This window comes from Lutibaculum baratangense AMV1 (assembly GCF_000496075.1).
Classification (GTDB): Bacteria; Pseudomonadota; Alphaproteobacteria; order Rhizobiales; family Tepidamorphaceae; genus Lutibaculum; species Lutibaculum baratangense.
In genome coordinates this window covers 164561-221328 of record NZ_AWXZ01000035.1, presented here as the reverse complement: position 1 = coordinate 221328, position 56768 = coordinate 164561, and the positions used below count along the sequence as shown (strand labels likewise).

Annotated in this window: 50 protein-coding genes, 1 tRNA gene and 1 riboswitch (1 of these 52 cut by a window edge); of the genes, 13 read left to right on the top strand and 38 right to left on the bottom strand. The window is 69.2% G+C overall.

Annotation, left to right across the window (positions count from 1 at the left end):
- Nucleotides 1-651, top strand: the 3' portion of a protein-coding gene (locus N177_RS13015; protein ID WP_023432821.1) for an OmpA/MotB family protein. It extends 201 nt beyond the left edge of the window; 651 of the gene's 852 nt are visible here — the last part of the coding sequence; the start codon falls outside the window, past its left edge; it ends in the stop codon at nt 649-651.
- A 50-nt stretch (nt 652-701) separates the two neighbouring features.
- Here the strand turns inward: N177_RS13015 and N177_RS13010 are convergent, their stop codons facing one another.
- The 4 genes from N177_RS13010 to N177_RS12995 all read right to left on the bottom strand — a co-directional run bounded on the left by N177_RS13010 (nt 702) and on the right by N177_RS12995 (nt 5872).
- Nucleotides 702-1271: an ABC-type transport auxiliary lipoprotein family protein gene (locus tag N177_RS13010; protein WP_040485719.1), complete on the bottom strand. Its 570-nt coding sequence runs from the start codon at nt 1269-1271 to the stop codon at nt 702-704.
- 119 nt (nt 1272-1390) lie between these two features.
- A complete protein-coding gene (locus N177_RS13005; RefSeq protein ID WP_023432819.1) occupies nt 1391-3895 on the bottom strand; it encodes an MlaD family protein in 2505 nt (834 codons plus the stop codon).
- 7 nt (nt 3896-3902) lie between these two features.
- A complete protein-coding gene (locus N177_RS13000; protein ID WP_023432818.1) occupies nt 3903-4706 on the bottom strand; it encodes an ABC transporter ATP-binding protein in 804 nt (267 codons plus the stop codon).
- Nucleotides 4707-4717: 11 nt separating this feature from the next.
- Complete coding sequence (locus N177_RS12995; protein WP_023432817.1) at nt 4718-5872, bottom strand: ABC transporter permease; 1155 nt, start codon at nt 5870-5872, stop codon at nt 4718-4720.
- 120 nt (nt 5873-5992) lie between these two features.
- Here N177_RS12995 and dgcN point away from each other — a divergent pair, with 120 nt between their 5' ends.
- Together dgcN and dgcA are read left to right on the top strand one after the other, a co-directional pair.
- Complete coding sequence (gene dgcN / locus N177_RS12990; protein ID WP_023432816.1) at nt 5993-7003, top strand: N-acetyltransferase DgcN; 1011 nt, start codon at nt 5993-5995, stop codon at nt 7001-7003.
- The gene (gene dgcA / locus N177_RS12985; protein ID WP_023432815.1) at nt 7003-7986 is read left to right on the top strand and encodes an N-acetyl-D-Glu racemase DgcA; all 984 of its coding nucleotides are present in this window, start codon (nt 7003-7005) and stop codon (nt 7984-7986) included. The genes dgcN and dgcA overlap by 1 nt, the downstream gene beginning before the upstream one ends.
- 28 nt (nt 7987-8014) lie before the next feature.
- Here dgcA and N177_RS12980 read toward each other — a convergent pair whose 3' ends face one another.
- The 4 genes from N177_RS12980 to N177_RS12965 all read right to left on the bottom strand — a co-directional run bounded on the left by N177_RS12980 (nt 8015) and on the right by N177_RS12965 (nt 12365).
- A complete protein-coding gene (locus tag N177_RS12980; protein WP_023432814.1) occupies nt 8015-8995 on the bottom strand; it encodes a threonine ammonia-lyase in 981 nt (326 codons plus the stop codon).
- 16 nt (nt 8996-9011) lie between these two features.
- Nucleotides 9012-10034, bottom strand: coding sequence for a glycosyltransferase family 4 protein (locus tag N177_RS12975; protein ID WP_023432813.1), 1023 nt, complete (start codon nt 10032-10034; stop codon nt 9012-9014).
- A complete protein-coding gene (locus tag N177_RS12970) occupies nt 10031-10825 on the bottom strand; it encodes a UDP-2,3-diacylglucosamine diphosphatase (protein WP_200863402.1) in 795 nt (264 codons plus the stop codon). The genes N177_RS12975 and N177_RS12970 overlap by 4 nt, the downstream gene beginning before the upstream one ends.
- Nucleotides 10826-11033: 208 nt before the next feature.
- Nucleotides 11034-12365 (bottom strand): OmpP1/FadL family transporter, encoded by a 1332-nt coding sequence (locus N177_RS12965; protein ID WP_040485717.1) that lies wholly within the window; start codon nt 12363-12365, stop codon nt 11034-11036.
- Nucleotides 12366-12766: 401 nt separating this feature from the next.
- Here N177_RS12965 and N177_RS12960 point away from each other — a divergent pair, with 401 nt between their 5' ends.
- Together N177_RS12960 and N177_RS12955 are read left to right on the top strand one after the other, a co-directional pair.
- Nucleotides 12767-13609: a fumarylacetoacetate hydrolase family protein gene (locus N177_RS12960; protein WP_040485780.1), complete on the top strand. Its 843-nt coding sequence runs from the start codon at nt 12767-12769 to the stop codon at nt 13607-13609.
- Nucleotides 13610-13632: 23 nt separating this feature from the next.
- Nucleotides 13633-14415 carry a sulfotransferase family 2 domain-containing protein gene (locus tag N177_RS12955; protein ID WP_040485716.1) on the top strand — a complete coding sequence of 261 codons (783 nt, stop codon included), beginning with the start codon at nt 13633-13635 and terminating at the stop codon, nt 14413-14415.
- A gap of 67 nt (nt 14416-14482) precedes the next feature.
- Here N177_RS12955 and N177_RS12950 read toward each other — a convergent pair whose 3' ends face one another.
- From N177_RS12950 to thiM, 4 genes are all read right to left on the bottom strand, one after another.
- Nucleotides 14483-15697 (bottom strand): PQQ-dependent sugar dehydrogenase, encoded by a 1215-nt coding sequence (locus N177_RS12950; protein ID WP_040485779.1) that lies wholly within the window; start codon nt 15695-15697, stop codon nt 14483-14485.
- A gap of 131 nt (nt 15698-15828) precedes the next feature.
- A complete protein-coding gene (locus tag N177_RS12945; RefSeq protein ID WP_023432807.1) occupies nt 15829-16914 on the bottom strand; it encodes a TRAP transporter substrate-binding protein in 1086 nt (361 codons plus the stop codon).
- Nucleotides 16911-17732, bottom strand: a complete 822-nt coding sequence (gene thiD, locus N177_RS12940) for a bifunctional hydroxymethylpyrimidine kinase/phosphomethylpyrimidine kinase (protein ID WP_023432806.1) — start codon at nt 17730-17732, stop codon at nt 16911-16913. The genes N177_RS12945 and thiD overlap by 4 nt, the downstream gene beginning before the upstream one ends.
- A gap of 37 nt (nt 17733-17769) precedes the next feature.
- Nucleotides 17770-18534 carry a hydroxyethylthiazole kinase gene (gene thiM / locus N177_RS12935; RefSeq protein WP_023432805.1) on the bottom strand — a complete coding sequence of 255 codons (765 nt, stop codon included), beginning with the start codon at nt 18532-18534 and terminating at the stop codon, nt 17770-17772.
- A 44-nt stretch (nt 18535-18578) separates the two neighbouring features.
- Nucleotides 18579-18679, bottom strand: a riboswitch (TPP riboswitch).
- Between the two features lie 128 nt (nt 18680-18807).
- Between thiM and N177_RS12930 the strand changes: the two genes are divergently transcribed.
- Nucleotides 18808-19044, top strand: a complete 237-nt coding sequence (locus N177_RS12930; protein WP_023432804.1) for an Lrp/AsnC ligand binding domain-containing protein — start codon at nt 18808-18810, stop codon at nt 19042-19044.
- A gap of 18 nt (nt 19045-19062) precedes the next feature.
- Here N177_RS12930 and N177_RS12925 read toward each other — a convergent pair whose 3' ends face one another.
- From N177_RS12925 to N177_RS12835, 19 genes are all read right to left on the bottom strand, one after another.
- Nucleotides 19063-20007 (bottom strand): DMT family transporter, encoded by a 945-nt coding sequence (locus tag N177_RS12925; protein ID WP_023432803.1) that lies wholly within the window; start codon nt 20005-20007, stop codon nt 19063-19065.
- Nucleotides 20008-20144: 137 nt separating this feature from the next.
- Complete coding sequence (locus N177_RS21400; protein ID WP_023432802.1) at nt 20145-20546, bottom strand: hypothetical protein; 402 nt, start codon at nt 20544-20546, stop codon at nt 20145-20147.
- Between the two features lie 11 nt (nt 20547-20557).
- Nucleotides 20558-21139: a chemotaxis protein CheD gene (locus N177_RS12915; protein WP_023432801.1), complete on the bottom strand. Its 582-nt coding sequence runs from the start codon at nt 21137-21139 to the stop codon at nt 20558-20560.
- Nucleotides 21139-21528 carry a response regulator gene (locus N177_RS12910; protein ID WP_023432800.1) on the bottom strand — a complete coding sequence of 130 codons (390 nt, stop codon included), beginning with the start codon at nt 21526-21528 and terminating at the stop codon, nt 21139-21141. Before N177_RS12910 ends, N177_RS12915 begins: the two co-directional genes overlap by 1 nt.
- Nucleotides 21501-22565 carry a protein-glutamate methylesterase/protein-glutamine glutaminase gene (locus N177_RS12905; RefSeq protein ID WP_023432799.1) on the bottom strand — a complete coding sequence of 355 codons (1065 nt, stop codon included), beginning with the start codon at nt 22563-22565 and terminating at the stop codon, nt 21501-21503. The genes N177_RS12910 and N177_RS12905 overlap by 28 nt, the downstream gene beginning before the upstream one ends.
- Nucleotides 22562-23455, bottom strand: coding sequence for a CheR family methyltransferase (locus tag N177_RS12900; RefSeq protein WP_040485715.1), 894 nt, complete (start codon nt 23453-23455; stop codon nt 22562-22564). Before N177_RS12900 ends, N177_RS12905 begins: the two co-directional genes overlap by 4 nt.
- Entirely contained in the window at nt 23452-23913 is a 462-nt protein-coding gene (locus N177_RS12895; RefSeq protein WP_023432797.1) for a chemotaxis protein CheW, read from the bottom strand. The genes N177_RS12900 and N177_RS12895 overlap by 4 nt, the downstream gene beginning before the upstream one ends.
- Before the next feature lie 4 nt (nt 23914-23917).
- Complete coding sequence (locus N177_RS12890; protein WP_023432796.1) at nt 23918-26260, bottom strand: chemotaxis protein CheA; 2343 nt, start codon at nt 26258-26260, stop codon at nt 23918-23920.
- 32 nt (nt 26261-26292) lie between these two features.
- Nucleotides 26293-26652 carry a response regulator gene (locus N177_RS12885; RefSeq protein ID WP_425280798.1) on the bottom strand — a complete coding sequence of 120 codons (360 nt, stop codon included), beginning with the start codon at nt 26650-26652 and terminating at the stop codon, nt 26293-26295.
- 9 nt (nt 26653-26661) lie between these two features.
- A complete protein-coding gene (locus N177_RS12880; protein ID WP_200863401.1) occupies nt 26662-26958 on the bottom strand; it encodes an STAS domain-containing protein in 297 nt (98 codons plus the stop codon).
- Nucleotides 26959-26970: 12 nt separating this feature from the next.
- On the bottom strand, nt 26971-28653 hold the full coding sequence (locus N177_RS12875) for a methyl-accepting chemotaxis protein (protein ID WP_081718529.1): 1683 nt from the start codon (nt 28651-28653) through the stop codon (nt 26971-26973).
- 14 nt (nt 28654-28667) lie between these two features.
- Nucleotides 28668-28973, bottom strand: a complete 306-nt coding sequence (locus tag N177_RS12870; protein WP_023432792.1) for a hypothetical protein — start codon at nt 28971-28973, stop codon at nt 28668-28670.
- A gap of 2 nt (nt 28974-28975) precedes the next feature.
- On the bottom strand, nt 28976-30478 hold the full coding sequence (locus N177_RS22395) for a globin-coupled sensor protein (protein ID WP_425280797.1): 1503 nt from the start codon (nt 30476-30478) through the stop codon (nt 28976-28978).
- Nucleotides 30479-30811: 333 nt separating this feature from the next.
- Nucleotides 30812-32710, bottom strand: coding sequence for a methyl-accepting chemotaxis protein (locus tag N177_RS12860; RefSeq protein ID WP_023432789.1), 1899 nt, complete (start codon nt 32708-32710; stop codon nt 30812-30814).
- A gap of 27 nt (nt 32711-32737) precedes the next feature.
- Entirely contained in the window at nt 32738-33328 is a 591-nt protein-coding gene (locus N177_RS12855; RefSeq protein ID WP_023432788.1) for a hypothetical protein, read from the bottom strand.
- A 364-nt stretch (nt 33329-33692) separates the two neighbouring features.
- Nucleotides 33693-34685 carry a PAS domain-containing protein gene (locus tag N177_RS12850; RefSeq protein ID WP_023432787.1) on the bottom strand — a complete coding sequence of 331 codons (993 nt, stop codon included), beginning with the start codon at nt 34683-34685 and terminating at the stop codon, nt 33693-33695.
- 248 nt (nt 34686-34933) lie between these two features.
- Nucleotides 34934-36043, bottom strand: a complete 1110-nt coding sequence (locus N177_RS12845; protein ID WP_023432786.1) for an NAD(P)/FAD-dependent oxidoreductase — start codon at nt 36041-36043, stop codon at nt 34934-34936.
- Nucleotides 36044-36175: 132 nt separating this feature from the next.
- Entirely contained in the window at nt 36176-36364 is a 189-nt protein-coding gene (locus tag N177_RS12840; protein WP_023432785.1) for a hypothetical protein, read from the bottom strand.
- A 233-nt stretch (nt 36365-36597) separates the two neighbouring features.
- Nucleotides 36598-36673 (bottom strand) — tRNA-Lys (locus tag N177_RS12835).
- A 193-nt stretch (nt 36674-36866) separates the two neighbouring features.
- Between N177_RS12835 and betB the strand changes: the two genes are divergently transcribed.
- The 5 genes from betB (at nt 36867) to N177_RS12810 (ending at nt 44224) form a co-directional block, all read left to right on the top strand.
- Entirely contained in the window at nt 36867-38333 is a 1467-nt protein-coding gene (gene betB / locus N177_RS12830) for a betaine-aldehyde dehydrogenase (protein WP_023432784.1), read from the top strand.
- Between the two features lie 119 nt (nt 38334-38452).
- Nucleotides 38453-39427, top strand: a complete 975-nt coding sequence (locus tag N177_RS12825) for a KpsF/GutQ family sugar-phosphate isomerase (protein WP_051402367.1) — start codon at nt 38453-38455, stop codon at nt 39425-39427.
- A gap of 23 nt (nt 39428-39450) precedes the next feature.
- A complete protein-coding gene (locus N177_RS12820; protein ID WP_023432782.1) occupies nt 39451-40674 on the top strand; it encodes a glycosyltransferase in 1224 nt (407 codons plus the stop codon).
- Between the two features lie 139 nt (nt 40675-40813).
- The gene (locus tag N177_RS12815) at nt 40814-41806 is read left to right on the top strand and encodes a TAXI family TRAP transporter solute-binding subunit (protein ID WP_023432780.1); all 993 of its coding nucleotides are present in this window, start codon (nt 40814-40816) and stop codon (nt 41804-41806) included.
- Between the two features lie 141 nt (nt 41807-41947).
- Nucleotides 41948-44224, top strand: a complete 2277-nt coding sequence (locus tag N177_RS12810) for a TRAP transporter permease (RefSeq protein WP_244444279.1) — start codon at nt 41948-41950, stop codon at nt 44222-44224.
- Nucleotides 44225-44359: 135 nt separating this feature from the next.
- Here the strand turns inward: N177_RS12810 and N177_RS12805 are convergent, their stop codons facing one another.
- Complete coding sequence (locus N177_RS12805) at nt 44360-45106, bottom strand: sulfite exporter TauE/SafE family protein (protein WP_023432778.1); 747 nt, start codon at nt 45104-45106, stop codon at nt 44360-44362.
- Nucleotides 45107-45203: 97 nt separating this feature from the next.
- The gene (locus tag N177_RS12800; RefSeq protein WP_023432777.1) at nt 45204-46775 is read right to left on the bottom strand and encodes a 2-isopropylmalate synthase; all 1572 of its coding nucleotides are present in this window, start codon (nt 46773-46775) and stop codon (nt 45204-45206) included.
- Nucleotides 46776-47190: 415 nt separating this feature from the next.
- Here N177_RS12800 and N177_RS20655 point away from each other — a divergent pair, with 415 nt between their 5' ends.
- Nucleotides 47191-48915: an ABC transporter substrate-binding protein gene (locus N177_RS20655; RefSeq protein ID WP_023432775.1), complete on the top strand. Its 1725-nt coding sequence runs from the start codon at nt 47191-47193 to the stop codon at nt 48913-48915.
- A 160-nt stretch (nt 48916-49075) separates the two neighbouring features.
- A complete protein-coding gene (locus N177_RS12790; protein WP_023432774.1) occupies nt 49076-50182 on the top strand; it encodes a diguanylate cyclase in 1107 nt (368 codons plus the stop codon).
- A 9-nt stretch (nt 50183-50191) separates the two neighbouring features.
- Here the strand turns inward: N177_RS12790 and N177_RS12785 are convergent, their stop codons facing one another.
- The 5 genes from N177_RS12785 to N177_RS12765 all read right to left on the bottom strand — a co-directional run bounded on the left by N177_RS12785 (nt 50192) and on the right by N177_RS12765 (nt 56750).
- The gene (locus tag N177_RS12785; protein ID WP_023432773.1) at nt 50192-51085 is read right to left on the bottom strand and encodes a PhzF family phenazine biosynthesis protein; all 894 of its coding nucleotides are present in this window, start codon (nt 51083-51085) and stop codon (nt 50192-50194) included.
- Between the two features lie 171 nt (nt 51086-51256).
- Nucleotides 51257-52060 (bottom strand): 3-deoxy-manno-octulosonate cytidylyltransferase, encoded by an 804-nt coding sequence (locus N177_RS12780; RefSeq protein ID WP_023432772.1) that lies wholly within the window; start codon nt 52058-52060, stop codon nt 51257-51259.
- A gap of 153 nt (nt 52061-52213) precedes the next feature.
- Complete coding sequence (locus tag N177_RS12775) at nt 52214-53473, bottom strand: MFS transporter (RefSeq protein ID WP_023432771.1); 1260 nt, start codon at nt 53471-53473, stop codon at nt 52214-52216.
- Nucleotides 53473-55581, bottom strand: coding sequence for a TonB-dependent siderophore receptor (locus N177_RS12770; RefSeq protein ID WP_051402366.1), 2109 nt, complete (start codon nt 55579-55581; stop codon nt 53473-53475). The genes N177_RS12775 and N177_RS12770 overlap by 1 nt, the downstream gene beginning before the upstream one ends.
- A gap of 143 nt (nt 55582-55724) precedes the next feature.
- Entirely contained in the window at nt 55725-56750 is a 1026-nt protein-coding gene (locus N177_RS12765) for a Tim44 domain-containing protein (protein WP_023432769.1), read from the bottom strand.
- Nucleotides 56751-56768 lie beyond the last annotated feature (18 nt).

Genomic DNA, 56768 nt, shown 5'->3' with positions numbered 1-56768 from the left:
GAACTCGACGGGCTCCCGCAGCGCGAGTTCCTGAAGCGCCAGTCGCCGGTACCGATGGACAGGGACAGCTCCTTCGCGACCGAGCAGCGCGACACCTACACGCAGCAGGGCCCGGAGGCGAACACCACCAGCAACGACCCCGCCGACATCGAGAGTTCGCGACAGTTCGCGACCGCCTCGGCCTCGCTCCGCCAGGCCTGGCGGGAGATGCCCGACATTCTGGAGCTGTCCGACCAGATCATCTACCAGGAGACGGAGGACGGGCTCGACATCCAGATCGTCGACGAGGAAGGCCGCTCGATGTTCCCGCCGGGATCGCGCTACCCTTACGAGCGCGCGCGCCTGATCCTGTCGGAGATGGCGCCGATCATCGCCAGGATGCCGAACCGGATCGTCATCACCGGGCACACGAGCGCGGAGTCGGAGAACGAGGTCGGCCACTCCGCCTGGGACCTCTCCGCGGAGCGGGCGAACGCGGTGCGCGGGATCCTGTCCGAGCACGGCGTGCCGCAGGACCAGTTCGCCGCCGTGACCGGCAAGGCGGACGCGGAGCCCCTCTTCCCGGAGAACCCGTTCATGGCCGCAAACCGGCGGATCTCGATCCTTCTCAAGAAGGAGGATCCGCCGCTGCCCCCCGACCTCAGGCCCTGAGACCGGGGCGCCGCTCCGGGGGAGGGCCGCCCGCGTGCGTCCGTCGGATTTCAGATGGCGCCGAGCGTCCAGGCGACGACGTCGCGCGACAGGCCCTCGAACGCCGCATTGAGCCCGGCCGTCACCGTCGCGGCCTCCGTGTCGGGAATGGGCACGACGGTCCGGAACCGCCGCGAGGCGACCACGCGGCCGTTCGAGTCGGCGATGATGCGCGCGTTGAGCTCCGCCACGGCCTGCCGGTCATAGGCGTTCACCTCGAAGGCCCGAAGGTCCGTGACGAGACCGTAGTCGGACACCTGGGCGCCGCCCGGAGGCGACACGGCGCGCACGCCGTCGCTGTTCTGGAACGCTTCGATCAGCCGCGCCTGCACGAGGGCGGGAAGGCGGTCGTTCCACCTCGTCGCCGCGAGATAGGTGACGACGGTCGGGGACGGCCGCACGACGATGCGCTCCGAGTTCAGGGCACCGATCGCCGTCGGTTCGGTCACCGCCAGCTGCGCGCGCGTCGACCCTACCGGCCCGAAGGCCGTCGGCGCCGTGAGATCGAAGGTCGCGGGCGGCGGCCCCCCTCCCGTCAGCAGGCTGGCAGCGGCGCAACCGCTCAACATCGTCGCAAGCATGAGGCTCGCGGCAATTCGGCCGAATCGTGGCACCTGGTTGGGCCCCCTTGAGAACACGTTACCCAAGGCTCTCGTAGCACATCGCCCGAGACCGTCCTATTGCGGGCAGGGCTTCCCGGTCAGAACCTCCGGCCGGGGTTGTAATCTTGCACCTCCGAGCCCCCACCGGTCAGGAAGCCCGCCGGATTCTGCTCGATCCGACGGATCAGCCGGTCGACTTCCTGGAGCGTCTGCTGGCCGCGGCCCATCAGCTGCTGGAAGTCGCGCAGGCCGCCCGTGCCGTAGCGGCGGATGTCGCCGGTGATGTCGTCGAGGCGGGAGTTGAGGTTGTTGGCGGTGTCCCTGATCGCGGTCGCCGCTTCGGTCGCCTGGGTGATGAAGCCCTCTCCGCCGCCCTCGAGCATGTCGTTCGCCTGCGTCAGCAGGCCGTCGAGCTTCTGCGACGTCTCGCGCAGCTGGGCGGCCACGGCGCTCGCGTCGTCGATGAAGCTCTCGACCTGCTCGGTCTTGGATGCGAGGCCGACGGTGAAGCTCTCGACATTCGTGATCGAGCGCTGGATCGCCGTGGGGTCGAGGGCCGTGGCGATCTCGTTCGCCCTGCCCGCGAAGCTCGAGATCTCGCCGGCTGCGCTGTTGGCGTTGTTCAAGAGGCTCTCGATGACGAGGCGGTTCGACGACAACATGCCCGTGAAGTCCCGCACGTCGCCCATCACCGCCCGCACCTGCTCGGGATCGACCGCGCCGACGACCTGCTGGGCCTGGTCGGTGATCGCCGTCACCTTCTCGCTCGCGGCGGCGATGCGGTCGGCCGCCTCCCGGGCGCTCGCGACGAAGGCGTCGATCTCCTGCGTGTTGCCGGCGAGCGTCGCCGAGAAGCTCTCGATGTTCGTCAGCGTGCGGGAGACGCTGTCGGGCTCCACGGCGGCCACGATCGCCCCGACATCGCCGCCGATCGTCTCGATCTGCGCGGCCACACGGTCGATGCGGTCGGCGGCGGAGACGGCCGCGTCCGCGAGCTGGGTCACCTTCTCCGAATTCGCGGCGAGCACGTCGGTGAACTGGCGGACATTCGCCATCACAGACTGAACCTCGGCCGGATCGACGGCGCCGACGATTTCGTTGATCGTGCCCGTCGCGGCGTTCACGCCCTGGGCCGCGGCGCGCGCGTCGGCCATCAGCCCGTCGAGCTCGGGCCCCTGCCGTGCGAGGGCTGCCGTGAAGGCCTCCGCGTTCGCCACCGTGTTGGCGAGCCGCGCGGGGTCGATCGCGGCGACGAGCGTGTTCACGCTCTCGCCGGCGGTGCCGATCTGCGAGGCGGCGCTCTGCGCGTCTGCGAGCACCCCGTCGAGCCGCTGCCCGGCCGAGGCGAGCTGGCCGGAGAACGTGTCGACATTGGCGAGCGTGTTCGACAGGCGCTCGGGATCGACGGCGGCGACGACGGCGCCGACCTGGTCGGAGAGCTGCGCCACCCGGCTGCCGGCGGCCCCGAAATCCTGCACCGTCGAACGCGCGTCGACGATCAGCCCGTCGAGCTCGGCGGCGTTGCGGGCGAGAGCCGCGGAGAAGGTCTCGGCGTTGGCGATCGTCGCGTTGATCTTCTCCTGGTCGACCGCGGCGATCAGCGTCTCGACGCTGCCGCCGACCGTGTCGACCCGCTGCGCGGCGCCCCGCACGTCCGTCAGGAGCGCATCGAGCTGCTGCCCCGCGCCGGCCAGCTGGCCCGAGAACGTGTCGATGTTCGCAAGCGTGCTCGACACGCGCTCGGGATCGACGGCCGCGAGGACGGCCGAGACCTGCTGCCCCGCCCCCTCGAGCTCGGTGGCGAGGTTGCTGAAGCGCTGGGTGGCGTCGCCGACGTTCCGGGCGATCTCGTCGATGCGGCCGGAATTGTCGGCGAGCGAGGCGGAGAAGCGCCTGGCGTTCGCGACGATCTCCTCGACGTCCTGCGGGTTGATCGCCTCCACGATGCCGTTGAGGCTGTCGCTCAGCGTGCCGATCCGCCCGCCGAGCTCGGCGAAGGCGCGCGCGGCCGACGACGCGTCGTCCATGAAGCTCACGACCCTGTCCGTGTTGTCGGCGAGCGCCCGGGTGAACATCTCGACGTTCGAGAGGGTGGCGGTGACCGCGTTCTCGTTCTGGGCGAGGATCGAGTTCAGCTTCGTCGCGATCGCGTCGACCTTCGACAGGAGCGACTGGCCGCTCTCGAGAATGTCCTGGTAGTTCGAGCGCTGGCCGGTGATGGTCGCGCCCGGCGGCAGCGGCTCGCCCGGCGTGTCCGTCGGCTGAAGCTGCACGTAGGCGAGCCCCGTCACGCCCTGCACCTGGAGCTGGGCGCGGATGTTGCTCGTCACCGGATAGGTGTCCCTGATCCGGATCGCCGCGATGACCTTGGAGGGATCGTCCGGGTCGAGCGCGAGCGTCGCCACGTCGCCGACGCGGATGCCGTTGTAGTAGACGGAGCTGCCCTCCGTGAGGCCCGTCACCTCGCCGGGGAACACCACCTGGTAGGTCACGCGGTCGCGGGTCGCGCCGTAGCTTCCCATCCACACGATGAAGCCGAAGGCGGCGATGATCACGACGAGCGTGAACAGCCCAACGATCAGCGGGTTGGCACGTGTCTCCATCAGGCCTTCATCCGTGGGCTAGCTGCGCCGAGCGGCCACGCTGGCCGCCGAAATAGGCCTTGATCCAGGGATCGTCGTAGGCCACGACCGTCTCGAGGTCTCCGGCCACCAGGATCTTCTTGTTTCCAATCGCGGCGACCCTGCTGCAGATCGAGAATAGGCTGTCGAGATCGTGGGTTACCATGAAAACGGTCAGGCCCAAAGTCTCCTGCAGCTTGGCGATCAGGTTGTCGAAATCCGCCGCCCCGATCGGGTCGAGACCCGAGGTCGGCTCGTCGAGGAAGAGAAGGTCGGGGTCGAGCGCGATCGCCCGGGCGAGCGCCACCCTCTTGATCATGCCGCCGGAGAGCTCCGAGGGCATCTTGTTCGCCGCGTCCGGCTGCAGGCCGACCATCGAGAGCTTCAGCCGCGCGAGCTCGCCCCGCAGCTCCGGCTCGAGGTCGAGATGCTCGCGCATCGGCGCCTCGACGTTCTGCTGGACGTTCAGCGAGGAGAACAGCGCCCCCTGCTGGAAGAGCACGCCCCACCGCGTCTGCACCGCGGCGGCCTCGGCCGGGCCCGCGGTGGCCATCTCCGTGCCGAACATCCGGATGCTGCCCGCGCGCGGCTTCACGAGGCCGATCAGCGTGCGCAGAAGCACGGACTTGCCGGTGCCCGATCCGCCGACGATGCCGAGGATCTCGCCGCGATAGACGTCGAGGTCGAGGTTCTGGTGGATCAGCGTGTCGCCGAAGCCGACCGTCAGCCCGCGGGCCTCGATCACCGTCTCCGCCGCACGCGGCTGGCGTTCGCGCTGTGATTCGACGACCACCCCTGCCCCCGTCAGATATCCATCGCGCTGAAGAACATGGCGAAGAAGCCATCCAGCACGATGACGGTGAAGATCGCCTTCACGACCGAGGCCGTGGTCCTGGCGCCGAGCGACTCCGCGCTGCCCTCGACCGCCAGGCCCTCGCGGCAGGCGATGAACCCGATCGCCACGGCCATGAAGGGCGCCTTGATCATGCCGACGAGGAACGTGTTGAGGTCGATCGCCGTCCTGAGGTGAGAGATGAAGGACTGCGGCGGGAGGTCGATATAGACCCACGCCGTCAGGCCCGCTCCCACGAGGCACGCCATGTTGGAGACGAAGGTGAGGAGCGGCAGCGAGATCATGAGGGCCGTCAGCCTCGGCATGATGAGGACGGCGGTCGGGCTCAGCGCCAGCGTCCGCATCGCGTCGATCTCCTCGCGCATCTTCATCGAGCCGATCTCGGCCGTGATGGCGCTGCCGGTGCGGCCGGCCACCATGATGGAGGTGAGGAGCACGCCGAGCTCGCGCAGGATCAGGATGCCAGCGAGGTCGACGGAGTAGATCTCGGCGCCGAAGCCGCGCAGCTGGTAGACACCCTGCTGCTCGATGATGCCGCCGATCAGGAGCGAGATCAGCACCACGATCGGCACGGCGCGAAGGCCGATCTGCTCGAGGTGGAAGATCAGCGAGGTGTACCGGGCCTGGCCCGGGTGCCGCATCAGGCCGAATCCGATGAGCGTCGTCTGGCCCAGGAGGACGACGAGCTCCCTCACGTCGCGATAGGAGCTGATGACCGTCTCGCCCGTGCCTTCGACGAGCTCGCGGCCGAAGGAGCGCTGGCGCGGCGGCTGGGGCGCGCCCGGGGCGTTCTCGCCGACCTCCTCGAGAAGGATGCGCTGGTTCTCCGAGAGGTCGCGCAGCCGCACCTCGCGCCCGGCCTCCTTGAGGCGCGCGGCAGTGCGGTGGACGAGCCACGCCCCCGCCGTGTCGAAGCGGCCGATTCCCGCGAGATCGACCTCGACCGCGCCAGCGCCGTTCAGACCCTGCAGCGCGGAGCCCAGCTCGTCGCTGCGGGCCTGGCACGTCTCGACCGTCCAGGTGCCGGCGAGCACGAGTCGGCCCGTCCCGCCCTCGCTCGAGGCGGTGACGGACGACGAGGTTTCCTGCTTTTCCGGCCTGGCCATTCTACCCCGGCAGAGTCAGCTTGCGCGCATCGGCTCGGCCCCGATAAACAGCACGCATCATCCTGGTCGCGCGGACGCGTCGGACGAAGCGCGCCTTGCCGATCCTCCGGAGTGACCCTTATGCAAATCGAGCGTCCTTATCTACTGTTTCTGGGTGACGTTCACGACGATCTCGCAGCCAAGACCGGCTACGGCATCGTCGACTGGCGACGCGACTGGTGCGTCGGCCAGATGCGGCTGCCCGGATGCAAGGCGGACGCGAAGCTGCCGGATATGGGCATCGAGGAGGCCCGGGCGGCCGGGGCGAAGACGCTCGTGATCGGCGTCGTGAACCCCGGCGGCGTGCTGCCGGACCGCTGGGTCGAGACGATCGTGACGGCGATCGAATCGGGGATGGATGTTGCAAGCGGGCTTCACATGAAGCTCGGCGCGGTGCCGGAGATCGCCGAGGCAGCCAAGGCCCACGGGCGCAAGCTCTCCGACGTTCGCCACTCCAACGAGCGATTCGCGACCGGCAAGGGCACGAGGCGCCCGGGCCGGCGCCTGCTGACCGTCGGCACCGACTGCTCCGTCGGCAAGAAATACACCTCGCTCGCCCTCGAGAAGGGGATGCAGGAGCGCGGCCTCAAGGCCGACTTTCGCGCCACCGGCCAGACCGGCGTCTTCATCTCCGGGCGTGGCGTGGCGGTGGACGCGGTCGTCGCCGATTTCATCTCCGGCGCGGCGGAATGGCTGTCCCCAGCCAACGAGCCGGATCACTGGGATGTGATCGAAGGACAGGGCTCGCTCTTCCATCCCTCCTTCGCCGGCGTGACACTGGGCCTCCTGCACGGCGCGCAGCCCGACGCCTTCGTCGTCTGCCACGAGCCGACGCGCCGGAAGATGCGCAATGTCGAGCACCCCATTCCCGACATCGCCGACGTGATCGACCTGACGGTGCGCTGCGGCCAGCTGACGAACCCCGACATCCGCTGCGTCGGCATCGCGATCAACACGGCCGCCCTCGACGAGGCGGCCGCCCGCCGGACGATCGAGGAGACCTCGACGCGCTACGGACTGCCCGCCAGCGACCCCGTCCGGTTCGGCGTCCAGCCGATCGTCAACCGCCTGATCGAGGAGTTTCCCGGCTGATGCCGCCCCGTCTCGACGTCAGGATCGAGAAGTGGCCGATCGCCGGCGGCTTCACGATCTCCCGCGGCACGAAGACCGAGGCCGTCACCGTCGTCGCCGAGCTCGTCGACGGCATCCACACGGGCCGCGGCGAGTGCACGCCCTACCCGCGCTACGGCGAGACGCCGGAGGGCGTCGCCGAGACGATCCTCGGCCTCACCCACGAGGTGCAGATGGGGCTCGACCGGCACCAGCTCGTGACGACGCTGCCGGCCGGTGCCGCCCGCAACGCGCTCGACTGCGCCTTCTGGGACCTCGAGGCGAAGCGGTCGGGCCGCCGCGCGGCGGATCTCGCGGGCCTTCCCCCTCTCGAGCCGCAAGTCACCTGCACGACGATCAGCCTCGGGACGCCCGAGGAGATGGCCGAGGCGGCGCGGAAGAAGGCCGACTGGCCGCTCCTCAAGGTGAAGCTCGGCAAGCCCGGCGACGCGGAGCGGATCGCCGCCGTGCGCGAGGCGGCGCCGAAGGCGCGGATCGTCGTCGACGCGAACGAGGGGTGGGCGGTCGACGAGCTGCCGGCGCTGATGCGCGCCTGCGAGGACGCACGCATCGAGCTCGTCGAGCAGCCCCTGCCGTCCGACGACGACGCGGCGCTGGAGCGGCTCGAGAGATCGGTCGTCATCTGCGCGGACGAGAGCGCCCATGACCGGCTGAGCCTGCCGAAGCTGAAGGGGCGCTACGACGCGCTGAACATCAAGCTCGACAAGACGGGCGGCCTGACGGAAGCCCTGCTCCTCGCCGAGGAGGCGGAGGCGACCGGCCTGAAGATCATGGTCGGCTGCATGGTCGCGACCTCGCTCGCCATGGCACCGGCCATGCTGGTCGCGCAGCGGGCGCAGTGGGTCGACCTCGACGGCCCGCTGATCCTGTCGCAGGACCGCGAGCCGGGCCTCGTCTTCGACGGGGCGACGATCAGCCCGCCCGATCCCGACCTGTGGGGCTGAACCAGCGTCCTTAGGACGGCTGGCCGCCTCAGCCGCCGATCGCCTCGGCGTAGGCGGACGGACCGGCGTTGCCGCCCGACAGGACGACGACGACAGGCTGCGGCCCCTCGTCGAGCCGCCCGGCAAGCACCGCCGCGAGCCCGACGGCGCCGCCTGGCTCGACGACGAGCTTCAGCTCCTCGAACGCGAAGCGCATCGCGGTCCGCACCTCGTCGTCGGAGACTGCGAGGCCGGAGGGCACGCGTGGCCGGTTCACGGCGAAGGTGATCTCGCCCGGCCGGTCGGCCAGGAGCGCATCGCAGATCGAGCCCGACCGCGCCGTGTTGCCCTCGCGCTCGCCCGAGCGGAACGAGCGTGCGTGATCGTCGAAGGCTTCCGGCTCGACCGTCGTCACGCGCGCCCACGGCATGAGCGCCTCGGCGGCGAGCGCGATGCCGGCGCTCAGGCCTCCGCCGCTGCACGGCACGAGGATCCGCGCCGGATCGAGGCCCAGCGCCTCGGCCTGCTCGGCGATCTCGATGCCGACGGTGCCCTGCCCCGAGATCACGCGGCGGTCGTCATAGGGCGGCACGAAGTCCGCGCCCGTTTCCGCCACGATCCGCAGCGCGATCTCCTCACGGCTCTCGTTCACGCGGTCGTAGGTCACGACGTGGGCGCCGGAGCGCTTCGTGCGGGCGACCTTCAGGGCCGGCGCGTCGGCCGGCATCACGATGGTGGCCCTGACGCCGAAGAGCCTCGCCGCCTCGGCCACGCCCTGCGCATGGTTGCCCGAGGAGCACGCCACGACGCCCTTCGCGCGCGCATCCGCGTCGAGGGATGCGATCGCGTTGTAGGCGCCGCGGAACTTGAAGGAGCCGGTGCGCTGCAGGACCTCCGCCTTCAGGAGGACGGGCCGCCCCGCCCGCTCGTCGAGGATGGCGGAGCGGACGAGCGGCGTGCGGACGGCCTCGCCGGAGAGGCGCTCGGACGCGCGGCGGACGTCGTCGAAGCTCGGAAGATCGGTCGGCACGGGTGAGGCTCGCCTGTCAGGCGGCCATCCGCAGCTCGCCATTGGCTTCGAAGAGCCCCTCGACGAAGCTGGAGGCGGATGACTGCCAGCTGAAGTCTCGGGAGCGTTCGAGGCACTTATCCCGCGGAATTTCGAGGGCGGCAAGGGCCGCCGCGCGCAGGTCCTCGTCGAGGACGCCCGCGCCGCTGTCGGCGACGACGTCGAGCGGACCGGTCACCGGATAGGCGGCGACGGGCGTTCCGCACGCCATGGCCTCCATCATCACGAGGCCGAGCGTGTCGGTGCGGCTCGGGAAGACGAAGACGTCGGCCGCCCTGTAGATCCGGACGAGCTCGTCGCCGGTCTTAACGCCGAGGAACTTCACGTCCGGAAACCTGCGCTGAAGCTCCGCCCGCTGCGGCCCGTCGCCGACGACGACCTTCGTGCCCGGCAGATCGAGCGAGAGGAAATTCGAGATGCCCTTCTCGACGGCGACGCGGCCGACATAGAGGAAGATCGGGCCGGCGAGGCCGAGCTCCGCCGGCTCGCCGGGGGTGAAGCGATCCGTGTCCACCGCACGCGTCCAGATGCGCAGCTTGTCGAACCCGCGCTCGCGCAGCTCTCCGGCCAGCCGCTCGGTCGACACCATCGTCGCGAGCCCCGCGTTGTGGAAGCGCCGGAGCCAGGCGTAGGAGACCGAGACGGGCACCGGAAGGCGCGCCGCGAGATACTCGGGAAAGCGGGTGTGGAAGCTCGTCGTGAAGCCTTTGCGATTCTTCAGGCACCACTGCCGCGCCATTGTGCCGAGCGGGCCCTCGGTCGCGATATGGATGAAGTCGGGCGCGAAGCCCTCTATGCGCCGCGCGATCGCGGACGGGCGGCTGATCACCAGCCGTATTTCGGAGTAGGTCGGCAGCGGCACGCTGCGGAAGCCGTCGGGCGACAGCATCTCGACCTCGATGCCGAACGGCGGAAGCTCGCGGCGCAGCTGCTCGAGGACGCGGACGACGCCGTTGATCTGGGGATGCCAGGCATCCGTGACGATCATCAGGCGCTTCATGCGGCTGCCCGCGCCTCGGCGGCGATCCGCCGCTGCTCGATCTGCTCGGCCGCGAGCTGCGGCCAGTGGACGATCTCGAACGTGCCGTCCATGTTCTCGACGATGGCCGTGCAGCTCTCGACCCAGTCGCCGCAGTTCATGTAGGTCAGGCCGTTCATGTCCCGGATCGCGGGGTGATGGATGTGGCCGCAGATGATGCCGCTCACCTCGTGCCGTTCGGCCTCGGCGGCCAGCGCCTGCTCGAACTCGCCGATGAAGTTGACCGCGTTCTTGACCCGCAGCTTGAGCCACGCCGAGAGCGACCAGTAGGGGAAGCCGAGCCTGCGGCGCACGAGGTTGAAGTAGGTGTTCGTCGTCAGCGCGATCGCATAGGCCCAGTCTCCGAGGAAGGCGAGCCACTTGGCGTAGCGCACCACCGCGTCGAAATCGTCGCCGTGCAGGACCAGGATCTTCTCGCCGGTCGCCGTCTCGTGGACCGCCCGGCGCTCGATCTCGATGCCGCCGAAGTTCATCGCGACGTAGTCGCGCAGGAGCTCGTCGTGGTTGCCCGGGATGTAGACCATCCGCGTGCCCTTGCGCCCCTTGCGCAGGAGCTTCTGCACGACGTCGTTGTGGAGCTGCGGCCAGTACCAGCTTCGCTTCAGCCGCCAGAAGTCGATGATGTCGCCGACGAGGTAGACCGTCTCGGCCTCGTGGTAGCGCAGGAAGTCGAGGAACAGCTCGGCCTGGCAGCCTTTCGTCCCAAGGTGGATGTCGGAGATGAACAGGCTCCGGCATTTCCGCGTCGGCATGTGATCCTGCACGCCCGCCCCCATCAAGCTCTCATCTTCGCGCATATGCTGGATTCGCTTTGCATGAATATGACGCTCGACCGCCACGCGGGCGGTATATGAACGAAACCTCCCATGGGAAGATGCCGTCTTCGGCCGCAAAAGCAAGCAGGGCCGACCTCGCGCGAGGCGGCCCTGCGTAGAGAGCATGGATCTTGGTACGGTCGCGTCAGGGCTTGTAGACCGGCGCGTAGGCCGGCTCGGCCGCCGCCGGAGCGCCGCCGAAGCTGTACTTCAGGCCGAGCGAGACGATGTGCACGTCGGCGTCGACGTCGGCCCTGTAGAGCGGCAGTCCCGGCTCGTAGTGCGGGTTGCCGGGCGCGTAGACGACCTCGGTGTCGGAGGTGGCGAGGTAGGTGTACGCGGCGTTGAGCTTCAACCGCTCATTGACGTCGTAGGACGCGCCGGCGCTCAGCCAGAGGCGGTCGTTGTCCGGCAGACGAACGGTGCGGACCTCGTCGGAGACCGGCGACTCCTCCCAGCCGATGCCGGCGCGCAGGGTCAGCTGGTCGTTGACGGCGTACTCGCCGCCGACCGAATAGAACCAGCCGTCCTCGTACTCGAAGGGCAGTTCGGGGACCACGGCGCTGCCGGGCCCGGTGATGCGGAAGGTGCTGAACTCGCTCCAGTTCGACCACTCGACCGTGCCGAGCAGCGTGAAGCGGTCGTTGAAGCGGTGCCGCACGCCGAGGCTGACGATGTCCGGCAGCGTGATGTCGGTCGCGATCGGGAAGGAGCCGAGGCCCGGCACCGCGACGCTCCCCTCGAGGCTGTGCTCGATCCGCGAACGGTAGCCGAGGCCGATCTCGGTGCCGGGCATCGGCGTGAACAGGATGCCGGCGGTCGCGCCGAAGCCCGTGTCGTCGCCGCTGAGGATGGCGGTCGGCGCGCCCGGCCCCGGCGCGACGCCCTGCGTGAGGCGCACGTCGAAATACTGGATCTGCAGGCCCACGCCGACCGAGATCATGTCGTTGATGCGGTAGCCGACGGTCGGCTGCGCGTTCAGCGAGAAGACATCGGAGGTACGCCCGTAGATCTGCGCAGCATGGTTCACGTTCGTCTTCGTGACGAGACCGTAGCCGGCGTTCACGGAGACGCCGAAGAAGAGATGGTCGTTGAAATTGAAGGCTGCGGCGTTCGACGGCACGAGGGCGTCACGGCCGACATCGCCCGGGTTGCCGACATAGCCGAGCGGGCTGCCGGGGCCGAACGTGCTGTCGGGAAACGGGAAGGTGGTGAACTCCGCGCTCGGCATGATGAGGCTCGCGGTGCCTTCCACGTCGAAGCCCCGCGCGCAGGTCACGACGGCCGGATTCCAGAACATGCCCTGGATCGAATCGCCGCACGTCGCAGCGCCCGCGAAGCTCGCGCCCTGGCTGTAGGCGCTCTGCTCGCGCAGCGCGAAGCCGCCCGCCTCCGCCTCGCCCGGCAGAAAGATCGTCACACTCCCCAGGATCGCGGCGGCCCCGACGAACCGCCAGCTCGTGAGCTCGATACCCATCTCGATTCCTTCTCGCGTCTCGCGGCGCAGACCGCGATGCTTCTGATGAATCGAGTATTCCGCAGACCGTTTACGTTCAATCACCACCGGGGATCGGCGTGACATTTGCGCTGCACCGCAACACCACGCTTCCGGAAGGTGTTCCCCCGCAAATCGGCGAAAGAAGCCATGAGTAGCCTCGCGAGAGACATGGTTTCGACAGGATCGCGGCATTGACAGTGCCGGCCGCTCCGCTGCGGAGCCCCCGCGAGCACACGACCTTTTTGCACCATGTGTGACGCGGTCACCACGCGAACCGACGCTACGGAATGTCGTCCGGCACTGGGGTCACGTACCGGCAGGTGACTCGCTTCATCGGCTGCTTCAAGATCCGCCGATATGGAATCAAGGGGGACAAGGGAATGAAACTGCTTCGCTTCGGGGAATCCGGTCAGGAGCGACCCGCCATCGTCGCCGGTGACGGCACTGTCCGCGACATCTCGGGCGGGGTCGCGGATCTCGCGGCGGGCATCCTCTCGCCTGCGGGCCTTGAGCGGCTGGCGGGAATCGACCCGTCGGGCCTTCCGGAGGTCCCGGCCGGCACGAGGATCGGCGCCGTCGTCCCGATGCCCTACAACTATATCGGGGTCGGGCTGAACTATGCCGATCACGCCGAGGAGGCCGGCATGCCGATCCCCAAGGAGCCGATCCTCTTCACGAAGGCCCCGACCTCGCTCTCCGGCCCGAACGACGACGTGGTCTTCCCGAAGGGCTCGACGAAGGGAGACTGGGAGGTTGAGCTCGCCATCGTGATCGGCTCGGAGAGCTTCGAGGTGCCGGAGGCGCGGGCGCTCGACCACGTCGCCGGCTACGCGATCTCCAACGACGTCTCCGAGCGCGCCTGGCAGCTGGAGGGCACGGGCCAGTGGCTGAAGGGCAAGAGCGCGCCCACTTGGGGGCCGCTCGGGCCGTGGCTCGTGACGACCGACGAGGTGCCGGACCCGCAGGCGCTCGAGATGCGCCTCGAGGTGAACGGCGAGACGATGCAGCAGGGCTCGACGCGGACGATGATCTTCGGCGTCGCCGAGATCGTCTCCTACACGAGCCGGTTCATGCGGCTCCTGCCGGGCGACGTGATCGTGACGGGCACGCCCCCCGGCGTGGGGATGGGCCGGAAGCCGCAGCGCTTCCTCGCGCACGGTGACGAGATGCGCGTGACGATCGAAGGCCTGGGCGAGCAGCGGCAGAAGGTCGTCTTCCGCTAGGCGGGGGCGCAGGCGGGCGGGCGATGCGACAGCTGAGACACGCGCGACGGTCCATCGTCGCGCTGGCGTCGAACGAGCGGCACGTCTTCGCCGCCAGCCATGCGCTGTGCGTCTATCCGACCGGGGCTGTGTACACCTTCATCCCGAAGAACGGATGCACGACGATGCGGGTCAGCCTGGCCATCGCGAACGGGTGCATCCGCGACCCGTCGGAGTACGCCTGGGTGCACCAGAACAACGCGACCTTCGTCGCCTCGCTTCGCGAGCTCGTCAGGGCGCCGTTCACCTTCGTGATCCTGCGGGAGCCGCTCCGGCGGCTCGCCTCCGTCTATCTCGACAAGATCGTCGAGCGCCGCGAGCCGTTCTGGCATCTGAACGGCCTCCTGCATCACCCCGACCGGCCGGACGAGATGTCCTTTCGCCGTTTCGTGTTGGCCGTCCTGCGGCCGGACATTCTGAGGGCGGACATCCACTGGCGCCCGCAGGTCGACTTCCTCGTCTACGACGAATACGACCTGTGGGTGCCGCTCGAGCGCTTCGCCACGTTCGTGCCGGAGATCGAGGCACGCGCCGGCCTGACGGTGCACGATGCGCGCGACCTCACGCGGCACGACAACACGAGGTTCGAACAGGTCGCCGACCGCTGCTATGCCGATGCCTCGCCGCACGAGATACGGGCGATGCGCCGCGAGGGCCGGACGCCCGACCACCTCGCGCTCTACGACGCCGAGCTAAGGGCGGACGTCGCGGAGACCTATGCCGAGGACGCCAGCCTCTATCGCGATCGAACCGGCCCGAACGAGTGAGCGCGGCCGGTCCGAACGGACCGGCCGCGCCGCGTTTATCGGCGTGAAGAGACGCGCGGACCGAAGGTCACCCCGCCTGGCCCGAGATCCTGACGATCGTGCTGCCGCCGCCGCCGCGGGTCTCCGTCACGGCGTAGACGGCGCCGTCCGGGCCGACCTTCACGTCCCGGATACGGGCGCCGAGCGACAGGCGCTCCTCGTATTCCACGCGGTCGTCCTCCATGTGCAGCACGACGACGCCCTGCGAGACGAGGCCGCCGACGAGGAACGCGCCCTGCCATTCGGGGATCTCGTCGCCATCGTAGAAGGCCATGCCGGAGGGGCCGATGACCGGGTCCCAGTAGTAGACCGGCTGCTCCATGCCCTCGGCCTCGGTCCTGCCCTCGCCGACGGGCTGGCCGCTATACTCGACACCGTAGGTGATGACGGGCCAGCCGTAGTTGAGGCCCGCCTCCGGGCGGTTCAGCTCGTCGCCGCCCTTCGGACCATGCTCCACGGTCCACAGCCGCCCCTCGCCGTCGAGCGCCGCCGATTGCAGGTTGCGGTGGCCGTAGGACCAGATCTCGGGCTGGGCGTCCGACTGGTCGAGGAAGGGGTTCCCGTCGGCCGGCGCGCCCTCCGGCGTGATGCGGAAGATCTTCCCCATCCCGGCCGAGAGGTCTTGGGCGCGGTCGCGGATCCGGGCGTCGGAGCGCTCGCCGACGGTGACGTAGAGCGTCTCGTCGGGCGCGAAGACGAGGCGGGAGCCGAAGTGCTTGTCACCGTCATAGGCCGGCGTCTGGCGGAAGATCACCTCGACGTCGCGCAGCTCGGGGGTGCCGGCGTCGCCCGTCTCCAGCCGGCCGCGCGCCACGCTCGTGCCGTTACCGCCCTCCTCCCGCGGCTCCGCGTAGGAGAAATAGATCGTCCCCGTCTCGGCGAAGTCGGGGCCGAGCGCCACGTCGAGCAGCCCGCCCTGTCCCCTGGCGTCGACCTCCGGAACGCCCGGAATCGGATCGCCGAGCTCTCCGTCGGGCCCGAGGAGATAGAGGTCTCCCTGCTTGGCCGAGACCAGCATGCGCCCGTCCGGCAGGAACTCGAGGCTCCAGAGGTTGGGCAGCCCGTCCCCAACGGTCTCCGTCGACACCTCCGCGTCCGCCGGCGGCTGAGGCGCGCGTGTCTGGTTCTCGAAGGCGGGCTCCTGGTCGGGCGCGGCCGGAGCGGCCGTCTGCACCGTCTGGGCGAAGGCCGAAGGGGCGACGAGGGCGGTGGAAGCGGCGAGCGCGAGAGCGAGATGTCTCATGAAGGTCTCCATGCTCGATCGGAGGGATCGCGGCGCGAGGGCCCCGAGGTTCCTTCGCAAAGCTGGGGCACCAAGCGCCCGCGCAAACCTCCATCGCCATGACAAGCGCGTGATCCAGCGCAGCTTGCCGATCACGCCTCGATGCCGCGTCCCTGCAGGAACGGCGCCATCGACACGCGCGACCAGCCGCCGAGCGTCTCCACGGCCGCCTCGTAGGACCGGGCGATCGCCCCCGCCTCGGGCGAGCCCGCGGCGAGCTCGGCGCGCACCGCCTCGCCGGCGTCGCGGGCGGCGTCGATCACGTCCTGAGGGAAACGCTGCAGGGCGACGCGCCCCTCCTCCTCGAGCTGCGCGATCGCCCGGCCGTTCATCCAGTCCGCCTCCGCCAGGCCGCGGGACGCCTCCTCCGCGCAGGCCGCCGCGACGACGGCCTGCAGCTCGCCCGGCAGCGCCTCCAGTGCCCCTCTGGACACCAGAGCCTCGGCCGTGCCGTTCGGCTTGTTGAAGCTCGGCCAGAGATAGTGGCTCGCCACCTCGTCGAAGCCGAGGGCCTGGTCGGAGAAGGGGCCCAGGAACTCGACCGCGTCCACGACGCCCGACTGCAGCGCCTGGTAGATCTCCGCCGGCGGGATCGCGGTGGCACCCATGCCGAGGCGCCGGAAGACCTCCGCACCGAGGCCGGCGCTGCGGATCGTGCGGCCCCTGAGGTCGGCGAGCGAGTTGACGGGCCTCTTGAACCAGCCGCCCATCTGGAAGCCCGAGTTGCCGGCCATGAACGGCTTGAGACCGAACGGCGCATAGAGCTCGTCCCAGAGCGCCTGGCCGCCCCCCTGCTCGATCCACGCGACGTGCTCGGGCGGCGTGAGGCCGAACGGAACGGTCGTGAAGAACACGGCGGCCGGCGCCTTGCCGGCCCAGAAGAAGGAGGCGGTGTGGGCCATCTGCGCGACGCCCTGCGACACCGCGTCGAACACCTCGAAGGCCGGCACGAGCTCGCCCGCCGCGTGGACATCGACGGTCAGGCCGCCGCCGCTGAGCTCGCCGATGCGCCGGGCGAGCCGCTCCGCAGAGACGCCGGGGCCGGGCAGGTTCTTCGGCCAGGAGGTGACCATCCGCCAGCGCTCCACGCCCTGTGCCAGGGCGGGCGCGGCGAGCGTCGCCGCCCCCGCGACCGCACCGCCCCGCAGGACGGCGCGCCGATCCATGAGCCCCTTCATGCGCGCGCCCTCTCCAGCTCCGGCCAGACGGCGTGGAAGTGGTGGACCGGCCCGTGCCCGCGGCCGATCTCGATGTCGTCCGCCGCGGCGAGAGCCTTCGTCAGGTAGTCCTTCGCGACCGCCACCGCCCTCCCGAGATCCTGCCCACGGGCGAGGCCGGCGGCGATCGCCGAGGAGAGGGTGCAGCCGGTGCCGTGCGTGTTCTTGGTGGGGAGGCGCGGCGCCGCGAGCCGGGTGACCCCGCCCATCGTGACGAGGAGGTCGACGGATTCGGCACCCGAGCCGTGGCCGCCCTTCATCAGCACCGCGCGCGGCCCGAGCTCGAGGAGGGCGGCGCCCTGCGATGCCATCTCCTCCTCGCTGCAGGCCATCGGCGCGTCGAGGAGCGCCGCCGCTTCCGGCAGGTTCGGCGTGATGACGAGCGCCATCGGCAGGAGCGTGTCGCGCAGCGTGGCCACCGCCTCGGGCCGCAGGAGCGGATCCCCGCTCGCCGCCACCATCACCGGGTCGATCACCACGTTCCTCGCCCGGTGCGCCGCGAGCCCTGCGGCCACCGTCTCGATGACCTCCGGCACGCTCAGCATGCCGATCTTCACCGCATCGACCTTCAGGTCGTCGAACACCGAATCCATCTGCCGCCGCACGAAGGCCGCCGGGATGTCGTGGACCGCCTGCACGCCCGTCGTGTTCTGGGCGACGAGCGCGGTCACGACGGAGGCGCCGTAGACCCCGAGCGCGGCGAAGGTCTTGGTGTCGGCCTGCATGCCGGCCCCGCCGGTCGGATCCGTGCCGGCAATGGTGAGGGCGATGGGTGTCATTGGTCTCCTCCCGGCCCTTGGCGGGCCCGTCTTGATGTCAGTCCTGCACCTCCAGGATGCGCGCGCCGGAGGCGACGGCATCGGGGGACAGGGCATAGAGCGCGTCGAGGAAGGCAGCCTGGAACGAGCCCGGACCTTTGGCGGCGCGGCCGGCGATCTCTCCGGCGACGCCGTAGGTGACGAGGGCGGCCACCGCCGCGTCGTGAGGATCGGGATCGACGGCCGCGAACGCGGCCATGACGGCGCCCAGCGCACAGCCGGAGGCGGTGACCCGCGACATGAGCTCGTGGCCGTTGGCGACGCGGTCGAGCCGTTCCCCGCTCGCCACCTGGTCGACCGCCTCCGTCACCGTGAGGACGGTGTTCCAGCGGGCGGCGAGCGCCGGCAGAGACGCCTCGCCCCGCCCCAGCGCGGCCAGCTCGGCCGGGTTCGCCCGCAGGATGGTCGGCCGGCGCCCGATGAGGCCCGCGGCGAAGTCGCAGCGCAGCGGCGAGCGGTCGACGAAGGTCGGATCGAGCACCCACGGCCTGTGGCCGGCCGAGTCGACGAGGCGGGTGATGGCCTCTCGCCGGCCCGCGTCGAGCGTCCCGAGATTGACGACAAGAGCATCGGCGCCGGTCGCGAAATCCGCCACCTCCTCGGGGTTGCTCGTCATCGAGGGGGTGATCCCGAGGGCCAGCATCACGTTCGCCGCGAACGTCTCCGCCACGCTGTTGACGACGGCGTGCACGCGCGGCCGCGCGGCCTTCAGCGCCTCGAAGGCACCGGCGACATCGTTCGCGGAGATCAGGGAGGCGGTCACGGCCGCGCCTCTGCGGCGCGTGGGGCCATCGGTGTGGGATATGCGTCGTCGGTCATCTCAACTCCCTCCGCCGGCACGACCCGGATCAGGTTCGGTGGGTTGGCTTAGCGCCTCTCAGCCCCGATGGGCACCCCAATGAGATCTTCGGAAACCTGCACCTAGTGGACTGCCGCCGCGCACGCAAGGGGTGTAAAGAGGGCCGGGCGGGTTGCTAGGGCCTTCGGGTTTTGGTGACATCGCCCCCCGATCCCGCCGGCCATCAGGAGCTCCGTCATGATCCCGTTCTTCGTCCAGATCAAATGCGAGCTCGGCCGCGCCTACGAGGTGGCGAACGAGATCGCCGACGCCGAGATCGCGTCGGAGATCTACTCCACCGCCGGCGAGTTCGACCTGCTCGTGAAGTTCTACGTCGACCGCGACACCGACATCGGCCACTTCGTCAACGAGAAGGTCCACTGCTTCGAGGGGATCCGCGACACCTACACGATCATCACCTACAAGGCGTTCTGAGGCCCCAGGGACGGTCCCTCAGGTGTACGTGCCCGCCTTGCGGGCCTTATCGCGCTCGATGCCGAGCCGACGCTCGCGCAGGATGACGAAGATGTTCGCCGCGATCACGATCGTCGCGCCGACCAGCACGACGAGTTGCGGCACGTCGCCGAAGACGAAGAAGCCGAGCAGCAGCGACCAGATCATCGTCGTGTACTCGAACGGCGCGACGACCGAGGCGGGCGCGTATTTGTAGCTCTGGGTGATGAGGATCTGCCCGACGCCGCCGATGAGGCCCGTCAGCACGAGCAGGAGCAGCGTCGTCCCGCCGGGCAGGATCCACCCGAACGGCAACGTCGCCAGGCCGAGCAGCGTGCTGTAGGCCGAGAAGTAGAAGACGATGGCGCCCGTCGATTCGGTCTTCGTCAGGTTGCGGACGTGGATCACCACGACGGCCATCATGACGGCGGCCGAGAGCGCCGAGACGCTGCCGAGGGCGGCGCCGTCGCCGGCGGACAGGCCTCCCGAGAGGTTCGGCGAGAGAATCACCAGGACGCCGAAGAGGCCGACGCCGACGGCGGACCAGCGGTAGATCCCCGCCCGCTCGCCGAGGAAGATCGCCGCGAGCGGCAGGACGATCAGCGGCGAGACGAAGATGATGGCGGTGACGTTCGGCAGCGGCAGGAGCGACAGCGCGTAGAAGTTCAGCACCATGCCGAGGAGACCGACGACGGCGCGCCAGAAATGCGCCATCGGCTGCCGCGTGTGGAGCGCGCCCGGCAGCTCCCGTCGAACGACGAGCCAGACGAGCAGCGGAGGCAGGGCGAAAAGGCTGCGGAAGAACACGATCTCGCCGATCGGCACCGTCTCCGACAGGATCTTCACGAGTGCCCCCATGATCGTGAAGGCGAGCGCCGAACCGATCTTGAAGCCGATGCCGATGAGATGTTGCAGGGGACCCTCCCGAGACGTCCCGGAGATCACGGTCCGGCGCGCGGGGCAAGCCCTGCCCGCGCAGAGCCCCGTTGCGTCCCATGCGTCGCTGGGACGTGCGCCGTCCGGCACGGACGGGGGCCTCGTCGCCCCTCGCCTCTCGGCCCGGGAGTTTCGACGTCGCCCGGCTAGAAGAGCTCGAACTCGCCCGAGGCCTCCTCCTCCTCCTGCTCGCCCGTCAGCCGACGTGCGAGCTGGGAGACGGTCAGGAGCGCGCTCGCCGGCCGCGGGTCCATCTCCCATTCGCCGGGCGTCAGTCCGCGAAGCGCGCGGACATAGATCTCCAGCGCCTCGAGCCGCTGGCTCATCGCGTCGACGAGCTGCGCGTCCGTGACGACGGAATCGACGACGGACGGATCGACGCGCGCCACGAGATCGGCCAGCAGGCCCTCCACCTGTCGCGCCGAAGCGGCGAGTTCGCCGAGCTCGACGCGCAGCGCGCCGAGGATCTCGGTCATCGGCATGTCGGCTGACCCGCACATCGGCAGTGTCTCGTTCCGTGGCGTCGTCTTCGTCGCGGTGTGCGCCATCTCTTCTGCCTTCAGAATAGTTCGAGCTCGCCCGTCGCAACCTGCGGCGCCTGCGGCACCACGGCGCTGCGCCGCTCCTTCTCGAAGATGCGTTCCTCCTCGCGGCCGACCATCATCTGCCGCATGCGTCCCGCCACCGGCCAGAACTGGACCCGGCGCCCGTGCGTGCCGCCGAGGCTGCCGCCGAGATAGGCGAGGCCCTCCCGCCGCAGAAACTCCACGGCGAAGCTGCCGTTCTTCTCGCCGATATCCGTCAGCCCCTGCACCATCCGGGCGCCGCCGAACAGCCGCGTCTCGAGCCTGTCACGGCGGGCGCCGCGCTTCAGGAGACCGTTGACCAGCAGCTCCATCGAGTGGACGCCGTAGCGCAGCGCTTCGGGGCCGGAGGATGAGGTTCCGCCGTCCGGCAAGAGGAAGTGGTTCATGCCCCCCACCCCGGCCACGGGATCGCGCATGCAGGCCGCGACGCAGGAGCCGAGGATCGTCGTGAGAACGATCGAGGGATCGTCCGTCACGTGATACTCGCCCTGGACGACGTGCACGCGCCGTTCGCCCGTCGCCGGGTCGGGCCGGTAGTCGAAACCGGTCGCCATCAATTGAGCTTTCCGACGACCGCTTCGATACGCCCCTTGAGCGCGGCGACCGTGAAGGGCTTCACGATGTAGTTGTTCACGCCGTACTGCATGGCCCGCTTCACGACCTCGGTGTCGGTCGAGCCGGTGAGCATGATGAACGCCGTGTTCTTCAGCGGCGGGTAGGCGCGAATCGAGCGCAGGAGACCGATCCCGTCGAGCTTTGGCATGTTGAAGTCGGAGATGACGAGGTGCACCGGCTGCGTGATGAGCTGCCGGAGCGCCTCTTCACCGTTGGCGCATTCGCGAACGTCCGTGAACCCGATTTCGCGCAGACCATTCCGGATCAGCGAGCGCATCGAGAACTGGTCGTCGACGGTCATCACGCTGAGGGAGCGAGCGGCTGGCATGTGACCTCTCTCGTGTTTGCAGAGGAACAGAGCTCGAGAATCCGGTGACCGATCCTCTCGAGGGGAAGCTGGTGGTCGACGGCGCCGATCTCGTAGGCGACGCGGGGCATTCCGTAGACGACGGAGGAGGCCTCGTCCTGGCCGATCGTGGAGGCACCCTGCCCCTTCATCTCGGCCAGGCCGCTGGCACCGTCGCGGCCCATCCCAGTCAGGATCACGCCGACGGCGGCGCGGCCGGCGGTTCTCGCAACGGAGCGGAACAGCACGTCGACGGACGGCCGGTGCCCGTTGACCGGGTCAGCCGCCACGAGCCGACAGCGGCGGGTTGCGGTGCCCGAGATCTCCAGGTGGAGCTCGCCGCCGGGAGCGAGATAGATCTGGCCGCCTTCGAGCACGTCGCCGTCACGCGCCTCGGACACTCTCGGCAGGCAGACGCGGTCGAGGCGCTGGGCGAAGCTCGCCGTGAAGGTGGCGGGCATATGCTGCGTGATCACTGTCGGCGGGCAATTCTCGGGGAAGGTCGAGAGGACCGCGAGGAGCGCCTCGACGCCGCCCGTCGACGAGCCGATCGCCACGACCTTGCCGTTGCCGATGAAGCCCGTCCGCCGCTCGACCGGCTTGCCGGCCTGCTGGCGGGGCCGCACGCGGGAGCGGGCGGCGGCCTTCACCTTCTCGGCGAGGTCGCCGAACGCCACGTGAGCGGGTGCGCCGGAGGTGGGCTTGCCGACGCAGTCGAACGCCCCGAGTTCGAGCGCCTGAACGGCGACGTCGCTGCCCCGCTGGGTCAGCGTCGAGACCATGATCACCGGCATCGGGCGCAGGCGCATGATCTTCTCGAGGAAGTCCAGGCCGTCCATGTTCGGCATCTCGACGTCGAGGGTGATGACGTCGGGGTTCAGCGCCTTGATGGCCGTGCGCGCCTCCAGCGGGTCGCCCGCCGTGCCGACCACGTCGATCTCGGGGTCGCGCTTCAGGATCGTCGCGACCAGGGAGCGCATGGTCGGTGAATCGTCGACGACGAGAACCTTCACCGTCATCTTGCGCCTCCCATGAGCTGGTAGGTGGTCAGACCGTCGCTGCGGAAGGAGTCCGCGACGCCGGTGATGCGCTCGGAGTGGCCGATATAGAGGCGGCCGCCAGGCGCGAGCATCGACTTGAGGCGAGCCCAGACGCGGCTCTGTGTGTCCTCGGCGAAGTAGATCACGACGTTGCGGCAGAAGATCGCGTCGAACGGCCCCTTCATCGGCCACTGGCCGATCAGGTTCAGCTCGCGGAACGCCACGAGCTGCCGCAGCTCCTCGCCCATCTGCCAGGCGGCACCGCCGGCATCGTCGACCTTCGACATCCAGCGCTTGCGCATCGGATCCGGCATGCCTGCCATCGCGCCCTCCGGATAGACGGCGCGGCGGCCGATCGCCACCACGTCGGGATCGATGTCGGTCGCGAGGATCTTGATGTCGCGGTCGGCCGCATCGGGCATCAGCGACAGGATCGTCAGCGCCATGGAGAACGGCTCCTGGCCCGTGGAGCAGCCGGCCGACCACAGCCGCACCCGCCCGCCGCGCTTCGCCGCCTCGAGGAGCGGCGGGAGCACATGCGTCTTCAGGTGCTCGAAATGGTGCGGCTCGCGGAAGAAGCGCGTCACGTTGGTCGTGAGCGCGGCGAGCATCCGCTTGCGCTCGTCGATGCCCTCCTCGCTGGCGACGATGTCGCAGTATTCGCGGAAGCTCTCGAGGCCGCGCGCGCGCAGGCGCTTCGCGAGCCTTGAGTAGACGAGCGTCGCCTTCGTGTCGGGAAGCGAGATACCGGCGTCGGCATGGAGCATCTCCGCGATGTGGCGGAAATCCTCCGTCGTGAAGAGGAACTCTCCCTCGACCAATCGCTCGTTCCTGGAGCGGCTCATGCCGGCACCTGCGTGGGTGTTCATGCTGCTTCGACCTCGAGCTCGGGGAGCACGCTGTCGAGCGAGACGAGGCTGATCATGCGGCCGTCCACCGCGATGATGCCGGTGACGAAGCGCGTGACCATGTCGCAGGTCACGTCCGGGGTCGGCTGGAGCATGTCCTCGGTGACCGTCAGGATGTCGCACACGGCGTCGACCAGCAGGCCCACCGTCTGGCTCTTCACCCGCACCACGATGATCACGCTGCGTGCCGTCGGCTCGGCCGGGCGCATACCGAGGCGGGCGCCGAGATCGACGACCGGCAGCACGGCGCCGCGCAGGTTGATGACGCCGCGAACGTAGTTCGGCGACTGCGGCAGGGGCGTCGTGTTCGTCCAGCCGCGGATCTCCCGCACCGCCATGATGTCGACGCAGAACTCCTGCTCGCCGATGGAGAAGGCGATGAGCTCGCCGCTGCTCGGAAACTTGATCGTTTCGTTCATGTCCTTACCCCACTGCTGCCATGAGGGTGTTCGTCTGGGGAGCGTCGTGCTTGCGCTTGGCGAGGATCGCGTCGACGTCGAGGATGAGCGCCACCCGCCCGTCGCCGAGGATCGTGGCGGCCGCGATGCCTTCGACCTTGCGGTAGTTCTGCTCGAGGCTCTTGATCACGACCTGGCGCTGGCCCTGGATCGCGTCGACGAGGAAGGCCGCGCGCCCGCCACCCTCCGCCTCGATCAGCAGCGCCACGCCCTCGCCGGGCCTGAGCGGCTGGTCCCGGTAGCCGAGGACGCAGCCGACGTCGATCAACGGCACGTAGGTGTCGCGGATCGCGATCACCCACGAGTTCGGCCCGAGCCGGCGCAGGTCGGCCTGCTTCGGCTGAAGCGTCTCGAGGATCGTCGCGAGCGGCGTCACGAGGGTCTGCCCGCCCGCCGTCACCACCATGCCGTCGAGCACGGCGAGCGTCAGCGGCAGGCTCATCGTGAAGGTCGAGCCGTAGCCGGGCCGCGAGGTGATCCAGATGCGGCCGCCGAGCGACTGGATCGAGCGGCGCACCACGTCCATCCCGACGCCGCGGCCGGACAGGTCGGAGATCTCGTTCGCCGTCGAGAAGCCCGGCAGGAAGATCAGGTTGTCCGTCTCCTCGTCGGAGAGCTGCTGGTCTGGCTCGATCAGCCCCTTCTCGATCGCCTTCTGGCGGACGACCTTGCGGTTGATGCCCTTGCCGTCGTCGGCGACCTCGATGACGATCCGGCCGCTGCGGTGCCTGGCGGAGAGCGTGACGACGCCCTCCTCCGCCTTGCCCGCGGCCACGCGGTCGGCCGTGGACTCGAGGCCGTGGTCGATCGCGTTGCGGATCATGTGGGTGATCGGCTCCGACAGGCGCTCGACCACCGTCTTGTCGACCTCGGTGCCCTCGCCTTCCATCTCGAGGCGCACCTGCTTGCCGGTCATCGCCGCGCATTCGCGCACGAGCCGCGGCATGCGCTGGAACACCGACCGCACCGGCTGCGCGCGGATCGCCATCACGCTTTCCTGGATGTCGCGCGTCAGGTGCTCGAGGTCGTCGAGACCGAGCGCGACGTCGGAGTTCCGCGCGGCGCCCGACTCGAAGACCCGCTGCGCCAGCATCGCCTGGTTGATGACGAGCTCGCCCACGAGGTCGATCAGCCGGTCGACACGCTCGAGCTCGACGCGGATCGTCTGGGTCGGCTGGGCCGACTGCTGGGCAGATTGCTGCGTCGCCGCCTTTGCCGCGCCGCCGGCTTCCTTCTCCGCGGCGGCCGGCTGCTCGGCTGCGGGCGCCGCCGGCAGCGCCGCGGCAGGGGCGGGCTGCGGGGCAGGCTCCTCGACATGGAGCTCGGGCTCGCTCATCGCCTGCGCCATCGCGATCAGCGCCTCGACGTCGGGCGCGGCCTCGGGCGCGGGGAACTCCCCTTCCGGCTCGAAGGCCTCGATCGGCTCCGCCGCCTCGGCCTCTCCGGAAGCCTCTCCGATCAGGGTAATGCCGAGGTCGCAGTCGTCCTCGACGAATTCGAAAATCTCGGCGATCTCGTCCCGGCCGGCCTCGGTTGCCAACTGAATCGACCAGGCGAGGTAGCTCTCCTCCGGCTCCATGTCCTCGAGCAGCGGCAGGGCTCCGGCCTCGAGGCGCACGCTCATCTCGCCGAGGCGGCCGAGCTCGCGCAGGAGCACCGCCGGCTCGTTGGCGGAGGCGTAGAGGGCGGCCTTCGGGCGGAAGCTGATCTGCCAGCTCGGCCTGGCGTCCGCGACCTCGGGCTCGGCGAGGATCGGAAGCTCAGGCTCTTCGGTCTGCGACGCCTCGTCGTCCACGTCGAACGCCATGACCACGGGCGTGAAGTCGAAGCCCTCGATGCCGCCGTCCTCCGAGACACCGGGGGTCAGGACGGGCCCCGGGCGGGAGCCCTGGGCCGGGGCGGGCTGAGGCGCGGGTGCGGCACCGCCGAGCCGGCGGGCGTCGAGCTGCTGCACGAGGCTCTGGCTGCGCTCCGGATCGGCCGGCTCGCCGCCGCGGGCTGCCCGCACGTGGTCGGACAGCATGTCGGAGGACGTGAGCATCAGGTTCAGGAGGTCGGCATCCGCGGCCAGCCTGCCGCCGCGCACCTCGTCCAGGACGGATTCGAACGTGTGGGCGAACCGGACGAGATCCTCCAGGCCGAACGCGCCCGCGCCTCCCTTGATGGAGTGCACCGCCCGGAACACGGCGTTGACGGTATCGTCGTCACCCGCCCCGTCCTTCATCGCCTGGAGACCCGCTTCCAGTTCGGAGAGCTGTTCGTCGCACTCCTGGAAGAAGGTGTCCTTGATTTCCTCGAATGGATCCATGCCCTAAGTCCCCCCGTGGCGGCCGCCCTGGCTCAGGCGGCCACGCGCCTGATGGCGTCGATCAGCTTTTCCGGATTGAACGGCTTGACGATCCAGCCGCTCGCGCCCGCCTGCTTGGCGCGCGCCTTCTTCTCCGGGTCGCCTTCCGTCGTGAGCACGAGGATCGGCGTCGCCTTGAAGGCGTCCTTGCCGCGCACGCCCTCGATGAAGCCGAAGCCGTCCATCCGCGGCATGTTGATGTCGGTGATGATCACGTCGGCATGCTGTTCCTGCAGCACCTCGAGACCGTGCACGCCGTCTTCGGCCTGTACGACCGTGAAGCCGGCCCTGAGGAGCGACATCTTCAGCATGTCGCGCATGGTCCTAGAATCGTCGACCGTCAGGATGGTCATCGACACTGGTCACACTCCTGATGACTGAAATTCGTCGGCATGCACGCCGAACAGGCTTAGGGACTGGTCGAAAGCCTCGCTGGCCGCGCCCAGGGAGAACGGCAGTCCGTCGTTGTGCCAGCTGTCGCGCGCCGACAGCAGGACCTGCAGACACAGCCCGCCGAGCCGCTGGACCTCCGCGCCGTCCAGCTCCACCGGCTTGCCCCGCAGGCCCAGCAACTGCTCCCGCAGAGGTGCTGCGGCCTTGAGGTCGAGTATTGGCGGCAGGCGCAGCGTCTCTGCCTTGTCTTGGATCCGGGATTCCACAGTCTTCTTCCCCTAGAACTCTTCCCATCCAGCTTCGTCGGCCGTGACGGCGGAAACCGCGGCGGCCGCGGACCGGCCCGAGGTCACGCGCACGCTTCGGCTTCCCCGCGTTGCGGTCGAACCTGCCGATGCCCGCGCGCCGCCGACCTTGAAGGCCTCGATCAGCTTCGCCAGTCGCTGGGCCTCCCGGCTCAACGATTCGCTCGCCGCGCTCGTCTGCTCGACCATGGCCGCATTCTGTTGAGTGACTTGATCCATCTGGTTAACAGCGGAACTTATTTCGCCGAGTCCGGTCGACTGTTCTTCGGCGGACCGTGAAATCTCCGCGATCAGGCCGTCGAGCAGCACGACCCGCTCGACGATGCGCCCAAGCGCGTCGCCGCTTTCGCCGACGAGACCCGCGCCCGACTCCACGTGGCGCGCGGACGCCTCGATCAGCTCGCCGATCTCGCGGGCGGCGTCGGCCGAGCGCTGCGCGAGCGCCCTCACCTCCTGCGCCACCACGGCGAACCCCTTGCCGGCCTCCCCGGCCCGGGCTGCCTCGACGCCGGCATTGAGCGCGAGAAGGTTCGTCTGGAAGGCGATCTCGTCGATCAGGCCGATGATCTTGCCGATCTGCGCGGACGAGCTCTCGATGGAGGCCATCGCCTCGACCGCCCGGTTGACGATGGCGCCGCCGGCCTGCGCGTCGGCCTTCGCCTGCTGCATCACCTGCGAGGCCTGGCGCATGTTGCCGGCGGCCTTGCGGATCGCGTCCGTCGTCTGGTTGAGCGCGGCCGCCGTCTCCTCGAGGCTCGCGGCCTGCGTCTCCGTCCGGCGCGAGAGGTCGTTCGAGGCCTGCTGGATCTCGCCGCTGCCCGAGGAAACCTGCCCGCTCGAGGTCGCCACCGCCTGCATCGTCGCCTGGAGCCGTTCCAGCGCCGCATTGAAGTCGTCGCGCAGCGCGGCATACTCGTCCGGAAAGTCCTGGCGGAGCCTGTAGGTAAGTTCGCCCTCGGCCAGCCGCCGCAGCGCCTCCGCGAGCCCCCCGACGACCACCGCCTGCTTGTCCGACGCCTCCTGACGGAGCGCCGCCGTCTGGGTCTGCTCGCGTGCGGCCGCCTCGCCCATCGCCTCCGCCTCGCGACGGGCCTCCTCGGCCGCGCGGCGGCTCTCTTCGGCCACTTCCCGCTCCCTGGCGAGGGCCGCGAACATCCGCGTCAGCGTGAAGGCGAGCCAGACGAGTGCCACCGCCTCGACGACGAGGATCACCGCGTGCATCGAAAGGCGAACGAGGCTGCCTCCGCCGGGATAGATCATCGCCGGCAGCGCGAAATTCAGCACGACGTGATGCGCGGCGACCGTCGCCGCGCCGGCGGCGATCACCCGCCAGTCCAGCATGACCATCAGCACCGCCAGCGCGGCGAAATAGTACATGTGCATGTCGACCTGCAGCGGGTTGCCCGCCAGGAGCGCCACCTCGGTCGAGATCAGGCCCATCAGCGCGACGCCGAGCAGGATGCGCGAGGTCTGCGCGGCCTGCGTGGCGTACACGGCGAAGGTGCAGAGGCCGGCGACGGAGATCGCCGCTGCGACCGGCAAGAGGATCGCGCCTGCCGTGGCCGCGGCGATGGCGGCGACGAGCGGCACTTGCAGCCATACGAGCGCGCAGACGAGCACGGTGCCGCGCCGTCTCTGAGCATTGAAATTGAGCACCCCCGCCTCCCCCTTCACGTGCCCGCTTCCTGCGGGCTGCAACCAAGCATGTCGGCATCGACCACGATCCAGGCACCCATCGCCGACAGGCGGGATGCCAGATCCTCGGAAGGCCGCAGCACGAGCACGTTCCTCCACATGCCGGGCCCCAGAACGTGTCCGGCGTCACTCGCTGCGGCGTAGGCCCTCTCGACCGTCCACCAGGGCGGGAAGACCGCGGCCACCGCGCGAGCGTCGGACGGCACGGGCGCGGCGAGAGCGACGGCGAGCGTCGCCGAGGCCATCGCCGCGCCGGCGCACCATGCGACGAAGGTCGCCATCCTCAGGACGCCCGGCGCAGGCGCGGCCGCGCCATGTCGTCGGACCGCCCGGCCGCGGCGCCGAGGCGGAACTGCGCAACGAGGCGGGACAATTCCGCAGCGTCCTTCGCGAGGCTCTGGGAGGCGGCCGTCGCCTCCTCGACCATCGCGGCGTTCTGCTGCGTCACCTGGTCCATCTGGTTGACGGCCGTGTTCACCTCGCCGAGCCCCGTCGCCTGCTCGGCCGTGGACGACGCAATCGTGGAGATGAGCCCGTTGATGCTCTGGACCTTGTCGACGATGCGGTGCAGCGCCTGTCCGGTCCTTCCCACGAGCGCGACGCCCGTCTCGACCTGCTCACCCGACGTCTGGATCAGCGACTTGATCTCGCGGGCCGCGTCGGCCGAGCGCTGCGCGAGCGCACGGACTTCCTGCGCGACGACGGCGAAGCCCTTTCCGGCCTCGCCGGCGCGGGCCGCCTCGACGCCCGCGTTCAGCGCGAGAAGGTTCGTCTGGAAGGCGATCTCGTCGATGACGCCGATGATCTGCGAGATCTCTTTCGCCGAGCCTTCGATCGCGTTCATCGCCGTGACGGCCTGCTCGACCACCCGACCGCTCTCCTCGGCCTCTCTCGTCGCCTCGCCGACGGCTTCGCCGGCCTTCCGGGTCCCTTGTGCGGTCTGCCGGACAGTGGCCGTGATCTCGTCGAGCGCCGCCGCGGTCTCCTCGAGGCTCGCGGCCTGCGTCTCCGTGCGACGCGAGAGGTCGCCCGAGGCCTGGCTGATCTCGCCGGCCGCCGCGCGTATACCGCCGGCGCGCTCCGCCACCGTCTGCATGGCGGCCTCGAGGCGTTCCGCGGCGTGATTGAAGTCGTCTTTGAGCTTCTGGAAAGCCGGTGCGACGGGGCCCTCGACACGCACGGCGAGGTCGCCTTGCGCGAGCCGCGCCAGGCCCGCCTCGATCAGGCTCATGGCCTGGGCCCGCTCCGCTTCCGCAGCGTGGCGCTTCTCTTCCTCGCGGCGCCGGGCCTCCTCCGCCGCCTCGATATAGACGGAGATGGCAAGGTCCATGTCGAGCAGGACGGCCTTCACGAAGGCGCCGATCGACCGGCCGAGCGCGTCCGCCTGGGCCTGCCCCTGGAACGCCCAGCGCGAGCGCAACCTCTGGACGAGCGCGCGGATCACCTCGTCGGCGATCAGGGCGTAGCCGCCAATGTACCAGCGCGGCTCGAGTCCGATCCTCGCATGGGTCTTCCCGACGGTCGTCACGCCGTCCAGGTAGTGCTCGTTGAAGTCGCCGTTCGCGATGTTCGACCAGTGACCGGCCTGCGCGCGCTTGGCGCGGCTCATGTGCTCGGGGTTCGAAAAGAACCGCGCGACGGCCGGCTCGGCTGCGATTTTCTCGTAGAACAGCGCCAGGGCGGCCGGCACCTCCTCGTCGAGGATCGGCTTGATCTTTCTGAGTTCGCCGCAGGTGGCCCCGTCGAGTTCGATGAACTTCAGACGCTCGGCCAGAAGATGTTTCACGTCCACGGATTTCTTCCCGATCATCACGCGCCCCACGCTTTCTGCGGGGGCGCCCGCTCCGCCTTTACCGTCGAAGCATCGGCGGGTGCGGCAACCGATAGGTGACACGGAAGAGCCTAAATTTCCGCTAATGGCTCAACGGCTTAATCTGCGGATCACTTGGCACTTTCTGCCTTCGGCGAAGCTTCGGGAGCAAATTTTGGGTGGTCGGCGAACCTTCGCCGGCGGCCGGACCTGCGCCTGGCAGACGCAACAAGGGCGCGGCGCCATGTGCATGGCGGCCGCGCCCTCTTACTCTGTGCCTATGTCGGGGCGGGGGCCTTCACGCAGAGATCAGAACTCCTCCCAGCCCTGGTCCTCGTTGGCGGGCTCCATGCGGAGGGCGGCGTTGCCGTGCGTGGCCGGGCGCCGGGCCGGCCGTGCGGGCGCGGGACGCCGGGCCTCGGCCGGCTCTGCGGCATGCGCCTTCCGGGCCTCGCCCGTCAGGCGGAAGCGCGAGACGAGGCGGACGAGCTCGCCCGTCTCGCTGGACAGCGTGTGCGAGGCCGCCGTCTGCTGCTCGACCATCGCCGCGTTCTGCTGCGTCACCTGGTCCATCTGGTTGACGGCGGTGTTGACCTCGGCGAGGCCGGTCGCCTGCTCCTGCGCCGAGGCCGAGATGTCGCGCACGATGGCGTTGATCTCGGCGACCTGCGCGGCGATCTCCTTCAGCGCCTCGCCGGTGCGGGCGACGAGGTCGACGCCCTGGTCGACCTGCGCCGTCGAGTTGTCGATCAGGCCCTTGATCTCCTTCGCCGCCTCCGCCGAGCGCTGGGCGAGCGCGCGCACCTCGCTCGCGACGACCGCGAAGCCCTTGCCGGCGTCGCCCGCACGCGCCGCCTCGACGCCCGCGTTCAGCGCGAGCAGGTTCGTCTGGAAGGCGATCTCGTCGATCACGCCGATGATCTGCGAGATCTCCTTCGAGGACGCCTCGATGCCGCTCATCGCCTTCACCGCGTCGCCGACCACCGCGCCCGACTGCTCGGCGAGCGACGTCGTGCGGCCGACCACGTCGCGGGCGTGGCCGGCCCCGTCCGCCGTGCGCTTCACGGTCGCCGTGATCTCGTCGAGGGCGGCGGCCGTCTCTTCGAGGCTCGCCGCCTGCTGCTCGGTGCGCCGCGACAGGTCGTCGGAGGCCTGGCTGATCTCGCCCGTGCCCGAGCGGATCGCCGTCGTCGAGGCCGCGATCGTGCGCATCGCCTCCTCGAGCTGCGCCATCGCGCCGTTGAAGTCCGCCTTCAGCTGCTCGTAATTCGCCGGGAAGGCGCGCGCGATCCGGTAGCCGAGATCGCCGTCGGACAGCCGCGACAGGCCGCGGCCGATCTCGCCGACCACGATCTCCTGCTCCTCGGAGGCCGCACGCCGGCTCTCCTCGGACGCCGCCCGCTCGCTCTCGGCCTCCCGCCGCCGCTCCGCTGCCTCAGCCTCCACACGCAGCTTCTCCACGGCCGCCTGCTTGAAGGTCTCGACCGCCTGGGCCATGCGGCCGACCTCGTCGGACCGCCCGACATACGGCACCGTCACCTGGTTGTCGCCCGCCGCCAGCGCCGTCATGACGTCGGTCACCTCGCGGATCGGCCGGGTGACGCTGCGCGACAGGAACAGGGCGACGACACCCACGACCATCGCCGCCAGAAGGAGCCCGAACAACGCGCCCTTCATCATCTTGTCGGCTGCGAGGCTCTCGAGCCTGGATTGATCCCAGGCCGTGGCCAGCGTGCCGAGCCGCTCGCCGCCCGGCATGATCGGCGCGAGGACGACGAGATGTCCGCCCTCCCAACCGGTCACCACCTCGCCGGCGGCCAACCGCTCCGCCGATGCTTCCGTCAGGGACGCCAGCGCGCCGAAGCTCGCGAGGCTGGGGCTGTCGAAGCTCGTCACGACAGCCCCGTCCCGGTTCAGGACCAGGAGGTTCGAGAGCTCGTTGTCCGAGCCGGCGACGAGATCCGCGTAGACCTTGTCGACGACATCGGCCTTGCCCCATTTCACGCCGCCGGCCATCTGGTTCGACATCAGCTGGACGATGTCGGACGTGCTCATCTCGGCCTGCTCGTAGACGGAATCACGGAGATTCTTGAGCTCGAGCGCGACGAGCGCCGCGATACCTATGAGGACAGGCACGGCCGTGGCGATGGCGGCCTTGAACCCTATCGACCGCGTTCGGCCGAACGGGCTCGGCATGAAGCGAGACATGGCACTCTACTCCCTACGCGTCGTCGATCACATCGCGAGCAGTTCGAGGTTGATGCCGATGGTGACGGCCCCGACGAGCTCGTCGCTCTCCGGATCGACGATCGCGACGCTCGCCTGGGACTGCAGGGTCTGCGTCGACTCGTCGTGCTCGACCTCGTCGACGAAGATCTCGCGGCTGCCCGCGCCATAGGTCTTCTGCCACTTGGCCTCGTCGCCCTGCCAGAAGTCCGAGGTCGGGTCGCTCTGCCCGACGTTCAGGCCCTTGGCGTCCATGACGAAGAGCTCGGTGATCATCCCCTGCTGGCCGTCCTTCACGCCCTTCAGGTAGTCGGACAGGGCGGATGCCATCGTCTCTTCCATCAGCGGACCGCCGCCGTCCTTCACCTCCTGCCGCCACTGCAGATCGAGCTCGTCGACCTTGGCCTGGCCGAAGGCCCCCGTCTCCTCGTTCTGCTCCCTGATCGCCGCGATGACGGCCGGATCCTGCAGGGCCTGCATGAGCTCCGCATTCACGTAGTCGCGGATCGGCGCGACGTGGTCGTCGGAAGCGAGTGCGGGCGTCGCCGCAGCCGCCATGACCGCCGCGATGGCCGAGACTTTCAGGATCGTGTTCTTCATTTGCTGTCCCCTCTCTGATTGTTGTTCCGTCCCCGCCTTCCACCCAATGGCGGCCCCGCTGCAGGGGCTGTCGGCGGCACCGGGGGCACCGCACGGGACGGATGCGCCCGGAGGCGCGTTATCTAGGGTCCGCCGGAGCATAGGCTCCGCCGTCCCCACGAACTTCGTGACGGCGGCCCGAGATCGGGACCACCACCGGAGAGGAGCGTAGAACTGTTTTGTTTCTAGAGATTTAAGCCGAGTTCTCAGTATAAACGCGTCGATTCTGCAGCATATGCGCGTCGACTGTCGAGACTCTCTACGGAATCACGCGTCCGACTGGAGATTCGTCCGCTGCCGTGGCACCGCGGCAGGATCGGAGAGGTCAGCGCGGGCGCACGGCCGGCTGGCCGAGCTGCGGAAAGATGAACTCGACACCGGCCGCCTCCAGCGCCTTCTGCACCTCGGCCAGCTTCGGCTCGAAGCTCGGCGGCGCCCCGTCCATCTCCTCGAGCCGGCGGATCGTCGAGACGGAGATGTCGGCGGCTTCTGCCAGCTCGCGCACCGACCAGTTGAGGATGCCCCGGGCGGCGCGGAGCTGGGCGCCGGTCGGCTGATGCGCCTCTTCGCCCGCGACGCTCCCGAGGCCGGCGAGTCCGAAATCCCGGCACAAGCCCAGCCACTCCCGCGTCTGGCCGTCCGACGAGGCGACCGGTGTCATGTGAACCCGGAAGCTGTGTCCGTCCACCTCCCCGGACGCCAGCCGGCAGTCGATCTCCAGCGGCTCGCCATGCGCCACCGCACGCTCCCACGCGTGACGGGCCGGAGGCCGGTCCTCCGGCGCGAGAAGGTCGATCCAACTCTCGAGGCCGTCCATCAACGCGCCTTCGAACAGACCCTGCGGGTCGGAAAGCAGTTCGGCGCTTCCATCCGTATGCGCCGCGAACACGAGACCGCCCGCGGCGGCGGCCAGGGCCTTGAACCGCTCGGTCGACGCCCCGAGCTCGCCCTCGAGGCGCTTGCGCGCCGTGATGTCGAGCACGATGCCGACGACGCGCACCGGCCGCCCGTCGCGATCCGACAGCGACTCCGTCTTCGTGGTCATCCAGCGCACGGAGCCGTTCGGCCGGATCAGCCGGAAATCGAAGCTCAGCGCCAACCCGTCGCGCATGGCCTGCGCCCGCTTCAATTGCAGCGGGCGGTCCTCCGGATGGATCATCGAATGGAAGAACTCGCGCGTCGGGCGCCCGTGTCCCGGCACGAGTCCGAACAGCCGGTAGAGGCCGTCAGACCAGTCGAGCTCGTCGTCGACGAGGTTCCACGTCCAGACCCCGACATGCCCCCGCTCCTCGAGGATGTCGAAGTACTCGCATCCCATCCTGGACTTCGAGCTGCTTTCATCGGAAATCATGCTGTTCACATGCAGGCTTTTTCTTGTGAGCGGGCCCGCCCTCTTAGGGATTGATCGTGTGCGACGCGACGGAAGTCCAGTGCACGGTCAATCCTCTGAGCATCACCGACATGCGATGAGGGCGCAAATCGGGATGTCTACGGAGCGGCCACGAAAAAGGATCATCCAGGTGGCGCGGTTCAGCGAAATTGACGCTGGGTACGGCTTCGTGCCGGTCAGGCGCCCGTGAGGTCGCCGACCCGCGCCGCGATGGCGAGGCTCGAGGTGAGGCCGGGCGATTCGATGCCGTAGAGCGAGATATAGCCGGGCAGCCCCGTCTCCCGGGGCCCGTGCAGCAGGAAATCCCCTGCCGGCCCGCCCCGCGCCCCGACCTTCGGCCGGACGCCGCTATAGGCGGGCACGAGGCTCGCGTCCGGAAGACCGGGCCAGTAGCGCCGGATCGCCGCGTAGAATCCATCGCCGCGGCTGGGGTCGACCGCGTAGTCGATGCGCGCGGGGTCGTCGTGGTCGAGCCACTCCACGTCCGGTCCGAAGCGGCCCTGTCCGGCCATGTCGACGGTGTAGTGGACGCCGAGCCCGCCATCGACGGGCATGGGATAGACGAGCCCGCGGAAGGGCGGCTTCCCCGAGAGGCCGAAATAGTTGCCCTTGGCGAGATGCAGCTCGGGGATGTTCCTGGCGCCGAAAGCGGCCGACACGCGCTGGGCCCAAAGGCCCGAGCAGTTGACGACGGTGCGGGCGGCCAGGGTGAGTTCGTCCGCTCCCCCCACATGCACGCGCACCATATCGCCCTCGGCCGCGCCGCCGCCCAGGACTTCGGCGCCGAAGGCGACGCTGCCGCCACGATCCTCGAGCTCGCCCTGGAAGGAGAGCATCAGCGCGTGGCTGTCGACGATGCCGGTGTTCGGGGAGTGGAGCGCGGCGACGCAGGTGATCTCGGGTTCGAGCGTGCGGGCCTCGGCCGCGCTCAGGGGGCGCAGGTCGACGCCGTTCTCGGCCGCCTTCGCCCGCAGGGCCGCTAGCGCTCGCGCCTCCGCCTCGTCCGTCGCCACGATCAGCTTGCCGACGCGGCGGGTCGGAACCCCGTGCGTATCGCACCAGTCGTAGAGCCGGCGGGCGCCCTCCACGCAGAGACGCGCCTTCAGGCTGCCCGTCGGATAGTAGATGCCGGCATGGATGACCTCGGAGTTCCTCGAGCTCGTCCCGGAGCCGAGTTCTCGCGTCGCCTCGAGCAGCACGACCTCCCGGCCGCGCCGCGCGAGCCCCGCCGCAACCGCGAGCCCCACCACGCCGCCGCCGATCACCACCGTGTCGAGACGCTCCACCCTGTCCTCCGCCACCGTCTATGCGAGCGGACGAACGCTCGCCCACCGGCCGCGCTCGCGCAAGGCGCAACGTCAGTTCGCGGACTCAAGCGGTCGGCCTCGCGCCATGCGACGAAGACCCGGCGCATGCCGTCAGTCGACCTCTGCGCCTTGCCTCAGCCTGCCCATGGTGCGCACGAGGTGCCGGTCGTCGAGGATGGAGAGCAGTCGCCGAAGCGCATCCTGGTCGGCGATCGCGTCGTCCGGCCGCAGCCACGCGGCAAGCACCGTCTGCGCCTCCCCGAGGCGCCCCAGCACCAGGTCGACATCTTCCGGACTCATCTTGTCACCTCGTGAGCGCCGCAGGACGGATGAACCCTGTGGCAACGCTACGTCAGAATGACGAAAGAAGGTCGAGAAAGAGTGAATTTCCGCGCGTTCTCGGCGAATAACGGCAGAAGGGGGAGATGGACGCGTCCGCGCTCGAACGGCAGAAGGCCTTTCGACGCCGTCTGGACGCCCGTCCAGGCCTGCCGGCCTCGCCGCCGCTTCGTCAGATCATGTTCAGGGAAATATGGTGGGCGCACTAGGGCTCGAACCTAGGACCCGCTGATTAAGAGTCAGCTGCTCTACCAACTGAGCTATGCGCCCGCCACCACTCGGCTGCGACCTCGTCGCGACCGGTTGCAGCGATATAGTCAAGCGCGAGCAGGATGTCCACCCGGGCCGGACGGTTTTTTCCAGCAGGTGCGCGATGGGCTCGCGAGCGCCGATCGCGCGCCTCCCTTGCCTCGACGGGGCGAGCGTGCCAAGCCGAAGCGACGACACACGAAAGGGACGTCGGATGATGAGCACCGTCCTGGAGATCAGCTGCCATATCGCCGGCCGGCGCATCCCCGGCTCGGGCGATGCGCTCTCCTCCATCAACCCCGCCAACGGCGAGACGCTCGCCACCGGCAACGCCGCCGCCATGCCCGAGATCGAGCAGGCGATCGAGGCCGCCCGGGAGGCACGCCGAAGCTGGATGGCGATGTCGGCCGCGGAGCGCGGGCGCGTTCTCGCCCGGGTCGCGGCGATCCTGCGGGAGCGGCGCGACGACCTCGCGCGGCTCGAGGTGCTCGACACGGGCAAGCCGATCCAGGAGGCGCCGGCGGCGGACATCGATTCGGCGGCGGATTGCTTCGAGTTCTTCGCGGGCCTGACCCAGATCGTCCAGGGCGAGCACATCCCCTTCGGCGACGACGGCTTCGCGTATACGAGGCGCGAGCCACTCGGCATCTGCGCCGGCATCGGCGCCTGGAACTACCCGATCCAGATCGCGAGCTGGAAGACCGCGCCCGCGCTCGCGGCCGGCAACGCGATGCTCTTCAAGCCGTCCGAGGTGACGCCGCTGACGGCTCTCGAGCTCGGCCGCATCGTCGAGGAGGCGGGCGCCCCTCCGGGCCTTCTGTCCATTCTGCCGGGAGGCCGCGAGACGGGCGAGATCCTGTCGACCCATCCGGCGATCGCGAAGATCTCCGTGACCGGCTCCGTACCCACGGGCAAGGCCGTCATGGCCTCCGCGGCCGGCACCCTGAAGCACGTGACGATGGAGCTCGGCGGCAAGTCCGCGCTTCTCGTCTTCGCGGATGCCGATCTCGACGACGCGGTGTCGGCCGCGATGCTCGCGAACTTCTACACCCAGGGCGAGATCTGCACGAACGGCACCCGCGTCTTCGTGGAGCGGCCGGTCTGCGAAGCCTTCCTCGAGAAGGCGAAAGCTCGTGCCGAGGCGATCCGGATCGGCGATCCCCTGGATCCGGAGACCCAGATGGGGCCCCTGATCCACGCGCAGCACCTCGACAAGGTCATGAAGTTCGTCGAGAACGGAGTGCGCGAGGGTGCCCGGCTCGTCACTGGGGGAAAGCGGCTCACCGACGGCGACTTCGCGAAGGGCAACTTCATGCAGCCGACGATCTTCGCCGATGTGCTCGATCAGATGACGATCTGCATGCAGGAGATCTTCGGCCCGGTGATGAGCGTCTTGCCGTTCGAGAGCGAGGAGGAGGCGCTGCGGCGGGCCAACGACACGCCCTTCGGCCTCGCCGCCGGCGTGATGACACGCGATATCTCGCGCGCCCACCGGGTGGCGGCGAAGCTCGAGGCGGGCGTCGTCTGGGTCAACCACTACAACCTGACGCCGATCCCGATGCCCTTCGGCGGCTCCAAGATGTCCGGGCTCGGCCGCGAGAACGGGCTCGCCGCGCTCGACTTCTACACCGAGCGCAAGAGCGTCTACGTGAATCTCGGCGGCGTGGAGTCACCCTATTGAGCTCCGTGACAGGAAGCAGGCCGCTCGAGCCGGAAGGCGCGGCAGCCCGTGCCGTGGGTCGTGAGCCACCTGCGGCACGAACGGCCGATGCGGCTTCCCCCGCACCTCTCGACGAGACGATGTCCGAACCGATCCTGAAGAACGCCCACGCCGCCCTCGACATCACGATCGAGGGCATCGACGCCCTGAAGACATCGCTCCACGAGGGCCCGCTGGCCGCGGCCTTCGTGAGGGCGATCCGCCTGCTGCAGGACCTCAAGGGCCGGCTGATCATCTCGGGCGTCGGCAAGAGCGGCCATATCGGCCGCAAGCTCGCGGCCACGTTCTCGTCGACCGGCACGCCGGCGCACTTCGTCCACCCGACGGAGGCGAGCCACGGCGACCTCGGCATGATCGGCGCGGAGGACGCGCTGCTCGCCCTGTCGTGGTCGGGCGAGACCAGCGAATTCGCCAACATGATCGAGTACACGCAGCGGTTCGGCGTGCCGCTCGTCGCGATCACGGCGGGCGAGAACTCGACCCTGGCGCGCGCCGCGCGCGTCGCCCTCGTCCTGCCGCAGATCCGGGAGGCGTGCCCGCACAATCTGGCGCCGACGACGTCGACCGTCCTGCAGCTCGCTTTGGGTGACGCGCTCGCGGTGACGCTGCTCGCGGAGAAGGGGTTCCGCCCCGACGACTTCCGCATCTTCCACCCGGGCGGCAAGCTCGGCGCGAGGCTGCGCTACATCCACCAGTTCATGCATGCGGGCCCGGAGCTGCCGCTCCAGCCTCTCGGCACGCCGATGTCCGACGCGCTGATCAAGATGACCGAGCACGGCTTCGGGACACTCGGCATCGTCGACCCGGAGACGGGCGAGCTGAAGGGGATCATCACCGACGGCGACCTGCGCCGCCACATGAGCCCGCACCTTCTCTCTCAGAAGGTCGAGGAGGTGATGACGAGGAACCCGATCACCGCGCGTCCGGACGACATCGCCTCGAGCGCGCTGCAGCTCCTCGAGACCCACAGGATCACCGTCATCTTCGTCGTCGAGAACGGCAGGCCGATCGGCGTCGTGCGCTTCCTCGACCTCCTCCGCGGCGGCATCGCCTGAGATCGGCGGAGGACGGAGAGCCCATGGCCGACATCCTCTTCGTCCACAACAACTTCCCCGGCCAGTTCGGCTTCGTCGCCCAGGCGATGCGAGACCGGGGACACCGCTGCGTCGCCATCGCTTCGCAGACCGGTCGCGAGCTGCCGGGGATCGGCCTCCTGCGCTGGCGGTCCAGCCGCGGCACGACGCAGGGGATCTTTCCGGCCGCGACCCGCGCCGAAGCCGACATCATCCGGGGGCGCGCCGCCGTCGAGTGCGCCCGCGTCCTGGCCGGCAAGGGCTTCCGGCCGAAGCTCGTCGTCGGCCATCCCGGCTGGGGCGAAACGCTCTTCCTGAAGGAGGTGTTTCCCGAGGCGAAGGTGCTGCTCTACGCGGAGTATTTCTACCGGAGCCGGGGCGGCGACGTGAATTTCGACGCCGAATTCGACGAGATGGACTTCGACAAGTCCGTCCTCGTCAACGCGAAGAACGCCACGCTGGGCCTCGCCTATCTCGGCGCCGACCGGATCGTGGCCCCGACGGAGTTCCAGAAGAGCACCCTGCCGCCCGCGCTCTGGCCGTCGACGACGGTCATCCACGAAGGCGTCGACCTCGCCGCGGTCCGGCGCGACCAGAAGGCGAGCTTCCCGCTGCCGGACGGGCGACGGCTCGACGCGACGACACCGGTCGTCACCTTCGTCAACCGTCGCTTCGAGCCGCTCCGGGGCTTTCACATCATGCTGCGCGCCCTGCCGCGCCTGCTCGAGACGGTGCCGGAGGCAGAGATCCTGATGATCGGCGCCGACGAGCGCGGGGGCTACGGCAAGCCGCCGCCCGACGGCCACACCTGGAAGTCGGCCCTGCTGCCCGAGGTCGAGGGCCGCCTCGACATGCGCCGGGTGCATTTCACGGGCCGCGTCTCGCCCGCCGACCTGCACGCCGCGATGTCGATCTCCGCGGCGCACGTCTACTACACCTACCCCTTCGTCATGTCCTGGTCGCTGCTCGAGGCCATGGCGACGGAGTGCCTGATCGTGGGTTCGGACACGGGGCCGGTCCGCGAGGCGATAGCGCACGGCGAGAACGGCCTGCTCCTCGACTTCTTCGACGTCGAAGCGCTCGCCGACACGCTGATCTCCGCCTGCCGCGAGCCCGCCCGCTATGCCGCGCTGCGGCAGGCCGCGCGCCGCACCGTCGAGGAGCGGTTCGACCGCGACAGGCTGTGCCGGCCGCGCTGGCTCGCCCTGATCGACGAGATGCTCGTTTGACCATACGCGGCATCCCCAACGATCTCGCCTTTCGGGGCTTAAGGCTTGCGCCAGCAGACGAAATGACCAAAAGTGACCCCACAACCGGGGAGGCCACTGGTCTTTTCGCCGGGAAGACAAACGACATGGGAGGATCTGCATGCGAGTTTTCGTAACCGCCACCGCCGGCGCGGCGGCACTGGCCCTTTCGGCGGGCGCGCTGTCCGCCCAGGAGGTCGACCGCACCGGCTGGCCGTCGAGCTTCACGGTCGGCACGGCGAGCCAGGGCGGCACCTTCTTCGTCTACGGCTCGGGCTGGGCGAACCTCGTCGCCGAGGAGCTCGGCATCACGGGCGCGGGCGAGGTCACGGGCGGGCCGATGCAGAACATGGCGCTTGTGCACACCGGCGATCTCGCCTTCGGGCTGACGACGCTCGGCCCGGCACAGGAATCTCTCCAGGGGACGAACCCGATCGCGCCGGGGCTCGAGATGAACAATGTCTGCGCGATGTTCCCGATGTACCAGACGCCGTTCCATCTCGCGGCTCTGGCCTCCGAGGGCATCACCTCGCTCTCGGAGATCCCCGACGGCACGGTCATCGGCTTCGGGCCGGCCGGCTCCTCCGCCGACACCTATTTCCCGGCCATGCTCGAGGAGCTCGGCGTCAGCTTCGAGCGGCGTAACGGCGGCTGGGACGATCTCGGCGGCCAGATGCAGGACGGGCTGATCGACGCGATCGGCTTCGCCGCCGGCGTGCCGATCCCGACCGTGAGCCAGCTCGAGGTGCAGACCGACATCTCGATCGTCGGCTTCACGGACGAGGAGCTCGCCACCGTCACCGAGAACTTCCCCGTCGCCGAGTACACCGTCTCGGCCGACACCTACCGGACGCTTCAGGAGGACATGACGTCGGTCGCGATGTGGAACTTCGCGATCGCCAACTGCGACCTGCCGGAGAGCTTCGTCTACGAGGCGACGCGCATCGCCATGGAAGACAATGCCCGCATGGTGAACATTCACAGCTCGGCGGTCGAGACGCTGCCGGAGCACTGGGACAAGAACAACGTCCTGAAGTGGCACCCGGGCGCGGCGCGCTGGTTCAACGAGAATGGCGGCGCCTCGATCCCCGACGACATGATCCACGGCGGCTGAGCCTCCCGCGATAGGACGGCGGCCCGGCCGCCCAACAAGACGGCGGTCCAGCCGCCAGCGCGAACCCGCCCCTCCGCGGCCATCCGGCAGCGGAGGGGCTCAAGGCCGAACGGCTGACCGCCACAAGGCGGCATGGGGATCATGGGGAAAGCTATGGCGGTGGAGCCGCAGAAGCCGTCCGGCGCGCGCGTCGAGGACGAGGTGGATGTCGTCGTGGCCCAGGGGGTCGATGACGAGCCGGTCGAAGCCAACAGGCGAATGTTCGAAGGCCGGGCCTTCGCCGTGGTCGCCGCCATCGCCGCCGTCTACGCCTTCTTCCACATAGCGGCGCTGAACGGCCTGTCGATCCGCAACATGACCGGCGGCGCGATCAACCTGCCGTTCCTGCCGCGCCTGCCGATGGAGACGTGGAACTTCCGCATCGTCCACATCGCCGGCGCCCTCCTTCTCGGCTTCCTCCTCTACTCGGCCAGCCGGTTCGACGACGACGAACGCCGCACCACGAAGCCGGTCAACCTCGTGGGCGCGGCGCTCTTCCTCGTCGCCCTCTGGTCGTTCGGCGTGGCGCTCTGGTTCGGATCGCAGATCCGGGGCGGCGCGATGTGGAGCGGGATGGACCCCGCGATCCGCTTCAACGAGATCTGGCTCTACGGCGTGCCGCTGATCGCCGCCACCGTGGGCGGCATCGTGCTCGGCTGGATGGAGCGCGGGCCGCGAACCTGGTTCTCCGTTCCCGACCTCGTGCTCGCCGTCTGCGGCTTCGCGGTCGCGGCCTACCTGATCACCATCTACGGCACGCTGATGCGCAATTCGACGGGCACGCCCTTCGCGCCCATCGGCATCTCGCTCGCCGCGATCGCCGGCACGCTGCTCATCATGGAGCTCACGCGGCGCGTCGCGGGGCTCGCTCTCGTGGTGATCGCGGCCTTGTTCCTGATCTACGTCTTCACCGGCCAGTATCTGCCGGGCTTCCTGAACTCGCCGCCGATCAACTGGGCGCGGTTCTTCAGCCAGATCTACACAGATGCCGGCATCCTGGGGCCGACCACTGCGGTTTCTTCCACCTACATCATCCTCTTCATTATCTTCGCGGCCTTCCTGCAGGCCTCGAAGGTGGGCGACTATTTCGTGAACTTCGCCTTCGCCGCCGCCGGCCGCGCACGCGGCGGGCCCGCCAAGGTCGCGATCTTCGCCTCAGGCCTGATGGGCATGATCAACGGCACCTCGGCCGGCAACGTCGTCGCGACCGGGTCTCTCACCATCCCGCTGATGAAGCGTCTCGGCTATCCCGCCAGGAGCGCCGGCGCGGTCGAGGCGGCCGCCTCGACGGGCGGCCAGATCATGCCGCCGATCATGGGCGCCGGCGCGTTCATCATGGCCGAGGTGACGGGCATTCCCTACCAGGAGATCGCGATCGCCGCGATCATCCCGGCGATCCTCTATTTCGTCTCGGTCTACTTCATGGTCGACCTCGAGGCGGCCAAGCGCGGCATGCGCGGCATGCGCGAGGACGAGATCCCGAAATTCTCGAGACTCATCCGCCAAGTCTACCTCTTCATCCCGATCATCATCCTGATCGCGGCCCTCTTCATGGGCTATTCGGTGATCCGCGCGGGCACGCTGGCGACGATCTCGGCGGCGGTCGTGAGCTGGCTCACGCCCTTCCGGATGGGCCCGCGCGCCATCGTCAAGGCGTTCGAGCTCGCCGGCGTCATGTCGATCCAGATCATCGCGGTCTGCGCCTGCGCTGGCATCATCGTCGGCGTGATCTCGCTGACGGGTGTCGGCTCGCGCTTCTCGAACCTCCTTCTCGGGATCGCCGCCGCCTCGCAGCTCCTCGCCATGTTCTTCGCCATGTGCATCTCGATCCTGCTCGGGATGGGCATGCCGACGACGGCCGCCTACGCGGTCGCCGCCGCCGTGGTGGCGCCGGGCCTCGTCAATCTCGGCGTGCCGGTCCTGACGGCGCATTTCTTCGTCTTCTATTTCGCCGTCGTCTCGGCGATCACGCCGCCCGTGGCGCTGGCGAGCTACGCGGCGGCCGGCATATCCGGCGCCAAGGCGATGGAGACCTCCGTCACGTCGTTCAAGATGGGCCTCGCCGCCTTCATCGTGCCGTTCATGTTCTTCTACAACGGCGCGCTCCTTATGGACGCCGAGTGGATCGCGATCATCCGCGCGACGCTGACGGCGGTGGTCGGGGTCTTCCTGCTCTCCTGCGCGGTGCAGGGCTGGTTCCTCGGCCTCGCCGCGGCCTGGTTCATCCGGGCCGGCCTGCTCGCGGCCGCGCTCCTGATGATCGAGGGCGGCCTCGCCACCGACCTCTCGGGCATCCTGCTCGCCGCGGCGATGTACTTCATCCAGCGCGTCTTCCGCCCGCGGCCGGACGCGCTGATGCCCGTGAAGGGCGCGGATTGAGGGCGGCCGGACCGAGACGATCGCCGGCTGGATGGCCGAGGTCGGCCTGTCGTCGGCCGTCTCTGCCGGAGGGGTCGCGCTGCGCCGCGCCGGGACGCGGAGGAAGCGGCGGGATGCCCGAACGTCGCCGCCCTTCTAGCGGCTTGCGGCCGTGGCCACGATGTAGGCGCCGAGCAGGAGCAGGGAGACGAAGAAGACCCGGCGGAACACGGCCTCCGAGAGATACGACCTGACCCGCATGCCGACGGCCATGCCGAGAAGCGCCGGGAGAAGCGCCACGAGGGAGAGCCAGCCGAGCTCTGCGTCGAGGAAGCCGCCGCCGCCGAGCGCGACGGCGAGGGCCAGGGTCGAGCCGCCGAACAGCATGCCCATCGCCTGCACGAACATGTCGCGCGGCATGCCGATCGCCTGCAGGTACATCACGCCCGGAACGGCATAGGCGCCGGTCATCCCGGTGAGCACGCCGTTGGCGGCCCCGCAGACGAGGCCCGTCCACCGCTCATGCCTCGGCGGCACGGAGAAGCGCACGCCGAACAGGTTCACGACGGAGTAGACGGCGATCAGGACGCCCAGAAGGCCGGAGAGGAGGTCGAGATCGAGGCGCGTCAGCGCGAGCGCGCCGATCCACACCGTCCCCATCGCCAGGAGCAGGAACGGCCAGATGCGGCGGAGGATGGCGAGCCCGTGCCCGCCCGACATCGCCTGCCACAGGTTCGTGATGGCGGTCGGCAGGAGCATGAGCGCCATCGCCTGGGTGAGGCCGAGCGTCGTCGTCAGAAGCGCCAGGATGACGGTCGGCATGCCGAGGCCGATGACGCCCTTCACGAGGCCGGCGAGGAGGCAGGTGCCCGCGATCGCCAGCAGCACGAGGGGATCGCTCACCGCGCAGTCTCTCGCCGCGCGGCCGGCCCGACGACCAGCCGCCGCAGGATGCGAAGGGAGGGCGAGGACCGCCCTCCCCCCGATGTGGCCGCCGGGCTCAGGCCGTTTCCGCCTTCGAATGCTGCGAGTGCAGGCGATCCTGCATCGACATCAGCTTGTTGAGGGCGTGGACATAGGCGCGGGCGGACGAGACGAGCGTGTCGGGATCGGCGCCGCGCCCTGTGAAGCTGCGCCCACCGCCTCCGAGCCGGACCGACACCTCGGCCTGCGCATCCGTGCCCTGCGTCACGGCATGGACCTGGTAGAGCTCGAGCTTCGCCTCGTGCGGCACCAGCTCCTTGATCGCGTTGAAGGTCGCGTCGACCGGGCCGTTGCCGGTCGCCTCCCGCGTGTGCCTCTGGCCGTCGATGTCGAGCGTCATCGTCGCCTTCTGCGGCCCGCCGGTCCCCGCGATCACCGTCAGCGCCACGACCTTGATGCGGTCGTGGGCCGCCAGGATCTCGTCGTCGATCAGCGCCTCGATGTCCTCGTCGTAGACGATCTTCTTGCGGTCGGCGAGGTCCTTGAAGCGGCGGAAGGCGTCCTGCAGCGCGTTGTCGCCGAGGCTGTAACCCAGCTCCTTCAGCTTCTCCTTGAAGGCGTGACGCCCGGAGTGCTTGCCCATGACGAGCGAGGTCGACTTCACGCCCACCGACTCGGGCGTCATGATCTCGTAGGTCTGGTTGTTCTTCAGCATCCCGTCCTGGTGGATGCCGGACTCGTGGGCGAAGGCGTTCCGGCCGACGATCGCCTTGTTGTACTGGACGGGGAAGGACGTGACGGCCGAGACGATCTTCGAGGCCCGCATCAGCATGGTCGTTTCCACGCCCACCTCGTAGGGCAGGACGTCGCCGCGCGTCTTGATCGCCATCACGATCTCTTCGAGCGCCGCGTTGCCCGCGCGCTCGCCGATGCCGTTGATCGTGCACTCGATCTGCCGCGCGCCGCCCTCGACACCGGCCAGCGAGTTCGCGACCGCCATGCCGAGATCGTTGTGGCAGTGGACGGAGAACACCGCCTTGTCGGCGTTCGGCACGCGCTCGCGAACCTGCCGGAAGAGCTCGCGGTACTCGGCCGGCGTCGTGTAGCCGACGGTGTCGGGGATGTTGATCGTCGTCGCGCCGGCCTTGATGGCGGCCTCGACGCAGCGGCACAGGAAATCGAGGTCGGTGCGCGTGCCGTCCTCGGCGCTCCACTCGACGTCATCGACCCAGTTGCGCGCGCGGCCGACCGAGTCGATCACGTGCTGCAGCACCGTCTCCGGCTCCATCTGCAGCTTGTGCTTCATGTGGATGGGCGAGGTCGAGATGAAGGTGTGGATGCGGGGCTTGCCCGCTACCTTCACGGCCTCGCCGCAGCGGTCGATGTCCTTGAAGCTCGCGCGGGAGAGGCCGGCGATCGTCGCGTTCTTCGCGCGCCGGGCGATCTCCTGGACGCTCTCGAAGTCGCCCTGGCTCGCGATCGGGAAACCCGCCTCGATGATGTCGACGCCCATGTCGTCGAGCAGCTCGGCGACCTGCAGCTTCTCGTCGAAGGTCATGGAGGCGCCGGGACACTGCTCGCCGTCGCGCAGCGTGGTGTCGAAGATCACGACGCGGTCGCCGCCGGCCGTGCTTGCGTGTTCAGTCATCGGATCTCTTCCTTGTCGGGGCTCGGGCCCATCCCCGCCCGGCCGTCATCGTTTCAGCTGTCGAAGCGATCACCCCCTGAGAGCCCGCCCGGCGAACACGGGCAGCCGGCGCTCAGGGGCCGGTAAGGAGGAGGATGCCGTCGAGTAGAAGGACGAAGGCCGGGCAAGCGGAAACGGCCGCCGGGGCGGCTGCGTGTTCCTGCTCGATGCTTCCGGCCCGCATGGGTATCCGATCCCCCATCCCCTCGTGCAGCCGATCATTGCCGCCGCAACCATTGAGGGAAGATTAAGCCTTTCCAGTCGAGTTTTTCTAGCGAAACGACGCCCTCCGCGCAAGCCGAACGATCGGGAGGCCCGATCCTGGGCCTGCGTCCGGCGGGTCCGTCCCGATGGAGCAGCCCGACGGAACCGCCCGATGCCGCACCGATATGCCCTGAAGCTTCTCGGCCTGGCGCTCGGGCTCCTCGTCTTCTTCGGGCTGGCGCCCGGACACGCGGAGACGGTGCGCGTGCAGCTCCTCTGGCACCACCAGGCGCAGTTCGCGGGCATCTACGTCGCCCAGGCGAAGGGCTTCTACGAGCGTGAAGGCCTCGACGTCGAGACGATCGAGGGGATGCTCGGCTTCAACGCGCTGCAATCCGTGGCCAGCGGACGGGCGGACGTGGCGCTGTCCTGGCTGCCGGCTGCCATAGACGCGCGGCGGCGCGGCTGGAACGTCGTCAATATCGGACAGATCCTCAGGACGGGAGGCACCTCCATCGTCTGCCGCCGCGACGCCGGTATCGCCGAGCCGCGCGACGTGGCCGGAAAGCGCCTCGGCGTCTGGTATATCGGCGACGAGCTGAGCGTGCAGGCGTGGCTCGAGAGCCTCGGCCTGTCGATGGGCGACGTCTCGATCGGCGTCCAGAGCGAGAACGGTGCCGACCTCGTCTCCGGCGAGGCCGACTGCGTCACCGCGATGGCCTACAACGAATACTGGTCGATCCTCGCCGCCGGCCTGTCGCCGAGCGAGCTCATGGTCGTGCGCCTCGCCGATCACGGCCTCGGCATCCTCGAAGACGGGCTCTACGTCCTCGAGGAGGCCCTCGCCGACCCCGAGCGGCGCGACAGGCTCGCCCGCTTCCTGAAGGCGACCGCCGAGGGCTGGGCCTACGCCGGCCGGAACGTCGACGAGGCGATGTTCATCACCATGGCCGAGGCGCCGGGCCTCGATCCCGTCCACCAGCGGCGGATGCTCGAGACCATCCTCAGGATGATCGGCGGGCCCGGCGAGACCGCTCTCATGGATATCGGCGACTTCGAGACCTCGGTCGACATCATCGCCGGCAGGCCGGACGAGGCCTTCGTCGTGCGCCAGGCGGCGGTGAACGCGTGGACACACCGGCTGCGCTACGAATCGGGGCTCGAGGGCGAGAGCCTCCTGACGCTGTCGCGGGCGACCCGCCACTACCTCGCCGAGACGCTGAACTCCGGCTGGTTCTACGCCCTCACCGTCATCGGAGCCGTCGTGTTCGGCTTCGCGGGCTTCATGCGGGCGCAGCAGCGCAACTACGACCTGTGGGGCGCCTTCGTCCTCACTCTCCTGCCAGCCGGCGGCGGCGGCACCATCCGCGACCTTCTCGTCGGCGGCGATCGCTACCCGCCCTTCATCATCCAGGACCCCGTCCACATGTACATCGTGCTCGCGACCTTCCTCGCGGGCGTCGCCTCAGCGGCGGTCATCCCGGAGCGGATGATCTCGACACGCCGGTTCGACCGGACGATGAAGTTCCTCGACACGCTGGGCTTCGCCGCCTTCTGCATCGTCGGCGCGAAGGTCGCGCTGATGGCGGGGCTCACGTGGATCTGGATCCCGATCTGCTGCGCGCTGACCTGCGCGGGCGGCGGCATGCTGTCAGACGTCATCATGGGCCGGGAGCCGCGCACCTTCCAGGGCGAGCCCTACGAGGAGGTCGCGATCATGGGCGGGATCTTCCTGCTCCTCGCCCTGCAGGTCGCCGACGCCTTCGAGCAGCAGCCGGGAATAGCGACCGCCGCGGTCGTGACGACGCTCGTCCTCGTGTTCTGCGCTCGCGGCGCGGTGATCGTGCTGGGCCTGCGCTCGCACCGCTTCGGCCAGCGGAGGGCGGTGGAGGCCTGAAGAAGCGGACGCGGGGGCGGGCTCGCTACGCCGTTCGGCCAACCCGGCAACCATTCGTGTGCGATCGGATTAACCCCATCCAAAGGCATCCTGGCGCATGACTGACGCTAGGGTCAGCTCGGGTGGGGGCAATGCAGACGACGTCGTCGGGGAGGGGGACATGAGCCCGCTCCAGATCCTGGCCTCGCTGGCCGGCTCGGCCGGGCTGATGGCCCTGCTCGCGCTGACATTCGGGACGCTCGAGCGCTCGCGGCTGCCCGGCTGGAGCCGCTCCCTCGCCGCCGGCCTCATGTTCGGCTTCGTCGCCGTCGTCGCGATGTTGACCCCGGTCATCGTGATGGATCAGGTGGTCATCGACGGCCGCTCCGTCATCGTCGGCCTCGGGGCGGCCTATGGCGGGCCGCTCGCCGGGCTCGTCGCCGCCGTGGTCGCCGCCCTGTTCCGCTACTTCCAGATCGGCGGCCCCGGCGCATTTCCCGGCACGATCGGGATCTTCCTCGCGGCCCTGCTCGGCTGGGCCTGGATGCGGTTCAGCGTTGCCGCCGGCCGGCCGCGCTTCCACCAGATGGCGATCGGCGGGTTCGTGATCTCGCAGCAGTTCCTCGTCGCCTGGATCATCGGGCCGCACGTGGCCGCGCAGATGATCGCCACGGTCTACCCGCTGCTCCTCCTCGTCTCCGTCGCGGGCGCCGTCGTCCTCGGCACGCTCGTCGAGCGCGAGCGCCGCCTGATCGACGCGGAGCGCCGGCTCGAGCAGGCGGCGCTGCGGGATTCGCTGACCGGCCTATCGAACCGGCGGGACTTCGAGCAGGAGCTGATCCGGGCCCGCTCGGGGCCGGGGGGCGCGGAGCGGTCGGTCGCGATGATCTTCCTCGACCTCGACGACTTCAAGAAGATCAACGACCGCTACGGCCATGCCGCAGGCGACGAGGCGCTGCGTGTCTTCGGGGGCATTCTCGGGCGCCACGCGGCAGAGCGGCAGACGGTCGCCCGGATCGGCGGCGAGGAGTTCGCGATCCTGCTGCCGGACCACGACCTGCCCGAGGCCTGCCGTCTCGCCGACGGGGTGATGGAGGCGCTGCGCGGCGCCCGGGTCGAATATGGCAGCGCGGCGTTCTCGATGACCGCCAGCGGAGGCGTGGCGTGCTTCTCCACGCCGCTGCCGGAGGTCGACGACATGCTGCGGGCCGCGGACGAGGCGCTCTACGAGGCCAAGCACGGCGGTCGCGACCGGGTCGTAGTGGCCGCGGGTCCCGTGGCCGCCTGACAGGCGTGCCTAGAGGAGCAGCGAGCCCTCCGCCACGATCACCGCCGCGCCGCCGATCCTCACGGTGTCGAGGCCGCCATCGACCTCGATCTCGAGCTCGACGAGGCTCGGCCGCCCCATGATGTGCCCCTGCTCGATCCGGTAGCGGTGATGGCCGCCGGTCGGCTGGTCGAACTTCATGATCACCCCCGCGAAGGCGGCGGCGGCCGATCCCGTCGCCGGGTCCTCGGCGACGCCCATCGCGGGGGCGAACATGCGGGCGTGGAAGTCGTTCCCGGTCGACATCGTCTCCCGGCAGTAGACATAGGCGGCGCCGTCGGGGAACGCCTTGTCGAAGGTCCGCCGCTCGATCTTGATCCGCCGCAGCACCTCGAAGTTGCGCACCGGCACGAAGGCGAAGGCGTTGCCGGCCTCGAAGCGCGACGGCTTGTGGTTCTCGAAGCCGATCTCCGAGGGGAAGAGCCCGAGCGCGGCGGCGGCGAGCTCCCTGTCCGGCGCCGGCTCGAGAGCCGCAGGCTTGGCGGGCACATCGAACTCTGCGAAGGCGTGGCCGTCGCGCAGCACGACGCCGAGGCGGATGAGCCCGATCTCCTCTTCGAGGGTTACGATGCCCTCGATCTCGCCGCTCTCGCCCCAGCTCTGCCGCGCCATGAGGATGCCGGTGCCGACTGTCGGGTGGCCGGCGAAGGGAATCTCCCTGCCCGGCGTGAAGATCCTGAGCTTCGCGGTGTGCGCGGGCCCCTCGGCCGGGAGCACGAAGACCGTCTCGGAGAGGTTGAACTCCTTCGCGATCGCCTGCATCCGCTCCGTGTCGAGACCTTCGGCATCGAGGACGACGGCGAGCGGGTTGCCGCTCAGGGCTTCGTCGGTGAAGACGTCGAGAACGTAGTATCGGCGCGACAAGGCCCTCTCCCCGGATGCGGCACGTTGGCGCGCTCCATATCACGAAAGCGCCGGAGGGGCATCAGGGGCTCCGCCGGGACCCGATGAACGTCTACTTCGTCGCTCGCAAGGGACGAGGCGGGCGGGAGCGGCGCACAGGTCCGGGAAGCAAGCCGCTGTCGCCCATGCGCCTCAGGCGATGCCCATGCGCTTCAGGTAGCCCTCGATCAGCGGCACGTCCTCGGGGTTATTGAGCTCCCAGAACGAGTGGCCGCGCGCCTCCACCTCTACGGCGCGCACCTTCAGCCCGTGCTCGAGGAAGCGCAATTGCTCGAGCCCCTCGACCGCCTCGAGCGGCGACGGCGCCATCCGCGCGTAGTCCTTCAGGGCGTCGGGGCGGTAGGCGTAGACGCCGACATGGTGCCAGACCTCCGGCAGGTCGTCCTGCGTCGGCTCCCGGCCGATGAAGGGGATGACCTCCTTGGAGAAATAGAGCGCGTGGCCCGTCAGGTCGCGGACGACTGTCGTCCCGCCGACACGGCCGTTGCGGCGGTCGTTGAGGAAGTTCCTCAGCGCCTCGAGGTCGCAGCGCAGCACCGGCGTCGCCACCACCTCCTCCGGCTCGGCGCGCATCGTCTCGACGAGGGCGGAGACGAACCAGGGCGGCGTCAGCGGCGCGTCGCCCTGCAGGTTCACGATCACGTCGGCGTCGATGCCCGCCCGCTCGACGGCCTGCGCCACGCGCTCGGTGCCGTTCCGGCATTCGGGATCCGTCAGGATCACCTCGGCGCCGACCGCCCGGCCGGCGGCGGCGATCTCTTCGCTGTCGCAGGTGACGAAGATGTCGGCCGCGATCTCCACATTGCGCGCCGCCTCGACGGTGCGCGCGACGAGGGTCTTCGCTTCCCCGGTGGCGCCCCGCAGCAGCGCCAGCGGCTTTCCGGGATAACGTGTCGAACCCTGACGGAACGGGAGAACGATCGCGGCTTTCGCCATGAGAGGGGCCTCGGGGAATCGGGTGGACGAGATCGGTGGCACCCTAGAGCCATTTCCGAGCGGGTGGAAACACCGGTTCGAGGAGACGACGGCTCCGCATTCGATAATCTGGGCGCGGAGACGTCGCTTGGCATCGCGATTTTTTTGAAGGAGCTAAGCCGGCCGCGGCGCGCCCGGAGCGGCTCCCGTTCCGCCTTGCGTGGCAACCGCGACTGCCGGCACGGCCAGCAAGGCGAGCATGGCGGCTGCCGCGAAGAAGTTGTCGTAGCCGAGGTGCTGGGCAAGAAACCCGGCCGCCGCGCCGCCGCCGAGCGACACGAGGCCGTCCATGCACTGGAACAGCGTGAAGTCGACCCCCGCCTGACGCGGGTCCGACCAGCGCATGAACTGCGTGTAGAGAGCGACGAAGCCGAACGCCATCACGCCGGACGTGGCCATCAGCGCCGTGCCCGCGATCATCCAGACAGGTATCGCCTCGGTGAAGGCCGACAGCGAGAGGAAGCCGAGCGCCAGGGCTTGCGGCAGCAGGGCCAGCGCCAGGACCGGCCGGACACCGAAGCGGCGCACGCACCAGCCGCCGGCGAAGGAGCCCGCGATGCCGAGGACGATCGACGCGGTGCCGCTGAGGAGACCGACGGTGGCGAGCGACACGCCGCGATCAATCAGATACGGCGCGACCATGTTGAAGGACGTCTTCTGCGCCAGGATATAGACGCCGGCGACCAGCAGGCCGCGACGGATCTCGGGCCTTTTCAGCGCCGCCTTGAGCGACGGCAGGTGCGTCCGTTCCCCCGTGAAGCGTGCCGTTCGGGCGTGCAGCAGAAAGGGCAGCGAGAGCAGTGCGACCAATGCGGCGACCGTCCAGGTGCCGAGAGCCCACCCTCCGCGGTCGACCAGGACCAGGAACAGGCCAGCGCCGATCGCGGAGCCGAGATAGGCGCCGCCCACCTGCGCCGTGTTGCCCCAGCCCTGCGACGCCTTCGACAGGTTCTGGACCGCATAGCCGTCGCAGGCGATGTCGACGGTCGCGGTCGCCAGTGCGGCGATGCTCAGGAGGGCGAAGATCCACGGCAGGCCGGCCGCCGGCAGCGCGCCCAGGATCCCCAGCGAGACGACGACGACGGCGATCCCCGCGAGGACCACGAGGGCGGACCGGTCGCCCCCGTGATGCGGTAGCCGGTAGCGTTCGACGGCCGGCGCCCACAGGAATTTCAGGGCCCATGGCAGGGCGATGAGGGAGACGAGGCCGATCGTACTCAGATCGGTGCCCTGCTCGCGCAGAACCGCGGGCAGCCCCACCCATGTCAGCCCGCCCAGAACGCTCTGCGCGACATAGAGCCCGCCGATGGCACCGACGGTGCCGATCGACGAACGATGCCAGCTCGGCCGTGCGGTTTTGGCGCCCGCGGCCATCAGAACCGGTAGCGCAGGCTGGCCAGGACGGAGCGGCCCTCGTCCTTGTAGCAATAGCCGGAGGTGCAGACGGGCTTCTCCTCGTCGAACAGGTTCTTGGCGTTGACCTGCAGCTTCAGGCCGGCGAATTCGGGCGAGCGCGCGCCGAAATCGTAGGACAGGGCGGCATCGACGAAGATGCGATCCTCGTTCTCGATCGAGTTGATGTCGTCGCCGTAGCTTTCGCCGACATAGCGGACCCCGGCTCCGACGCCCAGACCGGCGAGGGCCGTGTTCTCCTGGAACTCGTAGTGTCCCCAGACCGAGAGGATGTCGTTGGGGACGCCCGAAAGCTCGTTGCCCTCCGTCCCGGTGGCGCCCTTGTCGATCGTCATCGTCAGATGGGTGTAGGAGGCGATCATGCTCCAGCCATTGTCGAAGGAGGCCTGCGCCTCGAGCTCGATGCCCTCCGAGGTCAGGTCGAGCTGCCGCTGCCGGTTCACGCCGGTGGAGGTGTCGAACACCACGCCGTCGGTCTGCTCGATCTTGAAATAGGACGCCGTGAGGAGCGCGTTCGTGTCGGGGATCTCGTACTTGACCCCGATCTCGACCTGTTCGGCGACGGTCGGGCGGGCGGCTCGGCCGACACCGCTCGTCACGTCGTCGTAGACGAGGCCGATATTCGGAGCGAAGGAGGTCGAGTAGTTCGCATAGGGGATGAGGCCCCACGGGGTGCGGTAGGAGAGCCCGACCCGCCCGGAGAACTCCTCGTCCTTCTGCTCGGTTTCGCTGAAATCCGTGGCGATCGAGGTGGTGTCCACCCAGTCGTAGCGACCGCTCAGAAACAGCGAGAGGCCGTTCCACTCCAGCTGGTCGTGCGCGTAGACGCCGAGCTGATCGGTCTCCTGCCCCCCGTCATAGGCAAGCGGCGCGTTGCGGATGTCGGCCACGGAGGTGTAGCCCAGGGCGCTTGCCGCATCGTACCTCGCCCACGTGTAATCGACGCCGAGGAGCGCCGTGTGCGCCACCGCGCCCGTGTCGAAGGTGAACTGCGCCATGTTGTCGACGACGAGGGTCTCGGCGTCTTCCTGGTAGTGGCCCCAGTAGCGGGCGAGGTCGCCGCCGACCGGATAGTGGCCGCTATATTCGAGGTCGGCGTCGACCTTCGAGTAGCGCAGGTTCTGCCGCACCGTCAGAAGCTCGCTGAAGCGGTGCTCGAATTCGTAGCCGATGCGCCCCTGGTCCTGCCTGAAGTCGTTGTACTGCGGGTCGCCCTCGTAGAGATCGGACACGACGCCATAGGCAGGGTTGTAGAACGCCGCCGTGCCGCCCGTCAGCGAGCGCGAGATCTCGCCGAGCAGCGTCAGTCTCGTGTCGGCGGTCGGCTGCAAGGTCAGGGCCGGAGCGAGGTAGTATTTGTCGTCGGAAAAGCCCGGCAGCTCGGTCTCGGCGTCGCGGCCGATGCCGGTCAGGCGGTAGAGCACCGTGCCGCTGTCGTTCGCTGGCCCGGAGAGGTCGAAGCCGACCTGGTAGCGGTCATGCGAGCCGCCGACCACCTCGATCTCGCGGAAGGGAACGTCCTTCGGACGCTTGGTGACGAGATTGACGATGCCGCCGGGGCCGCTGACGCCGTAGAGCGAGGATGCCGGCCCTTTGAGGATCGTGATGCCCTCGAGCCCGTAGGGCTCGGTCTTGAAGAGCGCCGTCGGCGAGTTGTACTGGCGCAGCCCGTCCCGGAATATGCCGTTGTAATAGACGTTGAAGCCGCGCAGCGTGAACGCGTCGAAGCGCGAGTCGTAACCGAAATTGTTCGGGTTCGCAGAGGCCGTGTAGGTCAGCGCCTCGTTGAGGGTGCGCGGCTCCTGGTCCTCGATCTGGCTCTGGGTGACGACGGTGATCGCCTGCGGGATCTCTGTGATCGACGTGTCGACCTTCGTGCCCATGCGGTCCTGCTGGGCGACGTAGCCGTCCTGCTTCAGGATGTCGTTGCTTTCGGCCTCGACGAGAATCGCATCCAGAACGATCGTGTCGCCGTCTTCCTGCGCAATCGCGCCCGCCGGCGCGCCAAGCGCGAGAAATCCCCCCAGCGCCACGGTTCCGGCGCGCCGACATCCCAGCTTCAGTCCCATTCGAGCCCCCGATTGCAGATCCGATCGGGGTTTCAGTTCGCAAAGTTGACACCCAGAGTCAACTTAGAGTGCAGGCCGGTTGCTGGGCACTCACCGACCCGCACGCGCCGGCGCCCCCGGAAGGAGGCTCCGACGCGCCGGTCTCACGCATCCTGGATGGCCGAAAGCTTCCATGCGCCGCCGGCGGGCCGGACGAAGGTCCAGATCTCCGTCGTGGCGGTCGGCGCCTCCGCGTCGCCGGAGACGATCCTGCCGCTCTCGCGCTCGCGCATGACGTCGCGGCTCTCGTAGTGGAGGGCGACCGTCGCGTACTCCTCGTTGCCCTCGCGCCAGGATTCGGCGAGGTCGCCCTGGAGGAGCTTCACGTCGGACACGTCGTTCCGGAGGCCGTTCACGGCGTTCTGGCTCAGTTCCTCGGAGAGATAGGAGACGATTTCGGGCGTGCAGCGCGTGCGGAGGGCTGCGTAGTCCTCGCGCGCGAAGGCGTCCTGGATCTCGCCGAGCAGGCGCTCGAACGCGTCGAGATCCTGCTGGCCGATGCCGATCTCGTCGATGCCGCTGCCGGGAGTTTCGGCGGGGGCCGGCGCCGCCTGGGCCGTGCCGCCGCCACCGAACATGCCGCCCGCCACGCCCCGAGGCGGGGCATCCTGACCGCGGCCACCGCCGGCGCTGTAGGCCGACGCGCTCGCGCCGAGCGGCTGGGGCTCGTAGGAGCGCTGGCGCCGGAACAGGCGCATGACCAGCATCACGCCGAGCGCGAGGAGGCCGAGTTGCAGGATGAGGCCGAAGAACCCGGCGAGCCCGCCGAGGCCGTTGCCCATCAGCATGCCGATGAGGCCGCCGAGCATCAGACCGCCGAGCAGCCCGCCGAACATGCCGCCGAAGCCGTTGCGGAACATGCCCTGCCGCTGCGCCTGCGCCGTCGTGCCAGGCTGGCGCTGCGCCGCCCCGGGCTGGCCGGTCTCGGTGCGCGGCGTCATCGAGCGCTCGACGGGTGCGGTTTCGCGCGGCGCCGTCCGCGTCGCCGCCGGCGGCTGAAACGTCCGGAAGCCGCGGCTGCCGAAGCTTCCGCCGCGCCTGGCGTCCGCGAAATCGATCGTCACCATGGCGAAGGCCGCAGTGAGAGACAGGAGGGCGATGAGCGCGCGCGAGCGCTTGGCGAAATTCATGTGGCGTCCTTCAACCTC

What these genes read in the sequence shown, in the direction of transcription:
- N177_RS12820 (WP_023432782.1), top strand. Translation starts at nt 39,451, where the DNA reads ATGGCCGACATCCTCTTCGTCCACAACAACTTCCCCGGCCAGTTCGGC.
- N177_RS21400 (WP_023432802.1), bottom strand. Translation starts at nt 20,546, where the DNA reads ATGGCGCACACCGCGACGAAGACGACGCCACGGAACGAGACACTGCCG.
- N177_RS12970 (WP_200863402.1), bottom strand. Translation starts at nt 10,825, where the DNA reads ATGCCGACGCGGAAATGCCGGAGCCTGTTCATCTCCGACATCCACCTT.
- thiD (WP_023432806.1), bottom strand. Translation starts at nt 17,732, where the DNA reads ATGACACCCATCGCCCTCACCATTGCCGGCACGGATCCGACCGGCGGG.
- N177_RS12855 (WP_023432788.1), bottom strand. Translation starts at nt 33,328, where the DNA reads ATGAAGAACACGATCCTGAAAGTCTCGGCCATCGCGGCGGTCATGGCG.
- N177_RS12895 (WP_023432797.1), bottom strand. Translation starts at nt 23,913, where the DNA reads ATGAACGAAACGATCAAGTTTCCGAGCAGCGGCGAGCTCATCGCCTTC.
- N177_RS12850 (WP_023432787.1), bottom strand. Translation starts at nt 34,685, where the DNA reads ATGGGATGCGAGTACTTCGACATCCTCGAGGAGCGGGGGCATGTCGGG.
- N177_RS12960 (WP_040485780.1), top strand. Translation starts at nt 12,767, where the DNA reads ATGAAACTGCTTCGCTTCGGGGAATCCGGTCAGGAGCGACCCGCCATC.
- N177_RS12780 (WP_023432772.1), bottom strand. Translation starts at nt 52,060, where the DNA reads ATGGCGAAAGCCGCGATCGTTCTCCCGTTCCGTCAGGGTTCGACACGT.
- N177_RS12945 (WP_023432807.1), bottom strand. Translation starts at nt 16,914, where the DNA reads ATGAAGGGGCTCATGGATCGGCGCGCCGTCCTGCGGGGCGGTGCGGTC.
- N177_RS12810 (WP_244444279.1), top strand. Translation starts at nt 41,948, where the DNA reads ATGGGGAAAGCTATGGCGGTGGAGCCGCAGAAGCCGTCCGGCGCGCGC.
- N177_RS12770 (WP_051402366.1), bottom strand. Translation starts at nt 55,581, where the DNA reads ATGGGACTGAAGCTGGGATGTCGGCGCGCCGGAACCGTGGCGCTGGGG.
- N177_RS12965 (WP_040485717.1), bottom strand. Translation starts at nt 12,365, where the DNA reads ATGGGTATCGAGCTCACGAGCTGGCGGTTCGTCGGGGCCGCCGCGATC.
- N177_RS12890 (WP_023432796.1), bottom strand. Translation starts at nt 26,260, where the DNA reads ATGGATCCATTCGAGGAAATCAAGGACACCTTCTTCCAGGAGTGCGAC.
- N177_RS12765 (WP_023432769.1), bottom strand. Translation starts at nt 56,750, where the DNA reads ATGAATTTCGCCAAGCGCTCGCGCGCGCTCATCGCCCTCCTGTCTCTC.
- N177_RS12840 (WP_023432785.1), bottom strand. Translation starts at nt 36,364, where the DNA reads ATGAGTCCGGAAGATGTCGACCTGGTGCTGGGGCGCCTCGGGGAGGCG.
- N177_RS12815 (WP_023432780.1), top strand. Translation starts at nt 40,814, where the DNA reads ATGCGAGTTTTCGTAACCGCCACCGCCGGCGCGGCGGCACTGGCCCTT.
- N177_RS12885 (WP_425280798.1), bottom strand. Translation starts at nt 26,652, where the DNA reads ATGACCATCCTGACGGTCGACGATTCTAGGACCATGCGCGACATGCTG.
- N177_RS12955 (WP_040485716.1), top strand. Translation starts at nt 13,633, where the DNA reads ATGCGACAGCTGAGACACGCGCGACGGTCCATCGTCGCGCTGGCGTCG.
- N177_RS12800 (WP_023432777.1), bottom strand. Translation starts at nt 46,775, where the DNA reads ATGACTGAACACGCAAGCACGGCCGGCGGCGACCGCGTCGTGATCTTC.
- N177_RS12870 (WP_023432792.1), bottom strand. Translation starts at nt 28,973, where the DNA reads ATGGCGACCTTCGTCGCATGGTGCGCCGGCGCGGCGATGGCCTCGGCG.
- N177_RS13010 (WP_040485719.1), bottom strand. Translation starts at nt 1,271, where the DNA reads ATGCTTGCGACGATGTTGAGCGGTTGCGCCGCTGCCAGCCTGCTGACG.
- betB (WP_023432784.1), top strand. Translation starts at nt 36,867, where the DNA reads ATGATGAGCACCGTCCTGGAGATCAGCTGCCATATCGCCGGCCGGCGC.
- N177_RS13005 (WP_023432819.1), bottom strand. Translation starts at nt 3,895, where the DNA reads ATGGAGACACGTGCCAACCCGCTGATCGTTGGGCTGTTCACGCTCGTC.
- N177_RS12775 (WP_023432771.1), bottom strand. Translation starts at nt 53,473, where the DNA reads ATGGCCGCGGGCGCCAAAACCGCACGGCCGAGCTGGCATCGTTCGTCG.
- N177_RS12915 (WP_023432801.1), bottom strand. Translation starts at nt 21,139, where the DNA reads ATGGCGACCGGTTTCGACTACCGGCCCGACCCGGCGACGGGCGAACGG.
- N177_RS12910 (WP_023432800.1), bottom strand. Translation starts at nt 21,528, where the DNA reads ATGCCAGCCGCTCGCTCCCTCAGCGTGATGACCGTCGACGACCAGTTC.
- N177_RS12930 (WP_023432804.1), top strand. Translation starts at nt 18,808, where the DNA reads ATGATCCCGTTCTTCGTCCAGATCAAATGCGAGCTCGGCCGCGCCTAC.
- N177_RS12825 (WP_051402367.1), top strand. Translation starts at nt 38,453, where the DNA reads ATGTCCGAACCGATCCTGAAGAACGCCCACGCCGCCCTCGACATCACG.
- dgcA (WP_023432815.1), top strand. Translation starts at nt 7,003, where the DNA reads ATGCCGCCCCGTCTCGACGTCAGGATCGAGAAGTGGCCGATCGCCGGC.
- dgcN (WP_023432816.1), top strand. Translation starts at nt 5,993, where the DNA reads ATGCAAATCGAGCGTCCTTATCTACTGTTTCTGGGTGACGTTCACGAC.
- N177_RS12905 (WP_023432799.1), bottom strand. Translation starts at nt 22,565, where the DNA reads ATGACGGTGAAGGTTCTCGTCGTCGACGATTCACCGACCATGCGCTCC.
- N177_RS12860 (WP_023432789.1), bottom strand. Translation starts at nt 32,710, where the DNA reads ATGTCTCGCTTCATGCCGAGCCCGTTCGGCCGAACGCGGTCGATAGGG.
- N177_RS12790 (WP_023432774.1), top strand. Translation starts at nt 49,076, where the DNA reads ATGAGCCCGCTCCAGATCCTGGCCTCGCTGGCCGGCTCGGCCGGGCTG.
- N177_RS20655 (WP_023432775.1), top strand. Translation starts at nt 47,191, where the DNA reads ATGCCGCACCGATATGCCCTGAAGCTTCTCGGCCTGGCGCTCGGGCTC.
- N177_RS12950 (WP_040485779.1), bottom strand. Translation starts at nt 15,697, where the DNA reads ATGAGACATCTCGCTCTCGCGCTCGCCGCTTCCACCGCCCTCGTCGCC.
- N177_RS12995 (WP_023432817.1), bottom strand. Translation starts at nt 5,872, where the DNA reads ATGGCCAGGCCGGAAAAGCAGGAAACCTCGTCGTCCGTCACCGCCTCG.
- N177_RS12975 (WP_023432813.1), bottom strand. Translation starts at nt 10,034, where the DNA reads ATGAAGCGCCTGATGATCGTCACGGATGCCTGGCATCCCCAGATCAAC.
- N177_RS12900 (WP_040485715.1), bottom strand. Translation starts at nt 23,455, where the DNA reads ATGAACACCCACGCAGGTGCCGGCATGAGCCGCTCCAGGAACGAGCGA.